The sequence below is a fragment of the Streptomyces sp. NPDC032822 genome, from assembly GCF_055578825.1.
In genome coordinates this window covers 281,786-337,689 of sequence record NZ_JBVIOL010000003.1, presented here as the reverse complement: position 1 = coordinate 337,689, position 55,904 = coordinate 281,786, and the positions used below count along the sequence as shown (strand labels likewise).

The window sequence follows — 55,904 nt, the reverse complement described above, 5'->3', positions numbered from 1 at the left end:
CGCAGGAAGCCTTCCTGAACGCGGACGAGAACGGCCCCCACACCCCCGGCCTGTCACCGGAGTGCGCCCGGTGGGTCGCCGAGGAGGCCCCGGTGATCGGTCTGGGCGTCGAGACGGTCGGCACCGACGCCGGCGGCGCGCACGCCTTCGACCCGGCCTTCCCGTGCCACGCCTCCCTCATGGGCAGCGACAAGTACGGGCTCACCCAGCTGCGCAACCTGGGCGAACTGCCCGCGACCGGTGCCGTCGTCGTCGCCGGACCCCTGCCCATCGTCACCGGATCCGGGGCACCGGCCCGGGTGCTCGCCCTGGTGGAGCGGTCATGAAGGTCGCGGAGGCGGTCGGACGGGCCCTGTCCGGAGCCGGGATCGACCAGGTCTTCGGCGTGGTCGGCTCGGGCAACTTCCATCTCACCAACGCCATGGTCGCGGCGGGCTCCCGGTTCGTCGCCGCCCGCCACGAAGGCGGTGCGGCGACCATGGCCGACGCCTACACGCGCATCAGCGGCACGATCGCCGCCCTGAGCGTCCACCAGGGACCCGGCCTGACCAACGCCCTCACCGGAATCGCCGAGGCGGCCAAGAGCCGCACACCGCTGCTCGTCCTGGCGGCCGAGGTGTCCCGGCCCCGGTCCAACTTCTACGTCGACCAGGACGCGCTGGCCCACGCGCTCGGCGCGTCGACCGCACGGATCACCTCGGCGCGGACCGCGGTGGAGGAGGCGCTCGGCGCGCTCGGCCGGGCCCGGCTCGAACGGCGTACCGTCCTGCTCAACCTCCCGCTGGACGTACAGGCGTTGGACGCGCCCGAAGACGCCCTCGCCTCCGTCGCACCGCTGCCGGAGCGGGCCGCGGTCGAACCCGCGGACGCCGAACTGGCCGCGCTCGCACGAGTCCTGGAACGGGCCCGGCGGCCCGTCTTCGTGGCCGGCCGGGGCGCGCGCTCGCCCGGCGCCCGGGACGCCCTGCTCGCCCTCGCCGAGCGCTGCGGTGCCCTGCCGGCGACCTCGGCCGTCGCCCGCGGCCTCTTCCACGGCGACCCCTGGTCCCTCGACGTGTCCGGAGGCTTCGCGTCCCCCCTGACCGCCGAACTGATCCGGGGGGCCGACCTGATCGTGGGCTGGGGCTGCTCGCTGAACATGTGGACCATGCGGCACGGCAACCTGATCGGCGACGACACGACCGTGGCGCAGATCGACGACGACGCGTCGGCGCTCGGCGCCCACCGCGAGGTGCACCTGGGCGTCACCGGCGACGTGGAACGCACCGCGCGGGGCACGCTGAAGAAGCTCGGCGAGCAGCGCCGGGGATACCGGAGCGACGACATCGCCGCCGCGATCACCGCCCGGGTGCGCTGGCGGGACGTGCCGTACGACGACACGAGCACCCGCGACCTGATCGACCCGCGCACCCTGAGCATCGCGCTCGACGACATCCTCCCCGCCGAGCGGGTGGTCGGCGTGGACTCCGGGAACTTCATGGGCCACCCGAGCATGTACCTCTCGGTCCCGGACGAGCAGGGTTTCTGCTTCACCCAGGCCTTCCAGTCGATCGGGCTGGGCCTGGCGACCACGATCGGCGCGGCACTGGCGCGGCCCGACCGGCTGCCGGTCGCCGCGCTCGGGGACGGCGGCGCGATGATGGGCGCCGTAGAACTCGACACCGTGCGCCGGCTGGGTCTGCCCATGGTGGTCGTCGTGTACAACGACGACGCCTACGGGGCCGAGGTCCACCACTTCGGGCCCGACGGACATCCGCTGCGGCTCGTCGAGTTCCCGCCGACGGACATCGCCGCGGTGGCCCGGGGTTACGGCTTCGAGGCGGTGACGGTGCGCACGCCGGCCGATCTGGAGGCGGTGGCCCAATGGGTGGCCGGGCCCCGCGGTGCGCCCCTGCTCATCGACGCGAAGGTGGTCAAGGACCGGGGTTCCTGGTGGCTGGAGGAAGCCTTCCGCGGCCACTGAGAACGTCGGGGCGCGATACGCACGGACGTACCGCGCCCCGGTGCCCGCGTCAGGCGTGCGCGCGGGCCCGCCCGACGAGCCTCCTCAGCAGCGGCCACGCCAGCAGCAGCGCGATCACCACGTACACGGTCACCGCGAACGGCGTGTTCACCAGCCCCTTCACGCTGCCGTCGCTGATCTGCAGCGCACGCCGGAGCTGCTGTTCGGCGTTCGGCCCGAGGATGACACCGATGACGGCCGGCAGGACCGGCAGCCCGTAGCGCCGCATACCGAACCCGATCAGGCCGATGACCAGGAGGATCACCAGGTCGACGGTCTCACCGCCGACCGCGTACGCGCCGACCGCCGCGAAGAACAGGATCCCCGCGTACAGGTAGGGCCGGGGGATGCGCAGCAGCTTCGCCCACACCGGCGCCAGCGGCAGGTTGAGGGCGAGCAGCAGCACCATGCCGACGAAGAGCGAGGCGATCAGGCCCCAGACCAGCTCGGGTTCCCGCTCGAAGAGCAGCGGGCCGGGCTGGATGCCGTACTGCTGGAAGGCGGCCAGCATCACCGCGGCGACCGCCGTGGTCGGCAGCCCCAGGGTCAGCATCGACACCAGCGTGCCCGCCGCCGAGGCCGACGCCGCCGACTCCGGTCCCGCGACGCCCTCGATGGCGCCCTTGCCGAACTCCTCCTTGTGCTTGGAGAGGCGTTTCTCCGTGACGTACGACAGGAAGGTGGGGATCTCCGCGCCGCCCGCCGGGATCGCGCCGAACGGGAAACCGATCAACGGGCCGCGCAGCCACGACTTCCAGGTCCGCCGCACATCGGCACGGCCCAGCCACGGCCGGCCCACCGGGATCGGCTCGCCCTGGCTGCGCCGCAGATGCGCCGCCACCCACAGGGCCTCGCCGATCGCGAAGAGACCGACCGCCACGATCACCACGTCGACACCGTCGGCGAGTTGGAGGGAACCGAAGGTCAACCGCTGCTGCCCGGTCATCTGGTCCAGGCCCACCAGGCCGATCGTCAGCCCGATCAGCAGCGACGCGAGGCCCCGGATCCGCGACGAACCCAGCACCGACGTCACCGCGATGAACGCCAGCACCATGATGGCGCAGTAGTCCGGGGCGCCGATGTCCACCGCCAGGTCGGCGACCGTCGGCGCCAGCGCCACCAGCAGGATCGTGCCGATCAGGCCGCCCGCGAAGTGCCCGATGGCGGCCGCCGCGAGCGCCTGTGACCCGCGCCCCGCCTTGGCCATCGGATGGCCCTCCATGGCCGCGACCACGGCGGCGCTCTCGCCGGGCGTGTTGAGCAGGATGGAGGTGGTCGAGCCGCCGAACATGGCGCCGTAGTAGATGCCCGCGAACATGATGAACGCGGCGATCGGGTTCAGTCCGTACGTCACCGGCAGCAGCAGGGCGACCGCCATCGCGGGCCCGATGCCGGGCAGTACGCCGATCGCCGTGCCGAGCAGCACCCCGAGGGCGGCCCACAGCAGGTTGACCGGCGTGAGGGCCGTACCGAAGCCGTCCATCAGGGAGTTGAGGGCGTCCATGTCACAGCACTCCCATCAGCGGGCCGCCGGGCAGCGGCACCCCAAGCAGGTTGTTGAAGACGGCGTAGGTGACCAGGGAGAGCACCGCCGCGATGAGCGGATCCCGGTCGAAGTGGCGGCTGCCGAGCGCGAAGGCCGCTCCCCAGAACAGCAGGGCGCCCGCGACCGGGAAGCCGAGCGGCTCGATGAGGACGGCCGCGCCCAGGAAGACCCCGGTGAGCAGGACCACCGTGCGCCAGTCGGCCGGTTCGGACAGGTCGACGTCCTCGCCGACCTCGGCCTGCCCGCGACCGCCGCGCAGCACGTCGACGGCGAGCAGCGCGGCCACCACCAGCAGGCCGATGCCGACCACGACCGGCACGGTCCTGGGCCCGACCGGGCCGCGCTGCGTGATGTCGACGTCCATGGTGAGGGCGTCGGTCAGCACCAGCACGCCGAGGGCCAACAGGAGGACACTGACGCCGAGTTCGGAGTGCTCGCGCAGCCAGGAACGGCGTTCGGGAGCCTCGGCCGCGGGGGTGTCGGTCGGCGTCGTCACAGTCCCAGCTCCTTCAGCACCGACACCACGCGCCTGTCCTGGGCCTCCAGGAACGCGCCGAACTCCGCACCGGTCAGGAACGCGTCGTCCCAGCCGTTCTTCCGCATCGACTCCCGCCACTCGGGCGAGTCGTGCAGCTCCTCGACGAGCCGGGTGAGCTTGTCGCGCTCGGCCTCGGACAGACCGGGCGGGGCGACGATCCCACGCCAGTTGGTGAAGTCCACGTCGTAGCCGGACTCCTTGAGGGTGGGCGCGTCCAGCTCGCCGACCCGCTTCGGGCCGGTCACCGCGAGCACCCTGAGCTCACCCGCCTTGATCTGGTCGAGGTACTCGCCGACCCCGGACACCCCGAAGGCGACCTTGCTGCCGAGGATCGAGGCGAGCAGCTCGCCGCCGCCGTCGAAGGGGATGTAGTTGACCTGCTTCGGCGCGATCCCGGCGGCCTTCGCCATCAGCATCGGCGCCAGGTGGTCGGGCCCGCCGGGCGACGAACCGCCGCCCACCGGCAGCTTCCCTGGATCCTCCTTCCAGGCGCCGATCAGCTCGTCGATCGTCTTGTACGGGGAGTCTTTGGCGACCACGACGACGTCCTGCTCCTCGGTCAGCCGGGCGATCGGCGTGGTGTCGGCCAGGGTCTTCGGCGCGTGGTTGGAGCGCGCGGCACCCACCACCCCGAGGCCCATCGACATGGCCAGCTTGCCGTTTCCGTGCTCGCTGACCAGTCGGCTCAGCCCTACGGTGCCACCGGCGCCCGGCAGGTTGAACACCTCGATGTTGTGCGTGAGTCCGGCGTCCTCGGCGTTCTTCGCGGCGGTCCTGGCCGTGATGTCGTAGCCGCCGCCGGGGGAGTTGGGGACCATGAGGCGCAGGCCCGGGATCTGGGTGCCGGTCGCGGAGCCGCTGCCGGACGTGAGCAGCGGGGGTCCCACGAGCACGAGCACGGCGGCCCCGAACAGGGCGAGGGGGGTGCGCAGGCGCACGAGTGCCACCACCTGTCGGTACGTCGGTGAGATACGGGGGTCGGCCTTGCGGGGGAGGGTGACGTGGGCCACATGGTGCCTGTGCGTGAACGGCCTGTCTCGCTTCCGGAACCAACGGAGGTTGTGGTCTTTGCGGTCACCGGGACCGGGTGTGTGCACCCCCCTTTTCCCCGGCCGCAGGTGGGCGCCATGATGGGCCGCCCCGGCGGGCGAGCAGCCGTCCGCCGTGCCGGCACGGGAGATTGAGTACGTCGTGGTCGCCGCCTTTCGCCGTCAGACCCTCGCGGGCGAGCTGCTGGTGCTGCAACTCGCCATCGTGGTGGTGGTGTTGGTGGCGGTCGCCGCGGTCTCCCTGGCCCAGTCGGAGGCCACCTTCAACCGGGTCGAGGGCCGGCGGGTCGTCGCGCTCGCCGAGCAGCTCGCCGCCAACCCGCTGGTCCGCAGTCAGCTGGTGCGGCCCGCGCCCGAACAGGCTCTGGCCCCGCTGGTGAACTCCACCCAGACCCAGTCCGGGGTCACCTCCGTGACGGTCGCCGACGCCGACGGCGAGATCGTCGGCTCCACCAACCCCACGGTGATCGGCGGCCGGCTGGCCCTCGGCGGGGGAGCCGGGGAGGGCCGGGGCTGGTCCGGCTCGCTGACCGTGGACGGCGACCGCGAACTCGTCGCCCAGGTACCGGTTCTCGGCGCCACGCAGGAGCATCTCGGACAGCAGCTGGGCACGGTGATGATCGGCGAGGCCGACCCGACGGTGTGGCAACGCCTGAGCGGCGCCTCCTCGTACCTCCTCGCCTACCTGGGCATCGCCAGTGGCCTCGGTGTCGCCGGTTCCTGGCTGCTGGCCCGGCGCGTCAAACGCCAGACCCTCGGCCTGGAACCGCGCGAGATCGCGGGCCTCGCCGAGCACCGGGAGGCCATGTTGTACGGCATCGCCGAGGGCGTGGTCGCCCTGGACCCGCAGCTCCGGCTCACCCTCGTCAACGACATGGGCCGGCGCCTGCTCGACCTGCCCGAGGACTGCGTGGGGCGGAGTCTGGCCGAACTGGGCATCGAGGGACGGCTGCGGGACGTCCTGGCGGGAGACCCGGGCGGCCGGGGTGACGCTGTCGGCCAGGACGGCACCGGCGACGGCCGGCGCGACGAGGTCGTCGTCCGGCACGACCGCGTGCTGGTGATGAACCGGATGACCGTCACCAAGGACGGCCGCCCCCTGGGCTCCGTCACCACCCTGCGCGACCGCACCGAACTGGCCCGCCTGGAACGGGAGATCGGCTCCTTCCGCAGCTCCTCCGAACTGCTGCGCGCCCAGGCCCACGAGTTCGCCAACCAGCTGCACACCATCTCCGGACTGATCCAGATCGGCGAGCAGGACGAGGTCGTGCACTACATCCGCGCGCTCAACCGCCGCCGCCAGTCACTGGACGTCTCCCTCAGCCGCCGGGTCCGCGACACCGCCGTCGCCGCCCTGCTCATGGCGAAGTCCTCGCTGGCCGCCGAACGCCGGGTCCGGCTGCGGATCTCGGACCGCACCGCCCTGGACCGGCTCACCCCCGAGGACGCGGCCGACGTGGCCACCGTGGTGGGCAACCTCGTCGACAACGCCGTGGACGCCTCCGCCGCGCAGGACGGGGCCGACGCCTGGGTCGAGGTCGAACTGCGCCAGGACGCCTCCAGCGTGGAGATCGTGGTCCGCGACTCCGGCCCCGGGGTCGCCCCGGAACTTGCCCGCGAGGTGTTCGTGCACGGCTTCACCACCAAGGCGGCCCAGGAGGGCGAGCGTGGCATCGGCCTGGCGCTCACCCGGCTGGTCTGCGAACGTCACGGGGGCGAGATCTCGGTGACCAACACCCCGGACGGGGCCATGTTCACCGCACGCATGACCGTCAGCCACCTCACCGACGCGGTGGCGGAAGGAGCGCCCCGATGACCACACCGACCACGCCGACCGCCTCGACCGGGACGAGCGGAACGACCGGCAGGCCCGGGACGTCCGACACGATCGACGTGCTCGTGGTCGACGACGACTTCATGGTGGCCAGAGTCCATCGCACCTTCGTCGACCGGGTCGAGCCGTTCCGGGTCGTCGGCGTCGCCCACAGCGGCGAGCAGGCCGCCCACGCCGTCGACACCCTGCGCCCCGACCTCGTCCTCCTCGACCTGTATCTGCCGGACCTCTTCGGCCTGGACGTCATCCCCCGGCTGCGCACCGCGGGCCACGACTGCGACGTCATGGTCATCAGTGCCGCGCGGGAGGCGGACGCGGTGCGCGGCGCCGCCCGCCACGGCGTCGTCGACTACCTCCTCAAGCCGTTCGACTTCGAGGACCTGCGCGCCCGCCTGGAGCGCTACGCCGTCCAGCGCGGCCGGCTGCTCGCCACCGTCGTGCGCAGCCAGGCCGACGTGGACCGGGTGCTGGCCGGCACGGCCGTACCGGCGTCCGTCGCCGGTACGCTGCCCAAGGGGATGAGCGTGGAGACCGCCGAACTGATCGAACGCACCCTCCGTGAGGCGGAGGGTTCGCTGTCGGCCGCCGAGTGCGCGAGCCTCTCCGGTGTCTCCCGCGTCAGCGCCCGCCGCTACCTGGAGCACTTCCACACCGTTGGCCGCGCCGAGGTGTCCCTGCGCTACGGTTCGACGGGCCGCCCCGAACGCCGCTACCGGTTCCGCGGCCGGCCGGCGGGACTGCGCCCCGGGGGCCCCGGATCGGTCAGGAGCTCGTGAGGATCACGAGCTGCTGCGTCGCCCGGGTCATCGCGACATAGCGGTCGACGGCTCCTTCGACGCCCGTGCCGAACTCCTCGGGGTCGATGAGGACGACCAGGTCGAACTCCAGGCCCTTCGACAGTTCCGGGGTGAGCGAGCGGACGCGGGACGTGGCCCGGAACGCGCCTTCCCCGGTGCCGCCTGTCGCTCCGGTACCGATGACGCAGGCGATCCCGTCGGCGTGCGCGGCGAGCCAGGTGTCGAGGACCGAGTCCAGCTCCGTGACGGATCCGTGGACGACGGGGAGGTCGCCGCTGCGGATGGAGGTCGGCACGTTGGCGTCCGGGAGCACGGCCCGGATGACCGGCTCGGCCTCCTTCATGACCTCTTCCGGCGTCCGGTAGTTGACGCTCAGGGTCGCCACGTCGATCCGTTCGAGCCCGATCCGCTCCAGCCGTTCCCGCCACGACTCGGTGAACCCGTGCCTGGCCTGGGCCCGGTCCCCGACGACGGTGAAGCTCCGGGACGGGCAGCGCAGCAGCAGCATCTGCCACTCCGCGTCGGTGAGTTCCTGGGCCTCGTCGACGACGACGTGCGCGAACGGTCCGGCGAGCAGATCCGGTTCGGCGGTGGGCAGTTCGGCCTCGTCGACCAGACTGACCCGGGCGTCCTTGCCGCGCAGCATCGTCACCAGCCCCTCGCCGTCGTCACCGTCGGCGCCGGAGTTCGCCGCGGCCTCGATCAGGTTGTCGACGACCTGCGCCATGTTCTCGCGCTGGGCGGCGAGGACGGCCTCGTGCCGGCGCTTGCGCCGGGCCGCCTCCGGGTCGCCGAGCCGCTGCCGGGCCGCGTCCAGGAGCGGCAGGTCGGAGACCGTCCAGGCCCGGAGGTCCGTGCGCTGGAGCCTGCGTACGTCGTCGGGGCCGAGCCAGGGAGCGCACATCCGCAGATAGGCGGGTACCGACCACAGGTCTCCGACGAGGTCCGCCGCTTCGAGCAGCGGCCAGGCGCGGTTGAGGGCCCCGGTCAGCTCCTCGTCGTGCAGCAGCGACCTGCGCAACTGCTCGGGCGGGACATCGTCGTCGTGCCTGTCCAGCAGGATCGAGAGCAGTTCCTCCCAGATCTGGTCGCGGGCCTCGTTGTGCGGGGTGCCCGGGTCCGGTGCCCGGAACGCCTCGGCCCAGTCGTCGGCGCTCAGCCGGACCTCGGCCCAGGGGGTCGTGACCGTCATTCCCTTGGCGGGCGGTGTCTCGTAGAACCTGACGGCCGTCTCGATCGCCCTCACCATGTCCGCCGACGACTTCAGGCGGGCCACGTCCGGGTCGGACTCGGGCACCGCTCCGGCTCCCTCGGTGACGAGGTCCCGCACGATGCACGTCTGCACGCCCTCCTCCCCGAGGCTGGGCAGGACGTCGGAGACGTAGGCCAGGTAGGGCCGGTGCGGCCCGACGAACAGCACGCCGCCGCGACGGTGGCCGAGCCGGGGGTCGGAGTAGAGGAGGTGGGCGGAGCGGTGCAGGGCGACGACCGTCTTGCCCGTGCCCGGGCCGCCGTCGACGACGAGAGCACCGCGGGATCCGGCCCGGATGATGGCGTCCTGGTCGGCCTGGATGGTGGCGAGCACGTCCCGCATCCGGGCCGACCGGTTGCCGCCCAGGCTGGCGATGAAGGCGGACTGGTCGTCGAGCGCGGCGTGCCCCTCACGTCCGTCGGCGGTGAACACCTCGTCCCAGTAGTCGCTGATCCGGCCGTCGGTCCAGCGGTATCTGCGGCGGCTCGCCAGGCCCATCGGGTGGGCGTGGGTCGCCGCGAAGAACGGCTCGGCGGCGGGGGAGCGCCAGTCCAGCAGCAGCCGGCGCCCCGTGCTGTCGGTGAGGCCGAGTCGCCCGATGTACACGGGCTCGGCATCGTCCGCGCCGACGAAGTGTCCAAGACACAGGTCCAGGCCGAAGCGGCGCAGGGTGCGCAGTCGGCCGGTCAGCCGGTGGATCTCGTTGTCCCGCTCCATCGCCTCCCGCCCGATGCCGCCGGGTGCCCTGCGCTCGGCGGCGAGACGGTCGGAGAGTTCGGCGATGGTCTGTTCGAGGCTCTCCGCGATGGCCGCGAAGTGCCGCTCGTCGCCGGCGATCAGCGCCGGGTCGGCCTTGGGGGAGAGACGGTCGGGAAGGTCGAACGCGCTGGTGGTGGTCAAGGGGTTCATGTCACGCACTTCGTGGATCTCCCGTTTCCGCAGGTACTGGCCTCGGCCAGCGATTCTGCGGCACCACCGGGGCCTTGCCGCAAGCCCCCCGGTGCGCTATACGTTGAGAGTGGAAAGGGGTGGGCACTCCCCCTTGGTCCCGCGGGTTCCCCCCGCCGTCTCTCGGGTTCGCCCCTTCACCCCTGTCGCGCATCCGCCGCTCGGCTCGTCACGGCAGCAGCCTTCTCTCCTTGGCGACCGCCACTGCGCCCGACCGCGTTTCCACCCCCAACTTGCCGTAGATCCGCCCGAGATGGGTCTTCACCGTCGCCTCGCTGATGAACAGCGCCCGCGCGATCTCCCGGTTGCCCAGACCGCGCGCCAGCTGCCCGAGGATGTCGTGCTCGCGCACGGACAGGACGGGCTGCGGGCTGCGCAGGCGGGTCAGCAGCCGGTCGGCCACCGGGGCCGACAGGGCGGTACGGCCGGACGCCGCGTCGCGGATCGCCGCGAACAGTTCGTCGGGCTGCTCGGCCTTGAGTAGATAGCCGGTGGCGCCCGCCTCGATGGCGCGGGTGACGTCGGCGTCGGTGTCGAACATCGTGAGCACCAGCACCCGAGGGCCCGCCCGTTCACCGGCCTCCCCGGAGGTCAGGCGCCGGGTGGCCGTCACCCCGTCCATGCCCCCGTCGAGCTGCAGATCCATCAGGACGACGTCGGGGCGCAGCCGCGCGGACAGGGCGAGCGCCTCCTCCCCGCTGGCCGCCTCACCGACCACCTCGATGCCGTCGGCGCTGGACAGCAGGGCGCGCAGACCCGCACGCACCACGGCGTGGTCGTCGCACAACAACAACCGGACGGACGTCACAGCACAGGCTCCTTGGGGGTGTTCGAGGCGGGCCGGAGCGTATCGGCCCAGGGTGTCAGGGGGATCGCCGCCGATACGACGGTGCCCTCGCCCGGCGTGGACTCCACGGTGAGCGTGCCGCCCGCCTGCCCCGCCCGGATACGCATGGCGGGCAGCCCGTGCCCACGCTCCCGATCGGCCACCGGGTCCGAGGCGGCACCCGAGGGATCCGTCTCGAACCCGCGCCCGTTGTCGGCGACGTCCAGCGAGATCTGGTCGTCCAGCCAGGTCAGGGTGAGCGCGGCCCGGGTCGCCGCCGCGTGTTCGCGTACGTTGGCCAGCGCCCCCTGCGCGATCCGCAACAGCGCCGCCTCGACCCGTTCCGGCAGCCGGCCCGGCTCCCCGTCGAGCCGGAACTTCACGGTCAGTCCCGGGCCGCTCTCCCGCTCGGCGAGTGCGGTCAGCGCACCGGCCAGGGTGTGCACGGCGAGGTCGGCCGGCGCCAGGTCGTGGACGAACCGGCGGGCCTCCGCGAGGCTGCGGGAGGTGATCTCCGCCGCGCCGCGGACATGCTCGTGGGCGGCGTCCGGATCCGTCCGCCAGACGCGGTCGGCGGCCTGGAGCAGCATCTGCTGGCTGGACAGGCCCTGGGCGACGGTGTCGTGGATCTCCGTGGCCAGCCGCTGGCGTTCCGCCAGGACCCCCGCCCGCCGTTCGGTGGCCGCGAGTTCGTGGCGGGTGCGGACCAGGTCGTCGATCAGCAGGCGCTGCCGGGCCCCTTGCCGCTGCAGATGCACCATCACGGCGGTGGCGACCGCGGCGACGGCGGGCGGGGCCACGACCATGTTGGGGTTCAACGTGCCCTCGGCGACGCGGATTTCGGAGGCGACGACCAGCGCGGTGAGCACGGCCGCGACCGGCACCGCGATCCGCGGGGGCAGCGCGTGCAGACCGGCGAACAGCAGTGGCATCGCGCACCAGGTGGCGCTCGGCGCGAGGACCAGCAGCACGATCCACACGGCGGACACCGAGCCCAGCCAGACCAGATGACGTGGGGTCGGCGGCAGGCCGGCGCGCGGCGCCGGCGCCAGGAAGCGACCGAGGACGTACAGCAGACAGAAGACCGCGAACAGCGCCACCACCCACCCCGTGTGCGCCCCGCCCCGGTCGCGGGTCAGGAAGCGGGCGAACGAGGAGCCGAGCAGCAGGAAGAACGCGCCGTGCACGATCGCGCCCAGCCAGCGCTCGTCCGGATCGGTGTGACTCATCCTCTGTGTCTAATGCCTCGCGTGCCGCGCCGCATCAACCGATCGGCCGACCCGCCGTTCACCCGAACCGTCCTGGGACCGCAGCCTGTTGACCGAGCCGATCGCACCGGTCCCGCCCCGAGGCTGGAACCAGGGCGCCGGTGACCCCCGGAGCCCTCAAGGAACCCTTCGGAAAGGCCGCCCTCGTGCCCACCAAGAACCTCACCGCCAACCGCGCCGCCCTCGGCCACCGCGTCGGCTACGCCCTGCGCCACCCCGACCGGGTGCCCCGCCATCTGGCGCGCGCCGCAAGGGACTTGTGGCTGCGCCGCCGCCACACCGACCACGTCTCCTACTACCGTGCCGTGATGCGTTCCGACACCCGGGCCGACCCGGACGCGGCGGTCGGCAGCCGCAACCGTGAACGCTGGCTCGCGCTCGGGGCGATGCAGTTCGACTACCTGCTCGGCCATGGTCTGCGCCCCGAGCACCGCATGCTGGAGATCGGCTGCGGCAACCTGCGGGGCGGCTGGCGGTTCATCCGGCACCTGGAGCCCGGGCATTACCACGGCATCGACATCTCGCCGGACATCCTCGTCGCCGCGCAGGACACCATCGTGGAGATGGGCCTGCAACAGCGGCTCCCGACCCTGACCCCGGTCCGCGACCTGACGCTGGGGTTCCTGCCCGACGCCCACTTCGACGTCGTGCACGCGCACAGCGTCTTCTCCCACTCGCCGCTCCCGGTCATCGACGAGTGCCTGTCCCACGTCGGCCGGGTGCTCGCACCGGGCGGCCGGTTCGACTTCACCTTCGACCGCACCGAGGGCGAGGAACACCACGTCCTCCGGGAGGACTTCTACTACCGCACCGAAACCCTGGTGACCCTGGCCGAACGCCACGGCCTCAGGGCCCGCTTCATGGACGACTGGGAGAACCTCCCGCACGGCCAGTCCAAGATCCGCGTCACCCACGGCGACCCGGAGTGAGTCCGGGCCCCGGATGTCCTTTCCCGCCTGACGCGCTCGCGCAGGCCGTCGACATGAATCCGTTCAGCGGCGACGGGGTGGTCAAGGCGAGGGGTTGGTCGACACGACGGGCTCCAGCGTCCGGCTCGTCCTGTTCCACGTCACCGAGGTGTTCCTCCACCTCCACCTCACGCCGAACCCCTTCGGCCGAGAGCCGGATTCCTCCCGGTCCGTTCTTGTAGACCGGTGGAAGGCGTGGCAGCCGACCCGCGACCGACCCCGTGTGCCAGGCTCGGGCGATACCGGTGGGTCGAGCGGGACCGCGAGCCGGTCGGGCGAGGGAGGAAGACACGGATGCGGGTTCGACGACGGCCGGCCCTGGTGGGGGCGGTCCTGGTACTGGAGGTCGTCGTGGCCGCCTGCGGGCAGCCGGGCTACGGGGGAGAGGGAACCGCGTCCACCGGGACACCCGCGTCCACCGGGACAACCGGGTCCACCGCCACCGCCAGGCCCTCGCCCGCACACCCGCGCTTCGACGCCGAGATCAAGCTCGCCGACGGCCGCCGCGTGGGCCTGTCCTACGCCACCGGCCGCGGCCTCCTGGAACAGCACCGGGAGGCCGGATCGGCCGCCTGGAGCACACCCCACCTGGTCCACCGGACGGCGTCGGACCCGTGCCAGAGCCTGACGGCCAAGGCGTTCGACGGCACCGTGGCGGTCATCGCGAACTGGGGTCCCTACTGCGCGGACGGCGAGCCTCCGATGGAGTCGATCGCCGCGGTCGGCACCGGGGATCTGTCACGCTGGGACACCCGTCTCACGAAGAGCTTCGACGGCTGGGAGAAGGTCGTCGCGGTGGGCGACTCGACGCGGCTGCGGTTCACCAGCACGTCCACGCAGTGGCTGATGCGGCTGGACTGGAGCCGGGCGCGGGGTTTCGCGAAGGTGGAGGAGATCCCCCGCTGAGCCGCGCCCCGGAGCCGCCCCGCTGAGCGCTTGGTGACGTTGATCGTCGTCAGGGGGGTTGTCCGTACATTCCCCGGCGCCTAGGCTCCTCTGCGGCAAGCGCTTTCTATGTGCGTCCGCAAGCTGTCCCGCAAAGCCGTCCGAGGAGTACCCGCATGCCCCCGCTCCCAGCCCGTCGTCGCGTCGCCGTCGTCGGGACCGGTGCCATCGTCAGCGGCAGCCATCTGCCCGCCCTCAGAGCCCACGCCGACCGGGTCGACCTGGTCGCCGCGGTCGACGTGGACCCGGCCAGGCTCGGCGCCTTCCGGGAGCTCGCGGGCGAGGAGGTCGCCGGGTACACCTCGACGGAGGCGATGCTGGACGCCGTACGCCCCGACCTGGTGCTCATCGGCACGCCGCCGTCGCTCCACCGGGAGCAGACGATCGCGGCGCTGAAGGCGGGCGCCTGGGTGCTGTGCGAGAAGCCGCTGACGCTCTCCCTCGCCGAGTACGACGAGATCGCGGCGGCCGAGGAGGCCTCGGGGGCGTACGCGTCCGTCGTCTTCCAGCACCGCTACGGCTCCGGAGCCGTACACGCCCGCGAACTGATCACCAGCGGTGAGCTGGGCGCCCCGCGGGTCGCGCACTGCCAGACCACCTGGCACCGCGACGCCGCCTACTACGCCGTGCCGTGGCGCGGGAAGTGGGCCACCGAGGGCGGCGGCCCGACCATGGGGCACGGCATCCACCAGTACGACCTGCTGCTGGACCTGCTCGGCCCGTGGGCGGAGATCCGGGCCATGGCGGCGCGGCTGGTCCACGACACCGAGAGCGAGGACGTCTCCACGGCCCTCGTCCGGTTCGAGAACGGCGCCCTGGCCACCGTCGTCAACAGTGTGCTCTCCCCGGACGAGGTGAGCCGTATCCGCGTCGACTGCGCGGACGCGACGGTCGAACTCACCCACCTGTACGGACACGGCAACGAGAACTGGGTGTACACCCCGGCCCCGCACGTGGCCGCCGAGCGCGTCGAAGCCTGGCGCACCCCCGCCTCGGACGTCCCCAGCTCCCACACGGCACAGCTCGGAGCCCTCCTCGACGCCTACGACAACGGTGTCAGGCCGCCCAACAGCGGTTCGGAGGCCCGCGCCACCCTTGAGTTCGCCGCCGCGCTCTACAAGGCCGCGTTCACCGGCGCCCCGGTGCAAGCGGGCGAGATCGCGCCCGGTGACCCGTTCTACCCGGCCATGCACGGAGACCACCCCCACTGGGCCCCCAAGGAGCGCGCATGAGCATCCGCGTCAGCCACGTCCACGGCGAGCACATCGCGGTCGAGGCGGCGGACGGCACGGAGATCCTCCGGTACGTCTACCGCCCCGACCCCGATCCCTTCGAGTCCCGCAAGCCCTACGCCCACCCGGTACGCACGCTCGCCGGACGGACGGTCACGGGGTACCGCCCCAACGACCACCGCTGGCACAAGGGCCTGCAGATGACGGCGAGTCACCTGTCCGGCCAGAACTTCTGGGGCGGCAACTGCTATGTGCACGGCGAGGGTTACCTGCCCCTGCCCGAGCGCGTCGGATCGATGCGGCACGACGGCTTCTCCGCGTTCACCGTCGACGAGGACCGGCTGGACTTCGCCGAGCAGCTCACCTGGGTGGAGAACGGCGGCGCGGAATGGGCGCGCGAGGAGCGCGGTCTGGCCGTCCACTCGGTCGACCGGGAGGCCGGCGCCTGGACGCTCGACTGGTCGATCCGCCTCACCAACCTCCGCGACGAACCCCTCACCTTCGGCTCGCCGACCACCGCGGGCCGCGAGATGGCCGGCTACACCGGCCTGCAGTGGCGCGGCCCGCGCGACTTCACCGGCGGCACCGTCTTCGCCCCGGGCGCCGACACCGACGCCGACAAGCTGATGGGCTCGCAGAGCCCCTGGCTCGGCTTCACCACCGAGCACGACGACGTCGACGGCCACTCCACCCTCGTCTTCGCGCACGCGCCCGAGAACCTGGACGCGAACGGTGCCGTCCACGAGTCGCACTGGTTCGTGCGCTCCGAACCGTTCCCGACCGTCGCCTTCTCCTGGGCGTTCTTCGAGGAGTTCGAGCTTCCGCCGGGCGAGTCCTTCGCGTACCGCTACCGACTGGTCGTCGCGGACGGAGCCTGGGACGGGGAGCGGGTGGAGCGCCACCTGGAGGGGCTGACATGGTGAGCGAGCCCGCGCTGGCCAAGAGCGGCCTCCCGCACCCGCTGCCCGGAGCCGTCGGCCTCTCCCACCTCAGCGCCTACGACTGGGAGGCCGCCGACGGCGTGTGCGGCGGCAGCCCGCATCTGCACCTGGTGTGCACCGAGGCGTACGTCGTCACCGGCGGCCGGGGCGCGGTGCAGACGCTCAGCCCCGACGGCTACCGGGACATCCCCCTGGAGCCGGGTTCGGTCGCCTGGTTCACGCCGGGCACCGTGCACCGCATGGTGCAGGGCGGCGATCTGCGGATCACCGTGCTGATGCAGAACAGCGGCCTGCCCGAGGCCGGGGACGCCGTCTTCACCTTCCCGGCCGAGATCCTCGCCGACCCCGACAGCTACGCGGCGGCGGCCACCCTGCCGCCCGGCACGGGACCGGAGACGGCGGCTGCCGCGCGGCGCCGCAGGGACCTCGCCGTCGAGGGCTATCTCGTGCTGCGCGAGGCCCTGGTCGCCGGGGACAGCGGCCCCTACGTCGCGTTCCAGCACGCCGCCGCCCGGCTGGTGAGCACCAAGGTGCCGGCCTGGCGGGAACTGTGGCGGGCCGGCGCCCTGGCCACCGCCGAACGCACCGGCGCCCAACTGGACGCGCTGGCCGACGGCGAACCGGCCTACCTCGCCGGGGCGACCGCGTACGAGGCCGCGCCCACCCGGATCGGCGGCTTCGGGATGTGCGGCCGACGGGACGAGTACACGCTCCCGGGGACGACGCTGCCCTACCGGGGCGAGTAGCGGAGCGCACCGCGGGGCAAAGGAGCAGGGCGAGCAACAGGGTTGACATCAGGGGGAGTTCTCAGGGGGGACGTCAAGTAGGACCCGAGGAGAAGAGAGGTGACCTCGGCATGCCCGGACACAGGACAAAGGGGTTCTGCGCATCGGCCGCCGCACTCGCGCTCTGCGCGGTACTGGCAGGCTGCGGAGGATCCGGGGAGTCGGTCGGCGGCGGCACGGTCGTGCTGCGCTACACATGGTGGGGCAACCCCGACCGCGCGGAGCGCACCGAACAGGCCGTCGCCCTGTTCGAGAAGCGCCATCCGAACGTGCGGGTACAGACGTCGTTCTCGGGTTACGACGCCTACAAACAGAAACTCGCCGTCCAGGCCACGGGCGGCGACGCACCCGACGTGATGCAACTGGACTACCGCCAGATCGACCAGTACGCCTCCGGTGGCGTGCTGCTCGATCTGGGACGGCAGAAGTCCGTCCTGCACACCACCGAGATCGACCGGGGCCTGCTGGCCACCGGCCGGGTCGACGGCACGCAGTACGCCGTCCCGCAGGGCCGCGGCACCGAGACCGTCGTCTACGACGTCAAGGCATGGCGGGACGCCGGGGTGCCGCTGCCCCGCCGGGGCTGGACCTGGGACGACTGGGCCGACGCCGTACGCGCGCTGGCGGAGAGGACCGGCAGGCCAGGCGCCACCGACCCGGGACAGAGCGAGGACGCCTTCGAGGTCTGGCTGCGGGGCCAGGGCAAGTCCCTGTACACGAAGGGCGGCACTCTCGGCTTCGGGGTCGACGACCTCACCGAGTGGTGGACCTTCACGGACCGGCTCCGGCGCGAGGGCGCGGTCTCGCCCGCCGAACAGACCACCCAGCTCGACGGGTCCGTCGAGAACACCCCGCTGGGGCGCGGCAAGGCGATCTCCGACGCCAACTGGGACGCCCCGTCCAGCGGTTACCTCGCCCTCGTGCCGAGCGGCATCGCGCTCGCGCCGATGCCCTCCGGCGAGGACGGCACACCCGGCCAGTACTTCAAGCCGTCGATGTTCCTCGGGGTGTCGGCCAACACCGGACACCCCAAGGAGTCCGCGCAGTTGGTCGACTTCCTCCTCAACGACGGGGACGCCGCGAACATCCTCGGCGCCACCCGGGGCATCCCCGTCAACGAGACCGTCCGCGAGCGGACGGCGTCCCGGCTCAAGGACTTCGACAAGACCGTCGCCGACTTCCAGTCGTCCCTCGAAGGCACCCTCAAGGACCCACCCCAGGCGCCGCCCTCCGGCGACAACGCCCTGCAGACCACCTTCCAACGCGACTACGACCAGGTGTCGTACGCGCGCATGTCGCCCCGCGAGGCGGCCGAGAACTACGTCACCGAGGCGAAGGCGGAGCTGAGGTCATGACCACCACCGCGATCCCCACGGAGGCGAAGCGGGCCAGGACCGCCGCCCCCGGGCGCCGCCCCCGGCGCGAACGCCAGGGCGCCGCCTGGGTGTTCCTGTCACCCTGGGTGCTCGGCGCGAGCGTCCTGACCCTGCTGCCGATGGCCGTGTCGCTGTACCTGTCGTTCACGGACTACAACCTCTTCGACCCACCGCGCTGGATCGGCCTGCGCAACTACACGCAGATGTTCACCGAGGACCCCCGCTACTGGCGTTCGGTGGTGACGACGCTCACCTACGTCGTCATCGCCGTCCCCCTGCAACTCGCGCTCGCCCTCGTCGTCGCACTCGCCCTGAAGCCCATGAGGCGCGGCAAGGCCTTCTACCGCTCCGCGTTCTACGCGCCCTCGCTGCTCGGCGCCTCCATGTCCGTCGCCCTGGTCTGGCGAGCCGTCTTCAACGACGGCGGCACGGTGGACAACCTGCTCGGGACCGGCGGCTGGGTGAACAAGCCCGGCTGGGCGCTCCTGGCGGTGGCCCTGCTGACGGTCTGGCAGTTCGGCGCACCGATGGTCATCTTCCTCGCCGGACTCCAGCAGATACCCGCCGAGCTGTACGAGGCGGCGGCCGTGGACGGCGCCGGAAGGTGGCGGCAGTTCCTGTCCGTCACCGTGCCGATGCTGTCCCCGGTGCTCTTCTTCAACCTGGTGCTCCAGACCATCCAGGCCTTCCAGGTGTTCACGCCCGCCTTCGCGGTCAGCGCGGGCAAGGGCGGCCCCGCCGACTCGACCCTCGTCTACACGATGTACCTCTACGACCGCGGCTTCGTCGCCTCCCACATGGGATACGCCTCCGCGATGGCCTGGGTGCTGCTCCTGGTGATCGGCGTCGTCACGGCGGTGCTGTTCCGGACCTCGCGCTCCTGGGTCTTCTACGCGTCCGACACCGATGGGGGAGTCCGATGACCGTCGTCCCGACCTCCGCTTCGCGCAAGCCCGTTCGGTGGGGCCGGGTCGCTCTCCACCTCGGCTGTCTGGCCGCCCTGCTGGTCATGCTCTACCCGCTGGCCTGGCTGCTCGCCACCTCGCTCAAGCCGGCCGACGAGGTCATCGCCAGTCTCGACCTGCTGCCCCGCCACCTGGAATGGTCGAACTACCGGACCGCCATGGACGGCGTGAACGACGTGTCCATCTGGCGGCTGCTGTCCAACTCGCTGCTGATCGCGGGCGGCGCGGTCCTGGGCAACGTCATCAGCTGCTCGCTCGCCGCCTACGCCTTCGCGCGGCTGCGCTTCCGCTTCCGCGGCCCGCTGTTCGCCTTCATGATCGCGACGATCATGCTGCCGCACCACGCGGTGCTGATCCCGCAGTACATCATCTTCAACCAGTTGGGCCTGGTGAACACCTACTGGCCGCTGATCCTGCCGAAGTTCCTCGCCACCGAGGCCTTCTTCGTCTTCCTCATCGTGCAGTTCATGCGCGGACTGCCGCGCGAACTGGAGGAGGCGGCCCGTATCGACGGCTGCGGCCCCTTCCGCAGCTTCTTCCTGATCGTGCTGCCGCTCATCAGGCCCGCGCTGATCACTACGGCGATCTTCACCTTCATCTGGACCTGGAACGACTTCTTCACCCAGCTCATCTACCTCTTCGACCCGGACAAGTTCACGCTCACGCTCGCTCTGCGGTCCTTCGTGGACGCCTCCAGCCAGTCGTCGTTCGGCCCGATGTTCGCGATGTCGGTGATCGCGCTGCTGCCGATCGTGCTGTTCTTCCTCGCCTTCCAGCGCTTCCTGGTGGAGGGCATGGCCAGCTCCGGACTCAAGGGGTGAGCGGGATGGGTGACACACCGGCACGTGAGCCGGGTGAGCTCTTCGGACCCCGGATGACCCTCTTCGCCGACGTGCTGAGTGTTGGGCTCGCCACGGCGGTGACCTGTCTGCCGCTGATCACCGCCCCGGCCGCACTGTCGAGCGCGTGCGCGGTGCTGCGCGGCACGGGCGAGGGCCGACCGGGCACCGCCGGGCGGTACGTCGCGGTGCTGCGACGGCGGCTGCGGGCCGGCGACCTGGCGGCCGGGGCCCTCGCCCTGGCGGGTGCGCTGCTGTGCGCCGCGGACCTCGCGCTGGCCCGGGCGGGGCTGCCGGGGGCGCCGTTGTTCGCGGTGATCGCCGCCGCGATCGGGGCCCTCGCCCTTGTGGTGGGCCTGCGGGCCTGCGCGCGCCCCGAGTCGCTCACCGACTGGCCGGCGGCGCTGCGTGCCGCCGCGCGGGACGCAGCGGGCGACGCGGGCGGATCCGGCCTGGTGCTGCTCGCGGTGGCCACGGCGGTGCTGTGCGCGTGGATGATGCTGCCGCTCGCACTGCTGGCGCCGGGGCCGCTGGCGTTGGCGCTCACCGCGGTGGACGTCCGACGGACGGGCCGGTCCGGGGGGTGAGGGGCCGGCCGGTCCGGGGGTGAACGGACCGGCCTGCCCTAGTGGTCCGTCAGTGCCCGGAACGAGCGCAGCCGCAGCGAGTTGCCGACGACGAACACGGAGGAGAAGGCCATGGCGGCCCCGGCGAGCATCGGGTTGAGCAGTCCGGCCGCGGCGAGCGGCAGGGCTGCCACGTTGTAGGCGAACGCCCAGAACAGGTTGGCGCGGATCGTGCGGAGGGTCCGGCGGGCGAGCCGGACGGCGTCGGCCGCGGCGCGCAGGTCGCCCCGGACCAGGGTCAGGTCGCCCGCCTCGATCGCGGCGTCCGTGCCCGTGCCCATGGCCAGCCCCAGGTCCGCCCGGGCCAGGGCGGCGGCGTCGTTGACGCCGTCGCCGACCATCGCGACCGAACGGCCTTCCTGCTGAAGGCGCTTGACGACGTCGGCCTTCTCCTCGGGCAGCACCTCGGCGACGACGTCCTCGGGTGCGATGCCGACCTCACGGGCGACGGACTCCGCGACCGCCCGGTTGTCGCCGGTCAGCAGGATCGGCGTCAGACCGAGGGCGCGCAGGCGCGTGATCGCCTCGGCGCTGGTCTCCTTGACCGCGTCGGCGACCTCCAGGACCGCCCGCGCCCGGCCGTCCCAGGCCACGGCGATGGCCGTACGCCCGGCCGCCTCGGCCTCCTCCTTGACCCGCCGCAGCTCCCGCGGCAGTTCCAGGGCCCGGTCGGCGAGCAGCCGTTCACGTCCGACGAGGACCGCGTGGCCCTCGACGACACCCCGCACCCCGAGGCCGGGCACGTTCGCGAAGTCGTCCGGAGCGGGCAGTGAGCCGAGCTTCTCCAGGGCCCCCTCGGCCACGGCCCGTGCGATCGGGTGCTCGGAGGCGTGCTCCAACGCCCCTGCCAGCCGCAGGACGTCGGTCTCCACGGTGCCGTCGGCCGGGTGCACGGCCGTCAGGGTCATGCGACCGGTGGTGACGGTGCCGGTCTTGTCCAGGACGACGGTGTCGACGCGGCGGGTGGACTCCAGGACCTCGGGGCCCTTGATGAGGATGCCGAGCTGGGCGCCGCGCCCGGTGCCGACCAGCAGCGCGGTCGGCGTGGCGAGGCCCAGGGCGCACGGGCAGGCGATGATCAGTACGGCGACCGCGGCGGTGAAGGCCTCCGCCGCCCCGGCGCCGTTGCCCAGCCAGAACCCGAGGGTGCCCAGCGCGAGGGCGATCACGACCGGCACGAAGACCCCGGAGATCCGGTCGGCGAGCCGCTGCGCCGCGGCCTTGCCGTTCTGGGCGTCCTCCACCAGCTTCGCCATCCGGGCCAGCCGGGTGTCGGCGCCGACCCGGGTCGCCTCGACGACGAGCCGGCCGCCCGCGTTGACCGTGGCGCCGGTGACCGGATCACCGATCCCCACCTCCACGGGCACGGACTCACCGGTCAGCATCGAGGCGTCCACCGCGGAGGAGCCCTCGACGACGAGGCCGTCGGTGGCGATCTTCTCGCCGGGACGGACCAGGAAGCGGTCGCCGACCTTCAACTCGGCCGCCGGCAGGGTGCGTTCGTCGCCGTCGGCCTTGAGGACCGTCACGTCCTTCGCGCCCAGTTCCAGCAGCGCCTTCAGGGCCGCGCCGGCCTTGCGCTTGGAGCGGACCTCGAAGTACCGCCCGGCCAGCACGAAGGCGGTGACCCCCGCGGCGGCCTCCAGATAGAGGTTGCCGCTCCCGTCCCCGCGGGCGACGGTCAGCTCGAAGGGGTGGGTCATGCCGGGCGTGCCCGCGGTCCCGAGGAACAGCGCCCACACCGACCAGCCGAACGCGGCGGCCGTACCGACCGAGATCAGCGTGTCCATCGTGGCCGCGCCGTGCCGGGCGTTGGTGAACGCGGCCTTGTGGAAGGGCCATCCGGCGTAGGTCACCACGGGCGCCGCCAGTGTCAGCGACAGCCACTGCCAGTACGCGAACTGCAGGGCCGGGATCATGGCCATCGCGACGACGGGCAGGCCCAGCACGACGGCTGTGACCAGCTGTTCGCGCAGTGACCGGAGTGCGTCGTCCGTCGGGGTGGCGTCGCCGCTCGGCGGCGCGGGTGGTTCCGGCTCCCGTGCCGTGTACCCGGTCTTCTCGACGGTGGTGATCAGGTCCCGCACGGAGACGTCACCGGTGTGCGTGACCCGCGCCTTCTCGGTGGCGTAGTTGACGGTGGCCGTCACGCCGTCCATCCGGTTGAGCTTCTTCTCGATGCGCGCCGCGCACGAGGCGCAGGTCATGCCGCCGACGACGAGTTCCGTCTCGGCGTCCGCGCCGGTCGTGGTGGTGGCCATCGCCGCTCCTCGGGTCGTCCCCGCCGTGGACCCACGGTCGACATGGATACGGGGTGGGGGTATCGTGCAATACCTTCCCTGTATACCCCTACAGGGTATGTGGGGCAAGTCTTTCGAAGGCTCGGCGCCCTCACTTGACGAGATACCCCCCAGGGGTATGGTGAGCTGTATCGAGGCCTCGCGTCGAAGCCCGGGGCCCTGACTCCCAGGAGCCGACCATGCATGCCGGACTGAAGATCACCACGTTCGCCGCGGCGCTGGCCGCGACCTTCGGCACCGCCTACGGCGTCGGCAAGGGTCTCGGCCCGGTCGTCGAGGACAGCGCACCCCCGCGCCACGAAAGCCACCGCGAGGCGCCGTCGACCCGCTCCCCGGACGGAGGCGGCGGGCACACGGGACACGAGTCGGAGCCGGCCGGCGGGCTGCAGATCTCCGAGAAGGGCTACACCCTCGACCTCAGGACCCCGCGCGTCACCGCCGGCCGCTCGGCCGACCTGCGATTCGTCATACGGGACGACAGCGGCCGGGCGGTCACCACCTACCGGCGGGAACACGACAAGGAACTCCACCTCATCGTGGCCTCACGCGATCTGGTCACCTACCGCCACCTGCATCCCTCCCGCGCCACCGACGGCACCTGGAGCATCCCCGTCGACCTGCCCCGCGCGGGCGGCTACCGCGTCTTCGCCGACTTCACCCCGGCGAGGAAGAACGCCGAGAACCTCACCCTCGGCGCGGACCTCGCGGCCTCGGGCGCCTATGAGCCGCAGCGGCTTCCGGCGCCGAGCGCCACCGCCCGGGTCCAGGGCTACGAGGTCCGGCTGACCGGCACCCTGCGCCCGGGCACGCCCGCCGACCTCACCCTGAAGGTCTCCCGCGACGGCAGGCCGGTCACCGACCTCCAGCCCTACCTCGGCGCCTACGGCCACCTCGTCGCCCTGCGCTCCGGAGACCTCGCCTACCTGCACGTCCACCCGAACGGCAAGCCCGGCGACGGCACGACCGATCCCGGCCCCGCCGTCTCCTTCACGGCCACGGCGCCGAGCGGCGGCACCTATCGCCTCTTCCTCGACTTCAAGCACGACGGCGAGGTCCACACCGCGGCGTTCACCATGCGGGCGGGGGCGGCGGCGGACGGCGAGCCGTCGGACGCGCCGGCATCCCCGGACACCCACGAGAGCTCGGACGGTCACGGCCACTGATACCCGCCGCCTCCGGGGCGGGCCGGCGGAAGCCATCCCTGTCGACGACCTCGGCCGCCTCGGGGACCACCGGGATCAGGCGCTGCCGTACGACGACGGTGAGCACGGAGTTCGGCGCGGAGCACCACCTCGACTGCCGGCGGGACCCCTCGTCCTGACGGTGTCACCAGCGGCCGTGCCCTGGGCTGCTCAGCCGAGGGCACGGTCCAGGTTGAACGCGGCGCTGATCAGCGCGAGATGGGTGAACGCCTGGGGGAAATTGCCCTGTTGCTCGCCCGTGTGGCTGATCTCCTCGGCGTACAGGCCCAGATGGTTGGCGTAGGTGAGCATCTTCTCGAAGGCGAGCCGGGCCTCGTCGATCCGTCCGGCGTGCACCATGGCCTCGACGTACCAGAAGGAGCAGATGGAGAACGTGCCCTCGTCGCCGCGGAGTCCGTCGGGACTGGCCTGCGGGTCGTAGCGGTAGACCAGGGAGTCGGAGACCAGGTCGTGGGTGAGCGCGTCCAGGGTGGAGAGCCACTTCGGGTCGGTCGGGGCGATGAACTTGGTGAGCGGCATCATCAGGACGGCCGCGTCGAGCACATCGCCGTCCTCGTGCTGCACGAAGGCCTGGCGGGACTCGGACCAGCCGCGCGTCATGATCCGCCGGTAGATCGTGTCGCGGCACTCCAGCCAGCGGGGCAGGTCGGCGGGCAGTCCACGGCGGTTGGCCATGCGGATCGCCCGCTCGATCGCCACCCAGCACATCAGGCGTGAGTACAGGAAGTTCTTGCGGCCGCCCCGGGTCTCCCAGATGCCCTCGTCGGGCTGGTCCCAGTGCTCGCACACCCACTCGACCAGGGCGCACACGTCGTCCCACTGGTCGCTGGAGATGGGCTTGGCCCACTTGTCGTAGAGGTAGATCGAGTCGATCAGCGCGCCGTAGATGTCGAGTTGGAGCTGCTCGGCGGCGCCGTTGCCGATCCTCACCGGCGCGGAGCCCCGGTGGCCCTCCAGGTGGGTGAGTTCGACCTCGGGCAGGTCGGTGCGGCCGTCGATGCCGTACATGATCTGCAGGGGGCCCGACGGCTTGCCGTCACCCGGACTGATGTGCCGGGTCACGAACTTCATGAACGCCTCGGCCTCGCCGGTGAAGCCCAGCCGCAGCAGGGCGTACACGCAGAACGCGGCATCACGCACCCACACGTACCGGTAGTCCCAGTTGCGCTCGCCGCCGAGCTGTTCGGGCAGGCTCGTCGTCGGGGCGGCCACGATCGCGCCGGTCGGCGCGTAGGTGAGCAGCTTCAGTGTGAGGGCCGAGCGGTGCACCATCTCGCGCCAGCGGCCCCGGTACTTGGACGCGGACAGCCAGTGCCGCCAGTACGCGACCGTGGTGGTGAACTGCTCCTCGGCCTCGGTCCGTTGGCACCGGCGCGGCGCCACCTCGCCGCCCACCTGGTCCAGCGCGAACACCGCCGACTCACCCTCGGCGAGCTTGAAGTCGGCCCGCGCGTCCTGGCCGTCGGTCTCCAGCGGCACGGTCGCGGTCAGCGCCAACGACAGCTCGGCGGAGTCGAACACCGCGACGTCGCCCACCACCCGGACCGTGTGCGGGCGGGCGCCGTAGTCGAACCGGGGCGCCACCCGGGCCCGGAACGGGATGGAGCCGCGCACGCACAGCACCCGCCGGATCAGCCGATGGCGTTCCGAATCCGACTCGTCGCCGTCGACCGGCATGAAGTCCTGCACCTCGCCGACGCCGTCCTCGGTGAAGAACCGGGTGATCAGCACGTTGGTGTCGGGGAAGTAGAACTGCTTGGTGGTGGCCGGCACGGTCGCCGCCAGTTCGAAGCAGCCGCCCTTCTCGGCGTCCAGGATCGAGGCGAAGACGCTCGGGGCGTCGAAGGAGGGGCAGCAGTACCAGTCGATCGTGCCGTCGGTCCCCACCAGGGCCACGCTGCGCAGATCCCCGATCAGGCCGTGCTCGGCGATCGGCAGATAGTGCGCCCCGGACACCCGCTGTGTTTCGTCCATCGCAGCCTCCCGGGCCAGACACGCAGCTCAGACCGAGCCTCAGCTTAGGGGGAGCGGGGGGTCCGGTGCCGGAGCAACGGAGATCCCGTTTGCCTAAACACTTTAGGAAGATGCACTATGGGCTTAGGTAGACGAAGGGCGGGTTATGGCACGCGTGGGACTGACCACGGAACGCCTGGTGCGGGCGGGAGCGGAGCTGGCCGACGAGGTCGGCTTCGACCAGGTGACCGTCTCGGCGCTCGCCAGGCGCTTCGACGTCAAGGTCGCGAGCCTGTACTCGCATGTGAGGAGCTCCCAGGATCTGAAGACCCGGATCGCCCTGTCGGCCCTGGAAGAGCTCGCCGACCGGGCCGCCGACGCGCTGGCCGGGCGGGCCGGCAAGGACGCCCTGACCGCCTGGGCGAACGTCTACCGCGACTACAGCGGGGAGCACCCCGGCCGCTCCGCCGCCGCCCGGATGAGGTTCGACCCCGAGACGGCTGCTGCCAGTGCGGGTGTCCGGCACGCCCAGATGATGCGGGCGATCCTCCGCGGCTACGACCTCGCGGAGCCCGACCAGACGCATGCCGTCCGGCTGCTGGGCAGCGTCTTCCACGGCTACGTCAGCCTGGAAGCGGGCGGCGGCTTCAGCCACAGCGCCCCCGACTCGGACGAGAGCTGGGAACGCATCCTGGACGCCCTGGACGCCCTGCTGCGCAACTGGCCCGCCCCGCCACCCATGGAACCGACCGGCTGAGGACATGCCCACGATGAACGACTGGATCACCACGCCCGTCACCGCCGACCTCCTGCGCGGAGCGCTCGACCTGGAGCGAACCGAGGAGGGTGTGCTGCCGCACCGGCTGCCCGCCTGGGCCCGCGACCAGAACACCGACGGGCAACTCGCCATGGCCGAGTCCCAGCCCTCCGGCGTACGACTGGCCTTCCGTACCGCCGCCACGGCCGTCGAACTGGACGCGCTCCCCACCAAACGGATCTACAAGGGCGCCCCGTTCCGTCCGGACGGCGTGTACGAACTGCTCGTCGACGGCCGGCTGTCCGCACAGGGGACCATCAAGGGCGGCACCACCCTGACCATCGACATGACCGCCGGGACCACCGAGTGCCGGCCCGGGCAGCCCGGCACGGTCCGCTTCGCCGACCTGCCCGACGGCGTCAAGGACATCGAGATCTGGCTGCCGCACAACGAGACCACCGAACTCGTCGCCCTGCGCACCGACGCCCCCGTCGAGCCCGCACCGGATTCGGGGCGCAGGGTGTGGCTGCACCACGGCAGCTCGATCAGCCACGGCTCCGACGCCGCCGGCCCCACCACGATCTGGCCCGCCTTCGCCGCCTCCCGGGCCGGCGTCGAGCTGATCAACCTGGGCCTGGGCGGCAGCGCCCTGCTGGACCCGTTCACCGCCCGCACCCTGCGGGACACCCCCGCCGACCTGATCAGCGTCAAGATCGGCATCAACCTGGTCAATCTCGACGTGATGCGCCTGCGGGCCTTCACCCCCGCCGTGCACGGCTTCCTCGACACCATCCGCGAGGGCCACCCCACCACCCCGCTGCTGGTCGTCTCGCCGATCCTCTGCCCCATGCACGAGGACACGCCCGGCCCCAGCGCCCCGGACTTCTCCGGCCTCGCCACCGGGCAGCTGCGGTTCCTGGCCATGGGTGACCCGGCGGAGCGCGCGAGCGGGAAACTCACGCTCGCCGTCATACGGGCGGAGCTGGCCCGGATCGTCGCGCAGCGGGCGGCCGACGACCCCCACCTGTTCTACCTCGACGGCCTCGACCTCTACGGCGAGGCGGACTCCGCCGACCTCCCACTGCCCGACAACCTCCACCCGGACGCCGCCACCCACCGCCACATCGGCGGACGCTTCGCCGAACTGGCCTTCGCGGCGGAGGGGGCGTTCGCGGTCTGACGGGGCGGGCGCGGTCGGCGGGGTCCTCTCGTCGGCCCGGGTTTTCCCGGCCGAGGGGGCCGTCGCGGACCGCGGGCGGCAGGCTGTGGCCGCCGCCCGCCTCTGGTGCCGGTCCCGGTGCCGGTCCTGGCCCGGTCCTAGACCGCGACGACCCTGATCCCCGCCTCCTCGAACCGCCGTACCGTGTCCGCGTCGGCCGCCGTGTCGGTGACCAGTGTGTCCACCGACTCCGCGCCGCAGATCCGGGCGAAGGCCCGCTGTCCCAGCTTGCTGGAGTCCGCGGCGACGATCACGCGCTCGGCGCGCTCGCAGAGCAGCCGGTTGACCGCCGCCTCCGCCTCGTCGTGAGCGGCGGCGCCGTGCACGACGTCGAGGGCGACGACCCCCAGCACCGCCACGTCCACCGTGATCTGGCTCAGCACACCGTCCGCGAGCGGCCCGACCAGCTCGTAGGACTGCGGGCGGGCGACCCCGCCGGTCAGCACGATCTTGAACTGGGGGCGTACGGCCAGCTCGTTGGCGATGTTCAGCGCGTTCGTGACCACGGTCAGCGCGGGCGCACCCGACGAGAGGTCGCCGCGCACGGCCAGCGCCCGCGCCACCTCGGTCGTGGTCGTCCCGCCGGTCAGTCCCACCGCCTCGCCGGGGGCGACGAGGTCCGCCACCGCCTTCGCGATGCGCTGCTTCTCGGAAGCGCGACGGGCCGTCTTGTAGCGCAGCGGCAGCTCGTACGACACGCCGTGCACGACCGCTCCGCCCCGGGTGCGCACCAGCATCTGCTGCTCGGCGAGCTGGTCGAAGTCGCGCCGGACGGTCGCGGACGAGACCGCCAGCTCGGCGGCGGCCTCCTCGACGTCCAACCGGCCGCGCTCGACGAGGAGTTCGAGCAGCGTCGTCCAGCGGGCGTCGCGCGACATCGCACCCTCCGTTCCTAGAGCTCCCGGCGACCCTAGCGCACCGGGCCTGCCGCCTGAATGCTTGATTATGCTCTAAAACTCGCTATATCTTGCAGGAAAAATCAAAACGTCACCGCAGGGGAAGAGGCGTGGCATGACGTATGTCGAGGACGAGCTGACCAGTCAGCCCGAGTGCTGGACCCGCGCGGCGGCCCGGGCGCCGGAGCACGCCGACGCGCTGCCGGCCGCGGGGGAGCGGGTCGCCATCGTCGGCTGCGGCACCTCCTACTTCATGGCGCAGGCCGCGGCGGCGCTGCGCGAGGGCTCGGGCCAGGGCGAGACGGACGCCTTCGCCGCCTCCGAGTTCCCGCACGGCCGCTCCTACGACCGGGTCGTCGCCCTCACCCGCTCCGGCACCACCACCGAAGTACTGGAGCTGCTCGGCGAGTTGAAGGGGCGCACCCGCACCTCCGCGATCACCGCCGACCCCGCCACCCCGGTCATGACCGCCGCCGACGACCTCGTCGTCCTCGACTTCGCGGACGAACGCTCCGTCGTACAGACCCGGTTCGCCACCACCGCGCTCACCCTGCTCCGCGCCCACCTCGGACTGCACTCCGACGCCGTCGTCGCCGACGCCCGCACGGCACTCGGCTCGGACCTGCCCCAAGGGCTCGTGGACTGCGCACAGTTCACGTTCCTCGGCCGGGGCTGGACGGTCGGGCTGGCCAACGAGGCCGGGCTGAAGATGCGCGAGGCGTCCCTCGCCTGGACCGAGGCGTACCCGGCGATGGAGTACCGGCACGGCCCCATCAGCGTCACCACCCGCGGCACCGCCACCTGGATGCTCGGTGAGGCGCCGGACGGCCTGGCCCGACAGGTCCGGGACACCGGCGGGTTGTGGGTCGAGGGAGCTCTCGACCCCCTCGCGGAGCTGGTCCGGGCCCAGCGGCTCGCCGTCGCCGTCGCCGCGGCCCGCGGTCTGGACCCGGACAGCCCGCGTCACCTCACCCGCTCGGTGATCCTCGCCCCCTGACGTGCCGACCGACGTGCCGCCTCGCGCGCCGAGAAAGGAGACAGCCCGTGCCCCTCGTCACCACCGGTGAGCTCGTCACCCGCGCCGCCGCCACCCGCTCGGCCGTCGCCGCCTTCAACATCATCACCCTGGAACACGTCGAGGCGGTCATCGCCGGTGCGGAGTCGGTGAGTTCACCTGTCGTTTTGCAAGTCAGCGAGAACGCCGTCAGGTTCCGCTACGGTCGGCTCCTCCCGCTCGCCCGCTCCGCCGTGGCCGCCGCCGAACGCGCCATCGTGCCCGTCGCGTTGCACCTGGACCATGTGCGGAGCGACGACCTGCTGCGCCAGGCACCCGACGCCGGTTTCAGCTCCGTCATGTACGACGCGGCCCGGCTGTCCTACGCCGAGAACCTCACCGCGACCCGAGCCGCCACCGACTGGGCACACGCCCAAGGGGTATGGATCGAGGCCGAGTTGGGGCGGATCGGCGGCAAGGACGGCGAGTCGCCGCTGGACGCCCACGCTCCCGGCGCTCGCACCGACCCCGCCGAGGCCGCCGCCTTCGTGGCGGACTCCGGTGTCGACGCCCTCGCGGTGGCGATCGGCAGCACCCACGCCATGACCACCCGCACCGCCGCCCTCGACCACCCCCTCCTCGAACGCCTCACCGACACCCTGGACGTACCGCTCGTGCTGCACGGCTCCTCCGGACTGCCGGACGACGAGCTGGCCAGGGCCGTCGCCGGCGGTATCGCCAAGGTCAACGTCGGCACCGCCCTCAACATCGCGATGACGGGCGCGATCCGTGAGTTCCTCGCCGCCCACCCCGAGGCCGTCGACTCACGGACATACCTGAGCGTCGGCCGGGAGGCGATGGTGCGGGCGGTCGCGGGGATCATCCAGGTCCTCGGCCGACCGGAAGGCCCCGCAGGAGACCGAGCCGGAAGCTGAGCCGGCAGCGAGCCTGATCGGCGCCGACCTGCGCACGTTCCAGTTCGACAGGTGGGTCCGCGACTTCCTGAGCGGGCACCCCGCCGGGACCGTCGTGGAGACCGGCACCGGCCTCAACACCCGGTTCGAGCGCCTCGACAACGGCAGAGTGCACCGGTTCGCCCTCGGCCTCCCCGACGTCATCGCCCTCAGGCGCGGCTTCTTCGAGGCCACCGGCCGCAGGCGCACGCTCGCCGCCTCGGTCACCGACCCCGCCTGACCGACTCCCGCACCTGCGCCGACCTGCGCGCCGCCGACCGCCCCGCCCCGGAGTCGTACCGCCTGAATCTCCCCTCGGTGGTGGGAGCTACCGCTTGACGGCCTTCAGGACCACGAACTTCGGGTCGCCGGCGACCAGTTCACTGTTGCCGAACAGCCGGCGCAGCTTCTGGTGGTACCCGAGATGGCGATTGCCGACCACCCACAGCTCACCGCCCGGCCGCAGCGCGCGCCGCGCCCCGGTGAACATGCGCCACGCCGTGCTGTCCGTCGTCGCCTGGTGGGAGTGGAACGGCGGGTTGTTCAGCACCAGGTCCACACTGCCGGCCGGCACCCCCGTCAGCCCGTCCCCGACCCGGAACTCGGCATGCCCCGGCACGCCGTTCGCCTTGAACGTGGCCTCCGCCGACGCCACCGCCTGGAACGACTCGTCCACGAACAGCACCTCGGCCCCGGGGTCGGCCAGCGCCATCGCCGTACCGACGACGCCGTTCCCGCACCCCAGGTCCACCACCCGCCGACCGCCGCCGCCCTCCGGCAGATGCCGCAGGAAGAACCGGGTGCCGATGTCGAGCCGGTCCGCGCAGAAGACCCCCGCGTGGTTGACGACCGTACGGCCCGACACCGGACCGATGCCGTCGGGGAGGTCATAGCGGTACGGCCACGGATTGCCGGCCCGTTCCGGTGACGGTCGCGGCGTGCAGAAGATCAGCCGGGCCTTCTTCTCCGCGAGCGAGGTGCGGGTCGGACCGAGGATCCGCTCGAACAGCCGCAGCGTCGAGGTGTGGATCTCCTTCACCATGCCGGTGCCGACGACGACCGTGCCCGCGTGCACCGCGGGCGCCAGCCGCAGCAGCTGGTCCTCCAGCAGTGCCAGGCTCTTGGGCACCCGCACCAGCAGCACGTCCACCCGCTCGGGCGGCGGATCCTGCGTGGTCAGCAGCCGCACCGCGCCGGTCTCGACACCGGCCCGCACGAGGTTCTCCCGGGTGGCCTCCTGGGCCAGGTACGAGTCGGTGATCTGCACCGGCCGGTGCGCAGCGAGCGCCGTGGACAGCGCGCCCCAGCGATCACCGACCACCACGACCGTGCCGGACAGCGGGACGCCCTGACCGGCGAGATGCGCGAGGAGATAGTCGTCGGAGGCGTCCCAGGCGCGGAGCCCGTCACGTGCGTCCTCGGGGAAACGGGACAGCGCGAGCTCGCCCCAGGGAGTCGTCATACGGTCGGTCATCGTGCGTCCAGGCTAACCGAGCCGCAGCTCAGAGCTGTCGGGCAGGATGGCCCCATGGACGCCGAGCTGTTCCCCAGGGCCCCCACGGAGGTCGCGCCCGGCGCGGTGCACGTGCCGGACTGGCTGGAGACGGCCCGACAGCGCGAGCTGATCGAGGCCTGCCGGCAGTGGGCCCGCCCACCGGCCGGCCTCCGCACCGTCCACACCCCCGGCGGCGGCACGATGACCGCCCGCCAGGTCTGTCTCGGCTGGCACTGGCATCCGTACGCCTACGCCCGCACGGCCGTCGACGGCGACGGCACGCCGGTGAAGCCGTTCCCGGCCTGGCTGGGCGAGCTGGGCCGGGACGCGGTGCGGGACGCCCTGGGCGCGGCACCGGAGCCGTACGACATCGCACTGATCAACTTCTACGACGGTGACGCCCGTATGGGCATGCACCGCGACAGCGACGAGACGTCGGACGCGCCGGTGGTGTCCCTGAGCCTCGGCGACAGCTGCGTCTTCCGCTTCGGGAACCCCCAGACCCGGAGCCGGCCCTACACGGACGTCGAACTGCGCAGCGGCGACCTGTTCGTGTTCGGCGGCCCGTCCCGGCTCGCCTACCACGGGGTGCCCCGGATCCACGTGGGCAGCGCACCCCCGGAGTTGGGTCTGACCGGGCGGCTGAACATCACGCTCCGGGTGAGCGGTCTGGAGGCCTGAGGGCGAGCGGATCATGGGAGACTCGCCCTCATGAGCGGCAAGGCGGACCCCCGGACGGCGGGGGAAGGAACCACCTCGAGGGCGCGGTTGGACCGGGGGCGCGGAGCGCTCGGGCCCGCGTTGGAGCTCGTGCACACCGGACGCGCGCCGACCCGCGCCGTACTGACCGCCGAGCTCGGTGTCACACGAGCCACCGCCGGAGCGGTCGCCGCCGAGCTGGAGGCGCTCGGACTGATCCGCGTCGACGCCCGGCCCGGCGCGGCGGCCGGCTCGCAGGGCCGGCCCTCGCACCGGCTCGCGGTCGCCGAGGACGGCCCGGTGGTCCTGGCCGCGCAGGTGCACGCCGACGGGTTCCGGGCCGCGCTGGTCGGTCTGGGCGGCCGTATCGTCGCCACCGCGCCCGGCTGCGAGACCGTGGAGGCCGATCCGGCCAAGGTCCTGCGGTCCGTCGTGGAGGCCGGCGCCGACCTGCTGCGCGCGACAGGGCGGCGCTGTGTGGGTGCCGGGCTGGCCGTTCCGTCCGCGGTCGCCGAGCCCGACGGACTCGCGCTCAACCCGCTGCACCTCGCGTGGCCGGTGGGCGCCCCGGTGCGCCGCATCTTCGCCGAGTGCGTGCGCGCGGCCGGCCTCACCGGCCCGGCCTTCGCGGGCAACGACGTCAACCTCGCCGCGCTCGCCGAACACCGGCACGGCGCGGGCCGCGGCGCCCGGGACCTGCTGTGCGTGGCCACCGGACACCGGGGCGTGGGTGGCGCGCTGGTGCTCGACGGGCGTCTGCACACCGGGAGTTCGGGTCTGGCGCTCGAAGTCGGCCACCTCACCGTGAACCCCGAGGGCCGCCCCTGCCACTGCGGCAGCCGCGGCTGCCTGGACGTCGAGGCCGACCCGCTCGCCTTCCTCACCGCGGCGGGCCGCGCCCCGGGCCCCGAGGTCTCCCTGCTCCAGCAGTCCCACGACCTGATCCGCGACCACTACGACGACCCGGCCGTCCGCACCGCCACCGAGGCGCTCATCGACCGACTCGGCCTCGGCCTCGCCGGCCTGGTGAACATCCTCAACCCGGACCGCATCATCCTCGGCGGTCTGCACCGCACCCTGCTGGACGCCGACCCGGACCGGCTGCGCGCGGTCGTCGCCGACCGCAGCCTGTGGGGACAGAGCGGCGGCGTGCCCATCCTGGCCTGCACCCTCGACCACAACAGCCTGGTCGGCGCGGCCGAGTTGGCCTGGCAGCCGGTCCTGGACGACCCGCTGGGGGCGCTCGCCGAGTGACGCCCACGTCTCCTGCCCGACGCGCGCGCCGGGGGCGTGCACGCCCCCGCGGGTAGGCTCGGGGTCATGCGGATCTCCGTCTCCTCGGACATGGACGAACCCGTGGCGCACACCCTCGTCACGGAACTGCGCGCACGCGGCCACGAGGTGGTGCCGTACGGCGCGCTGCGCCCCGGCGACGACCCCCGGTGGGCCACCTGCTCCTCGGCCGCCGCCCGCGCGGTCGCCACCGGGACGGCGGACCAGGCCGTCGTGTGCTGCTGGACCGGCACCGGGGCCTCGATCGCCGCGAACAAGGTGCCCGGCGTACGCGCCGCCCTGTGCACGGACGCCTACACGGCGGACGGCGCCCGCCGCTGGAACGACGCCAACGTCCTGGCGCTGAGCCTGCGACTGACGTCCGAGCCGTTGCTCAGGGAGATCCTCGACGCCTGGTTCACCGCCACGGCCGGCGAGGACACCGAGGACCGCGAGAACCTCGCCCACCTGGACCACCTCGACGTCGGCAGGACCACGCCCTAGCTCAACGGCACGGGCTCCACAGGTCGACGAGCCCGCCCGATGAGCGAGATCGGCGGATCCCTCATGTGGTCCGTCGACGCCCGGGTGCGGTCCCTCAGGAGCGAACGGGAGCTGCCCGTCGACCCGTTCACCGCCGGTGTCCTCGTCGCCACCCTGCCGGCCCAGGCCGACGCGTTCGCCGAGCGAGGTCACCCGTGGTCGGAGATCGTCAACGAGTCCGTCGACTCGCTGCTGCCCCATGTACAGGCCCGGGACGCGGCCCCTGGCCGACAACTGCTCCCGCACCGCCCGTCCGGGAGCCCGCCGCCGGGGCCCGCGCCTCCCGGCCGCGTACGAGCGGACCGTCTGCCCGGTGCCCGACGACCCGGTGGACACCTCCCTCCCGAGGGCCTTCGACACCCGTCCCGTCCACGAGGCTCAGGCCGCTGCTGCGCAGCTCCGGCCGTCCGTGGACACCGCCGTCGCCCACGTCCCGTCAGCTCCCCCGCGTGGACGGTCGGCGCCACTCCACCGCGAACGCCCGGCCGGGGTTCTGGGTGAACATCCGCTCCACGACCTCCTCGTCCAGGTCGAGCGCGAGCCGTGGCCGCACCCGGCGCAGCAGATACGGCATCCCCGGGCCGCCGTTGACCGAGCGTGCCGCCGCGGTCGTGGTGTCACCGCCGAGCAGCAGACGGTCTCCGTGACCCGCGTCGACGAGCGCCCGGACGACCCCCGGCATCCGCCAGTCCGTGGCGTGGTGAGCGAGGGAGGGTCCGTCAAAAGCGAGATAGCAGCCCGATTCCGCGGCCAGGAGATGACCCCTGGCGTCGGGGGAGCGGTTCAGGTGCCCCAGGATCACCCGGTGCGGCGGCACCCCGCACTCGCCGCACAGCAGGTCCAGTACGTCCAAGGCGCCGGTGCCCTGCTCCAGGTGGACGGCGATGGGCGCCCCCGTCGCACGGTGGGCCTCGGCCGCCGCCCGCATCGTCCGGCGGGCGTGCGCGTCCAGGCCGTGAAACCCACCCGCGACCTTGATCAGCCCGGCCCGCACCCCCGATGTGCCGATGCCCTCGGTCAGTTCGGCGACGAAGACCTCGGCGAGCCGGCCCCGCAACCCGGCGAGCGTCCCGTCGTCGTAGTGGACGGCCTGGTGCAACCCGGTCGCGGCCACCACGGCCACGCCGGTCTCCCGGGACAGCGCCGGCAGATCGGCGGCCCGCCGCCCCAGCCCGTACGGCGTCCACTGCACCACGCTGGCGCCGCCCTGCGCGAGGAACGCCGCCAACTCCGCGCGGGCGGCGGACAGCAGCTGGAGTTCCTGGCCCGGAAGCCGGGGACTCCTGAAGAACAGGTGGTCGTGCGCGTCGCAGACGCCCAGCGCCTCGGGCGGCACGTCCCCGAGCACCGTACGTACCGCGCTCACCATCGCCGCCCCCGCGGCAGCCGGTCCAGACCCGGTGCCGACAAATGCAGCACCTGGAACACCTCGCCCTCGGCCTTCGGGGTCCGGTGTGCCCAGAGCGAGAAGTGGACCAGCTCCCAACGGCTGGTGTCCACGGCGGTCGCCGCCAGCACCACACCGTCCTCCCCGGCCAGACGCGCTGTCTCGCCCACGGCGTCCGCCACGGCCGCGGCCAACTCGACTCCGTCCGGGATCCGTTCCCGGTGGCGCACCGCGGCCCGCGCGGGGGCGCCGACCGCACCGCCCTCCTCGTGGGCCAGCCCCGTCCACTGCCGGACCGACGGCCGCCCGAAGTCGTCGGGGATGCGCTGGAAGGCGCCGCCCCACAGGAAGGTGTTCATGCCCTCCAGGGTGTTCCACAGGTAGAACGGCGCGTACTGGTTGACGGACGAGCCGTCGATGCCGCGTTCGCGCATCAGGAACGCCTTGGCGCCCAGGCCGTCCCAGTGGTCGAGCAGCTGGCCCGACCGGGCGACCCGGTCGCGGATGACGCCCATGTCGTAGTCGGCGGGCAGGGTGAGTTCGTACTGCATGGCGTGCATCGGGTGGCCTCCTCAGGCGGGGCCGGCCTGCGAGAGCAGCGACAGCAGCCCCCGGACGCCGGTGTCGAACGCGGCCGGTGAACCGGAGGCGCGGGCCAGGACATAACCGCCCTGGACGGTCGCGAGGACGGCGGCGGCGATCTCCTCGCCGTCCAGCGCGGGCGCGAACTGCCCCTGCTCCTTGCCCTCTTCGACGATGGCGGCGATCCGTTCACGGATCACGTCGAGCGTCTCGTCGACCGGTGCGCGCAGTGCGTCGTCAGCGATGATGTCCGGGTCCATCGTCAGCCGCCCGATCGGACAGCCGCGCAGCACGTCGCGCTCGCGCCGCAGATAGGCCTCGATCCGCTCGTGCGGCGTTCCCGGGCCGTCGAGTACTCCCTCGGCGGTAGCCAGCAACTCCTCGGCCGTCCGCCGGATCGCGGCCAGGGCGAGGTCCGGCTTCCCCTTGAAGTGGTGGTACATGCTGCCCTGCCCGGCATCCGCGCGCTCCAGGATGGCCTTGGGGCTGGTGCCCACATAGCCGCGCTCCCACAACAGCTCACGGGTGGACTCGATCAGTCGCTCCGAGGTGCTCATCCACCCACTGTACATACTAGTAGGTACAGAAATCGAGTGTCCGAGGAGCAGCCACCGCACCCGCGCGTACTCCCCGGGAGGTACACGCACTGCCGCTGGCCGTACGACGACCGGGCCCCCTCTCCGGAGCCAGTCTCGAAGCATCACCGGAAGACCCCTCGAACAACCCTCTAGGGAGATGAACCGAGATGCAGACCCTGGCGAACTGGGACGGCGGACCCGGCCCGTGGATCCTGTTCTTCCCGCTGATCTGGGCGGCGGTCGTGGTCGGTGTCGTCACGATCCTGCGGCGCACCGCCGGACGCGGCCGTCGCGGACCGTGGCGCGCCGCGGCGGCCGACGCGGGCCCGTCCGGCGACTCGCCGATCGCGATGCTCGGCCGCCGCTTCGCGGCCGGTGAGATCGACGAGGACGAGTACTGGACCCGGCTGTCGGTCCTGGACGAGCAGTTCGGCCGCACCGGCAAGGGCGGCGCGGCATGACCACCACGACCACCACGACCACCGGCACGTCGCCGGCCGCCCGGGTCGTCGACGCCGTGAAGGTCTACGGCAGCGGCGACACCGGCGTGCGGGCCCTGGACGGGGTGAGCGTCGACTTCCCGGCCGGACGTTTCACCGCGATCATGGGGCCCTCGGGCTCCGGCAAGTCCACCCTGATGCACTGCGCGGCCGGTCTCGACTCCCTCACCGCGGGCGCCGCCCACATCGGCGACACCGAACTGGGCACGCTCGACGACCGCCGCCTCACCCTCCTGCGCCGCGACCGAGTCGGCTTCGTGTTCCAGGCCTTCAACCTGGTGCCGACCCTGACCGTCGCGGAGAACATCAGGCTGCCCCTGGACCTCGCGGGCGGCAAGGGCGACCAAGGCGACCAGGAATGGCTCGACGCCCTGATCGACGTCGTCGGACTGCGCGACCGCCTCCACCACCGTCCCTCCGAACTCTCCGGCGGACAGCAGCAACGCGTCGCCGTGGCCCGGGCGTTCGCCGGACGCCCCGACGTCGTCTTCGCCGACGAGCCGACCGGCAACCTCGACTCCCGTTCCGGCGCGGAGGTCCTCGGGCTGCTCGGCCGGACCGTGCGCCAGACGGCCCGCACGGTCGTCATGGTCACCCACGACCCGGTCGCCGCCGCCCACGCCGACGAGGTCGTGTTCCTCGCGGGCGGACGCCTGGTCGACCGTATGGAAGCCCCGACCGCCGACAAGGTCCTGGACCGCATGAAGGCCCTGGAGGTGCCCTCGTGAACGCCTCCGTGCGACTGAGCATGTCCTCCCTGCGCGCCCACAGGCGGCGCTTCGCCGGGACGTTCCTCGCGGTGTTCCTCGGTGTCGCCTTCCTCGCCGGGACGCTCGTCATGGGCGACACCCTGCGCGCCGGCTTCGACACCATGTTCGGCAACGCGACCAGCGGCACCGACGCCGTGGTCCGCAGCGCCGACGCCATCACCACGCCGGGGGAGAGCGAGGGGGTACGGCAACCGGTCGGCACCGACCTGGTGAACACCGTCGAGAAGGTCCCGGGCGTCGAGGCCGCCGCTGCGAACATCCAGGGCGCCGGCCAACTCGTGGGCGCCGACGGCAAGCCCATCGGCGGCCAGGGCCCGCCCACTCTCGCCGGCAACTGGATCGCCGATCCCGAACTCAACTCCTACCGCCTCGCCGAGGGACGTGCCCCGCGGAAGTCCGGCGAGGTCGTCGTCAACCGCGGTGCCGCCGAGAAGGGCGACCTGAGGATCGGCGACACCACGACCCTGCGCACCCCCGATCCCGTCGAGGTGACGATCGTGGGCCTGGCGACCTTCGGCGGTGAGGACGGCATGGCCCAGGTCACCTTCACCGGCATGACACAGGCTGACGCCGAGAAGTACCTCACGGCCCGCCCGGGCGAGGCGTCGGGCATCCAGGTGCGGGCCGGGCCCGGAGTCAGCCAACAGGAGCTCGTGGACCGGCTGACTCCCGTACTGCCCAAAGGAGTCGAGGCCCTCACCGGCCAGGAGTCGGCCGCGGAGAACACCGACATGATCTCCAGCCAGTTCCTGACCCTCTTCACCACCTTCCTCCTCGTGTTCTCCGGCGTGGCTCTGCTGGTCGCGACCTTCTCCATCCACAACACCTTCGCGATCGTCGTCGCCCAACGCGCCCGTGAGAACGCCCTGTTGCGCGCCCTGGGCGCCTCCCGCCGGCAGGTCACCGCGGCGACCCTGGTCGAGGCGAGCGTCGTGGCCCTGTGCGCGTCGGCCGCCGGGCTGGCGGGCGGCATCGGTGTCGCCGCCGGACTCCAGGCCCTGTTCCCGGCCATCGGATTTCCGTTCCCGGACGGCGAGTTGGTCGTCGGCGCGCTGTCCATGGCGCTGCCGCTCGCGGTCGGCATCGTGGTCTGCCTCGGCTCCGCGCTGCTGCCCGCCGTACGCGCCGGCCGCACCGCGCCCCTGGCAGCCCTGCGCGAGACGGCCGTCGACACCACCGGCGCCTCCCGGGCCCGGGCCGTCACCGGTACGGGCCTCGGCGCCCTCGCCGTCGCGGTCACTCTCACCGGAGTCCTGGTCTCGCCGTCCCTGTGGCTGGCGGGCGGCGGTGCCGTCCTGGCCCTGGTCTCCTTCGTGGTCCTCGGCCCGGTCGCCTCGACCACCGCCGTACGGGTCCTCGGCAGCCCCCTGGACCGGCTGCGCGGCGTGACCGGCGGGCTCGCCCGGCGCAACGCCCTGCGCAGCCCGCGGCGGACGGCCGCCACCGCCAGTGCCCTGATGATCGGTGTGGCCGTGGTCTCGTTGTTCACCGTCTTCGGCGCCTCGCTGAAGGCGACCATGGACCAGACGGTGTCCCGGTCCTTCGCCGGGGACGTAGCCGTCAGCACCCCCTCGTTCGGCGCGGGCGGCAGCGGCCTGAGCCCCCGGCTCGCCGCGGCGGTCCAGGCACTGCCCGAGGTCGACACGGCCGTCGGACTCGGCCGCGGGGTCGCCGAAGTCGACGGCAGGGGAAGGGCGTTGACGATCACCGACCCGCTCGCCCTGGAACGGACCTTCGACCTCGGCAGGATCGACGGCTCCCTGCGTGCTCTTGGCACCGACGGCATCGCCCTCACCAGGACGGAGGCCGACAAGCAGGGCCTGGCCACCGGGGACAGGACGCGCCTGACCTTCACCGACGGCAGGACGGAGACCTTCACGGTCCGCGCGGTCTACGGCCGGTCCGAACTCGCCGGAGACTACGTCATCACCCGCGCCGCCTGGGCCCCGCACCGCACCCAGGACTCCGACACCCTCGTCGCGGTCTCCTTCGAGGACGGCGTGAGCACGGACGCGGGCAGGGCGGCGGTGGGAAAGGTCGCCGAGCGCTACGGCAACCCCGAGGTGCAGACCCGGGACGAGTACGCGCAGTCCTCGGCCGGCGGCATCGACATGATGCTGACCCTCGTCTACGCCCTGCTCGCCCTCGCGGTCCTCATCGCGCTCCTCGGCATCGCCAACACCCTGACCCTGGCGATCCACGAGCGCACCCGCGAACTCGGTCTCCTGCGGGCCGTCGGCCAGACCCGGTCCCAACTACGGGCCATGGTCCGCTGGGAGTCGGTCCTGGTCGCCGCCTTCGGCACGGTCGGCGGGCTCGCCCTCGGCGGCTTCCTCGGCTGGGTGCTGGTCAAGGCCTCGGACGGGGTGAGCGACAGCACCTTCGCCTTCGCGATGCCGCCTCTGCAACTGGCGGTCGTGGCGCTGGTGGGCCTTGCGGCGGGAGCTCTGGCGAGCCTGCGTCCGGCGCGCCGAGCGGGACGCCTGGACGTGCTGCGGGCCATAGCCACCGAGTAGTGGTGAGGGCCCACCGACCCGCACTGGGCCCACGCACCGGCTCGGCACCGGCCGAGGGGGCCCGAAGGTGAACGACCCGTCCAACCGGTCACCGCCCGGTCAGCCGGCAACGGCGGACCGGGCGGGAGCGTGTTCGGGCCGGTGCAGGTCGACGGTGTGCGCGACCTCCACGAAGCGGTGCGCGGGCTTGTCCGCGACCGCCCGCCGCGTCGGGCGCTCGGCGGGCCGTGCGGCCGAGGGCGTGGGCAGCGTGAACCACACGACCTTGCCGCACTCGCCGTCCGGACGGGCGCCCCAGCTCTCGCTGACCGCCGCGACCATCGCGAGCCCCCGCCCGCACGTGGCGAGCGCCTCGGCGTCCTCCAGGACCGGCAGACGCGGGTCGTGGTCGTGCACCGAGACCATGAGACGGTCGAGCAGCAGCTCGATCTCCACGGTGCACGTCTTGTCGGGCTGGGCGTGCCGGTGGACGTTGGCCAACAGCTCCGTCACACCGAGCGCGGCCCGGTCTATGAGGGGATCGAGATGCCAGTAGCGCAACTGCGCAGATACGATTCTGCGGACCTGGCCGATCCGCGACGGCAGGGCTTGGAGCTCCACCGCGCACTGCCTGTTCGGGTGACTGATCACGGCTGCGACTCCCCGACGTGGGTCCGGAAGAACACGGAGTTCGGATCGATCCAGCGGCGTGCCCGCGTGACGTGGCCGCCTGCTGGCGTGGCCGGCGGGGCTGGTTCGCAGCGTTATCGCCGGTAAACCCAGAGTGACGTGGGACCAGCGTGACTCAGTGGGTGCGGTCCCGCAACTCGCGGTGCTTCAGCCGCTGCGGCCCGCGGCCCGCCGTACGGCCTCGATGAACCGGCTGGCCGCGGGCGGCCCTGGTTCGCCCGGGGCGGGATCGTGCTCGCCCAGGGTCAGCAGATACCGGTTGCCGTTGAGGTCCGCCAGCGCCCGGTCCTCCGGGACGAACCACGGCTTGGAGGCGCGCACCGCCTGCACCGGCGCGCTGTCGATCTCGCTGCCGTAACTGGTCAGCAACTCCAGCCTGCCGTCGCTGATCCGGACCTGTCCGGCCCGGGTGAGCGAGCGCAGCCGTTTCCCTATCCGCACGCCTGTGGCCGTGAACTCCGGCTCCGCCATCCCGCTCCGCCCCCTTGTGCGTGTGGGTGACCCGACCCGCGCTGCCGCGGGGGCCGTCGTCCTGTTCCTGTCGTGATCCAGTGTGCGCCCCCGTTCGGGACCTTCGTCCCGTCGGGAAGTCTGCCCGCCCCCGACGTCGAGCACCAGTACGCACGGCGACCTCTCCCAGGGCGCCCGGAGCACTCGCGCGAATGCGCCCCCGCCGCTCCGCGACGCCCTGCCCCAGGGGTGCCTTTGAGGTGCTCAAAGGTGTGTTTATGCAGGTGAGGAGTGTGCGGAAGGTGTCTATGATCGCTGTGGCGGCTGCGCGACGCGCCGTCGGCGCGCAGCCTAAGGAGCCCCCGCCGTGAGCACCCCCCAGAAGGCCCGAACCGGCGAAACCCTCGACGTCGACCACAGCGACGCGGCCTACCGCGGCTGGCTGAAAGAAGCGGTCCGCAAGGTCCAGGCCGACGCCAACCGCTCCGCCGACACCCACCTGCTCCGCTTCCCCCTGCCCGAGAAGTGGGGCATCGACCTGTACCTGAAGGACGAGTCGACCCACCCGACCGGCAGCCTCAAACACCGGCTGGCCCGCTCACTCTTCCTCTACGGCCTCTGCAATGGCTGGATCCGGCCCGGCCGTCCGGTGATCGAGGCGTCCAGCGGCTCGACGGCCGTCTCCGAGGCGTACTTCGCGAAACTGATCGGTGTGCCCTTCATCGCCGTGATGCCGCGCACGACGAGCGCGGAGAAGATCCGCCTCATCGAGTTCCACGGCGGCCAGTGCCACTTCGTGGACGACCCACGGCAGATGTACGAGGGCTGCGCCCGCCTCGCGGTGGAGACCGGCGGTCACTACATGGACCAGTTCACCTACGCGGAACGGGCCACGGACTGGCGTGGCAACAACAACATCGCCGAATCCATCTTCCGCCAGCTCCGGTTGGAGCGGTTCCCGGAGCCCGCGTGGATCGTCGCGACGGCCGGCACCGGAGGCACCTCGGCGACCCTCGCCCGCTATGTGCACTACATGCAGTACGACACCCGCGTCTGTGTCGCCGACCCGGAGAACTCGTGCTTCTTCGAGGGCTGGACCACCGGCGATCCGGACGTCACGTGCGACTGCGGCTCACGCATCGAGGGCATCGGCCGCCCGCGCATGGAACCGAGCTTCGTGCCGGGCGCCATCGACCGGATGATGAAGGTCCCGGACGCCGCCAGTGTGGCCGCCGTCCGCGCCCTGGAGCAGCGCATCGGCCGCAAGGCGGGCGGCTCGACCGGCACCGGGCTGTGGAGCGCGCTGAAGATCGTCGCCGAGATGGTCGCGGAGGGCGGACAGGGCAGCGTGGTCACCCTGCTGTGCGACCCGGGGGACCGCTATCTCGACAAGTACTACTCGGACACCTGGCTCGCCGAACAGCACCTGGACATCGCCCCCTACGCGGCGGCGATCGACTCGCTGCTGGAGACGGGCGTCTGGCGCTGAGCCCCACCGGCCGCCGAGGCTAGCTTCGCGCCACATGCCGGTCGAGCGAGGTGACGGCGTCCCGGAAGACCCGACCCAGGCCCCCGCGCGCGACCGTCATGCCCAGCCGGAACGGCGCCGGCAGGTCGACGGCGAAGGTCCACTGCACCCGGGTGCCGGTGCCCGCCGGGCTCAGTCGCCACTCCTCGACCAGGGCCCGGGGGCCGGGCGCGTTGGTCTCGTCGACGCGATAGGTGTACACCTCGGCCTCCTCGGCGACGAGGACCGTCTCCAGGAAGCGCGTCCCGCCCCTGAGCCGGACCTCGCGCCGATCGCCCTCGTCCAAGGGGCGGGCGAACGTCACCGCACCGAACCAGTCGGCCCAGCCGGGCACGTCCTTGGCCAGCGCGTGGAAGACCAGGGCGGGAGAAGCGGAGATCTCCCGGGCGAAGACCAGCCGTACGGGGGCGGACTCGACGAACTCGATCCCCACCGGGCGCAGTTGACGGGCCATGGGCAAAACCCCCTTGGGGGAGGCAGGCGTTGACCGGGCAGCGTCACCCTAGCTGACGGCCAGTCAGCCGTCTGTACCCTCGTCGGGCTCGCCCGCCACCACCAGGCGCCGCAGATGCTCGGAGATCTCCGCGCGCACCTCGCCGGGCAGCCCGGCGTCCGTCACCAGCGTGTCGACCTGCTCCAGCGCGGCGAACGAACTCAGGCCCACCGTCCCCCACTTGGTATGGTCGGCGACCACCACGACCCGGCGCGCCGACTGCACGAGGCGCCGGTTGGTCTCGGCCTCCGCGAGGTTGGGCGTCGACAGGCCGGCCTCGACCGATATGCCGTGCACACCGAGGAACAGCAGGTCGAAGTGGAGTGCCGCGATGGCCTGGTCCGCCACCGGCCCCACCAGCGAGTCCGAGGGGGTGCGGACCCCGCCGGTCAGCACGACCGTGGCCGCACCCTGGCGGGGGCCCGAGGTGCGCTGCGCCACGTGGAACACGTCGGCCACCCGCACCGAGTTGGTGACGACGGTCAGATCCGGCACGTCGACCAGCCGGTGTGCCAACGCGAACGTCGTCGTCCCGCCCGACAACGCGATCGCGCTGCCCGGCACGACCAGTTCGGCCGCGGCCCGCGCGATGTCCTCCTTGGCGGTCAGCTCCAGCCCGGACTTCGCCTCGAAGCCCGGCTCGTGCGTGCTCGCCTCGACCACCGGGACCGCGCCGCCGTGCACCTTCTCCAGGACGCCCTGGCGGGCCAGCGCGTCGAGGTCACGCCGTACGGTCATGTCCGACACGCCGAGCTTGCGGGTCAGCTCGTTGACGCGGACGCCGCCGCGGCGCCGGACCTCGTCCAGGATCAGAGCGCGTCGCTGCTCCGCGAGGAGGTTCTGATTCTCACTCACGTACGCTCCGGTTCCTCTCGCCTCGACCTGATCCGACATGCCCCGCGCACCCCCTGCCACATGGACGTTTTGCCTGTCCCCGGTCCGCGGACGTCCCATCCTCGCACGGGCCGCGACGGGTCGCGCCACCGACCGTCCCGCCGCGGACATGCCACCGGGGCCGCTTCCCTGCCGTCGGCCTTCACCCGGATCGGGGAGATTCCGTGACGAGAGATGTGCCGCGGTCGCCGAAGAGAGATCCTGGTGCCCGCACAGACAGATGCCGACAGTGCGTCACGGGGGAAGTGCGAACAGTGGAACGTGCGCGGAAACATGTCTCGACAACAGGATCCGACGGCTGCGACCGGCGGCCCGAGGAAACCGGAACCGCCCTGGAACTCCTGGTCCACGGGGTCGGTGGCACCACACCCGAGAAGATGCTCGACGATCCGCGTACCGTGCGGATCACCGGCGACGACACGGCGGCCGTCTTCCGGCGCGCCGACGACGTCGACGCCGAGTCCGGACCACACGACCACCGCGGCCGGCCGGTGCCCGAGGCCTACGTGTGGTGCAACCTCACCTCCGGCAACGGCACCCGCGCCCTGTGGCTGTTGCTGCTGCCCTTCATGGTCGTCAACCTCGCCCACTGGATGCGCCCCACCGCGCGCGGCCGGAAACGGACGGTGCGGCTGTACGGGCTGCTGGTGCGCCTCGCGGGACTGGCCCTGACCGTGCTGCTCGTCGCGGCCGTCTGCGAGGTGGCCCTCGACCTGGCGGCCTGGCAGTGCGCGGGCACGCGCGCGTGCGCCGAGCGGCACACCTGGCTCGGCTTCCTGTCACCCGCGGTCTCGGACGACGGCTGGTGGAGCAGGCCCGGCCGCCGCCTCGCCCTCGCGGCCCTGCTGCCGGCCGCGCTCACCGCCCTGCTGTGGTACCTCTCCCACCGCACCTGGAGCGCGTACGAGTCCCAGCAGCCGATGGCCCGCACCCCCGAACCCGACGAGGAGACCGGCCGCACCGCCCTCAACCGGCCCGGCTTCTGGTACGGCCGCCGCCTGGTGGCCCGGCTGCGTGCCGCCCACACCGTCGCCGGACTGCTCACCGTCGCCGCCGCGGTCGGCACCTCCGCCGCACGCTTCGACCACCGGCCCGGCGGACCCGTACTCCTCGACGTGCTGGGCCGGCTCCTGGAGGTGGCACTGGTCGCCGCAGCGGCGGGCGTGGTGTGGGTGGTCTGCCGCCGGGGCCGCAGCGAGCACCGCCTCGACCGGGAACTCGACGCCCGTCTGGTACGACTGCTGCCGCTCACCGCCGTCGCCCTGCTCGTCCTCGCCGCCGTGTACGCCGGGTGGGAGCGCCCCGGCTGGGAGTCGTCCGGCCGGCTGCCGGGAGACCTGACCTTCGGCGCCATCGCCCTGGTCCAGGGTTTGCTGGTGATCGCCCTCGGCGTGGTCGCCCATGTCCTGCACCGCGCCCGTCCCGATGCGCGCGCCGCGATGCGGGGCCTGGGCGGACCCGCCGTCGCGACGCTGGCCTGCGCACTGGGCGGGGTCATGTCCGGCGGGGTATCCCAGCGGGTCGCCGACTGGCTGGACGGCACCGGCACGAACATCCCCGGCCCGCCGGTCCTGCTGACCTGGCAGGCCTCCGTGATCCCGGCGGTGCTCCTCGTGCTGCTGGTGCTGTGCTCTCTGCTGGCGCGGCGGACCTGGCTGTTGCAGCGGGCCGAACTGGCCACGATGGACCAGGACTACCCCGGCGCGTCCTCGGACGCCACCCGCACCCGCCGTATCGCGCGGACCCGGGCGATGGCCACCCTCACCGACCGCGGCCCCCTCCTCGTCGCGGCCACCGCCGTCACGACCCTCCTCCTCGGCGCCGGAGCCCTGGTGGGGGCGCAGCGCACCGACCAGGCACCCGCCGAGGCCGCACAGGGGACGTACGCCGTCGTCGAGGGTGCCGCGGACACCGCGCAGGCGCTGGGCTCCTGGCTGATCGGACTCGGCTTCCTGCTGTTCGTCACCTGGGGCCGACGCGCCTACAAGGACCCCTCCGCCCGCCGCACCATCGGCATCCTCTGGGACGTCGGCACGTTCTGGCCGCGCGCCGCCCACCCCTTCGCGCCGCCCTGCTACGCGGAGCGCGCGGTGCCCGACCTGACCTGGCGCATGGAGACCTGGACCCGCGCCACCGGAGGCCGGCTCGTGCTGTCCGGACACTCCCAGGGCAGCGTGCTCGCCGCCGCGGCCGCCTGGCAACTCACCCCGTCCGTCCGCAAACGCGTCGCCCTGCTGACGTACGGCTCCCCACTGGAGCGCCTCTACGGCCGCTGGTTCCCGGCGCACTTCGGCCCCGCCGCGCTCAGCGCCCTGCACCACGACGTCGACTGCTGGCGCAATCTGCACCGCCCCACCGACCCGATCGGCGGACCGATGCGGCTGCCCGGCGACTGCGGCCCCGAAGTGGACCGCGCCGCCCTCAAGGACCCCCTGGAGTACGGCCGCTCCGACGCCCACCCGCTGCCCGCGCCGATCCTGGGCCACTCCGACTACCAGTCCGACCCGGCCTTCGCCGAGGAACGCGAACGGCTGCTGGCCCGGCTGCGGCCGGACGTACCGGAGCCCCGGCACGAGACCGGGACTCAGGACAGCTCGGGCAGGTCCTCCGTGTAGAGCAGGGTCAGGTCGTCCTTGCTCGGATCGACGACATGGGCGACCCGGCTGGCATGCCGCTCGACCATCGCCTCGAAGGTCTGCCGCGCTGTGCGGCCGTTGCCGAAGGCCGGCCCCTTGGGGAGCGTCGTGAAGTACTTCCGCAGGCCCTCCGAGGCGCCCGGTGCCAGCCGGTACTCGTGCTCCTCGGCCTGCTGCTCGACGATCCGCAGCAGCTCCTCGGGGTTGTAGTCGCTGAAGGTGATGGTCCGTGAGAAGCGGGACGCCACACCGGGGTTGACCGAGAGGAAGCGCTCCATCTCGGCCGTGTAGCCCGCCACGATCACCACCACCGCGTCCCGGTGGTCCTCCATCAGCTTCACCAGCGTGTCGATGGCCTCCTTGCCGAAGTCCCGGCCCGAGTCCTCCGGCGAGAGCGCGTACGCCTCGTCGATGAACAGCACCCCGCCACGCGCCTTGTCGAAGGCCTCCTGGGTGCGGATCGCCGTGGAACCGATGTGCTCGCCGACCAGGTCGACCCGGGACACCTCCATGAGGTGACCCTTCTCCAGCACACCGAGGGAGGCGAGGATCTCGCCGTAGAGCCGTGCGACCGTCGTCTTGCCGGTGCCCGGGGAGCCCGTGAAGACGAGGTGGCGCTTGACCGAGGCGGCCTTGAGGCCCGCCTGCTGCCGGCGCCGGCCCACCTCGATCATGTCGGTGAGCGCCCGGACCTCGCGCTTGACGCTGTCCAGGCCCACCAGCGCGTCCAGTTCACCCAGCACGTCCTTCGACGTCCGCACCGGTTTCTCCGGCTCCGCGGCGGCGACCAGCGGCTCCTGCTCGGTGCTGCGCTGCCCGGGAATCGCGCCCAGCAGCCCGGAGGACTGGCCCACCGTCTGTACGGCGGGCTCCGCCGCGGCCGGCTGGCGGGGGCCGCCGCTCTCGTCGCTCGTGCAGTCCTCGACCACGGGGCCCGCCCCGGACGCGGCGTCCGGGCCGGCGTCCGCGAACTCGTACCCGCCGCGAGCGCAGCGTTCCGTACGGCACTTCTTCAGCGTCGTACGGGAGCCGTCGATCACGTGGAAGCCGTAGCCGCCGCTGTTCGTGACCCGGCAGTTCAGGAAGCTGCCCCGGCCGCCCGCCGAGACGTAGAAGCCCGCTTCGGCGGGGGAGTCGACGGTGCAGCGCTCCACCGTCGGGTCGGCACCCTTGGTGACGATCACACCGGTCTGGGTGCCGTCCACCGTGCAGTTGTTGAGGGTGCCGCCGCTGCCGTGGTCACGGAACCAGGCGCCGGTCGCCGCGTCCCGGATGCGGCAGTCGTCGAGCTGCGCGGTGGCGCCGTCGCTCACCGACACGGCCGTGTTGCGCACCTGGGAGAGATCGCTGTCGACGACATCGACGCGCGAACCGCGGTCGAGGACGAACAGGGCGTCCGGCACGTCGTGCACCCGGCAGGAGTCGAGGACGACGGTGGCGCCGTCGCTGACCCAGACGGCCGGGTAGTCGCCCGTGCTGTCGAAGATCTCGCACTGGTTGGCGTCCACCCGCGTGCCCGGGTCCCACACCGACAGGCCGTTGCGGCCGAACTGACGCACCGTCGTCCGGGTCAGCGTGAGGACCGAGCGCGAGCGCAGGTCGATCGCGTTCTCCGGGATGTCGTGGATACGGCAGTCGGCCAGGGTCAGTACGGCGTCCGTGTCGAGCGTGACGCCGTCCGCAGTGGTGCGGTGCACATCGCAGTCGGTGAGGTGCGCGGTGGCCCGGCCGGTGACCTGGACGCCGCTGCCCCGGACCTCGTAGATCTCGCAACCCACCGCTTCCAGCGCGGAGTTCTCACCCGTCGCCGACAGGCCCACACCCGAGGCGTGGTGCACCCGGCAGCGGTCCAGGCGGGGGTGCCCGCCGTCGCGTACCGCGATGCCCGCCTGGCCGGCCGCGACGACCTCGCACTCCTCGAACACGCCGCCCCCGCCGTCGAGGACGGCGATGCCGATGCCGGCCGGGTTGTCGACGGTGCAGCGCCGCACGGTCGGCCGGGCGCCGCCGCGCACCTCGATGCCGGCCGCGGAACGCGTGACGATCCGGATGTCCGTGAGCTCGGGGGTGCCCTCCTCGACGAGCAGGGCGGGCGCCGCCGCGTCCTGGCCCTCCACATGCAGGTCCTGCACCACGGCCGAGGCGGACACGGTCAACGGCACCCCGTCCAGGGGCGCGATGCGTACCGAACCGGGGGAGCCCTCGGGGCCGCGCAGGGTCACCGCCCGCTGGACGACGAGGTTCTCCCGGTAGGTGCCGGGGGCGATGGTGAGGACGTCGCCTTCGGCCGCGGCCTCCAGGGCGGCGGCGAGCGACGCGTACTCACCCGTGCGGCGCCGCCAGCGCGATGTGCCGGTGTGCGTCACCTGGACCGTGCCCTGTGCCATGGCGTTGCTGTGCCCCCACCTCGTGGTACGCGGGTTGATGCCGAATACGTTCGGCCGGTCCACCGTAGCGTGCGAGCGGGCGGTGGGTTGACCAGAGCCGGAAGGCCGTCAGCAGCCGGTACCGGTCCTGCCCCAGTCCGGGCCCGCCCGGTCCCATGCCTGGTCCCAACGGGCGTACCGGCGACGGACCATGCGCCACAGCGCGAGCCGTCTGCCCGCCTCGACGAGGCCCGTGACGAGCAGGGTCGCCCCGAACCCGGCCAGGACGGCATGGGTGGTCGCCGTGGCGGCGTCGAGCGGGCGGGCCACCATGCGGCCGTGCTCGTCCGTCCAGAGCCTGAAGTGGTCGCCGGGGTGCGGGGTCCGCAGGGCGGCCAGCACCGTGCCGTGGTGCGCGGTGCCGTCCGGGGCGGTCCAGTCGGCCTGTACGCGGCTGCGCAGATCCCGGCCGGAGGAGGTCTCGGGGTCGACGTCCAGAGGAGAGTTGTCCAGTTTGCGGACCACGGTGGCCGTCACCAGGTGACGTGCCTCGCGCTGCTCCCGCGCGGACCGCTGCAGCGCCTCCTGCGTCACGCCGCCGACGAGGGAGCCGATCGCGGGCCCGGCGACCAGGATCAGCAGCAGGGCCACCAGGGCCACCCAGGCCTCGGCCAGATCGGTCGCACGGCGCAGCGGATTGTGCCGCCAGCGCCAGAGTCCGCTGATCGCTCGCACCGTCTCCCACCCCCTTCCCCGATCCGTGATAACCCCGGCGGAGCCGTTCACGCGCGGCCCCGGTCAAAGAGAGAGCGAAATCACCTGTGGCCGGGTCCTCCCGTGGACTTCTCACGCCCTCCAACGCCCGGGCCCCCGGGCGGGGTTCCCGGCTGCGCCTCGGCGCCCGACGCGCACTACGCGATGACGGTCACCGGGTCGCCGACCCGCAGGGTGCCGGGGGAGAGGGGCACCAGATTCTGGCCGAAGACGAGCTTGCCGCCCAGGCGCCGGTGCCGGCCCAGCGTGCGCAGGGGTTCCCTGCCGCGGTCGGCGGTGCTCTGGTCGGTCGTGGTCACGACGCACCGCCCGCACATCTTGGCGACCCGGAAGGTGACCTCCCCGATGGAGAGGCGCGTCCAGTCGTCCTCGGCCCAGGCGGGAGCGCCCGAGACGACCACGTTCGGCCGGAACCGGTTCATCGGCAGGGGTCCCTCGGCCGCGTGATCACCTTGGGCGATCAGGGAGTTGAGGGCGTCGAGGGAGGCCGCCGAGGTCAGCAGCAGCGGGTAGCCGTCGGCGAAGGAGACGGTCTCGCCGGGCCGTGCGAACTCCGGGTCGAGGGGCCGGCACGCGGCGGCGTCGGCCATGTGGACCAGCCGGGCCTCGGCACCGAGGTAGGCGCTGCACCAGGCGTGCGCGGCGGCGTCCTCGGCCGGAACCCCCTCGACCTTGTCGCGGAAGATCTGCACCGGCACCGCGTCGGCCGAACGCGGCACGGTCACGGTCAACGCGTCCATTCCGGGCGCGGACAGACGAACATCGCCGCCGGGCAGCAGCTCGGCGGCGGCCCGCGCCAGGCGCGGGTACTCACGTTGTGTGACGACCTTCCCTCCGGCGTCGATCAGCGCCCAGCGCCGGTCGCCGGCCAACCCCCAGGGCTCGACGACGGCCGCCCGGGGCGCGAGTCCCCGGAACGCCTTCACCGGATGCACGTGAATCGACTGCAGCTGCACGTTCCCCATGGGGCCATCGTGCCAGGAGGCGACGACAGCCCGGGGAGGGACTCAGTAGCCGCGGTACTGCTGGTTGTTGTACGGGTCCTGATAGGGAGCCGGCGCGGGCCGCGGAGCCGCGGGACGCATCGCCTCGTACCCCGTGCCCATCCCCATGCCGGGGCCCGGCTGCCGTTGCTGCTGAGCCTGCTGCCCGGGATAACCGCGCGGCGCCGCGGCCTGCTGCGGGATGTACGCCGCGGGCGCCTGCTGCAGCGGAGAGGGCTGCTGCGCCTGCGGATAGCCGTAGGTGGGCTGAGAGGGGCCCGCCGGGAGGGCGGGCAGTGCCGACGGCAGCGCGGGCAGGTGACTGCCCGGCATGTCGTACGCGGCGGGGACCCGGATCGGAGCGATCTGCGGGGTGCCCCGCTCGGCCACGAGAGAGTCGTAGATCGGAGTGTCCGGGAAGGAGGCGGAGTAGTAGCCGCCGCCATAAGTGGAGCGGGGGGAGGTCATGGCACATAAGTTAAGCCCACGATGTGCTGGTTGGGGAGACCGATAAGAGGGTTGTTTTCCGTGTCGGCAGTGGTGCGGGATCCCCAATGCGAGCGAACTTGGCAAAAAGGGGCGGCGTACAAGGTGATTCTCATGTAAAGGCCGAGTTCCTGGGGGGTTACCTGCGGTTGATCGACACTCTTCCTGAGCTCCTCATGGGAGTTCGCTGTCACGGGGAATAGGTTGGCCGGGTAGACAACCCGATGCGAGGGCCGGGACCTGCCCGGCGCGGGGACACGTGAGGGGCGCTCATGTCCATGCCGAAAGGATCAAACGTTCCGGTGCCGTCGAAGGCACTGCGGGTGGAATGGGGGTGGCGCTCCGGACCGGGCGTACCCGATGTGGACGCCTCGGCGCTGCTGCTGGTCGGTGGAAAGGTCCGCTCCGACGCCGACTTCGTCTTCTACAACCAGCCCGCGCACGCCTCCGGTGCGGTCCGTCACGAGGGCAAACGAGACGTCGGCGGCCGGGTGACCGACACGGTGCTCGTCGACCTCGCGCGCGTGGAGCCCGCCGTCGAGACCATCGTCCTCGTGGCTTCCGCGGACGGCGGCACGTTCGCGGGAGTTCCCGGCCTTTATATCGAGGTCCGCCAGGAGGCCGGCGACTCGGTGGCCGCGCGTTTCGAGAGCAGCGGCGCCACGGTGGAAACCGCTTTCGTGCTCGGTGAGTTCTACCGCCGTCAGGGTGCCTGGAAATTCCGCGCCGTGGGTCAGGGCTACGGCAGCGGACTGGAAGGCCTGGCCACGGACTTCGGGATCACCGTCGACGAACCACAACAGGCGGCGCCCGTCACGGCCCCCGCCCCCGCCCCCGTGCCGCCCCCTCCCGCGGCACCTCCGGTGCGCCTGAGCAAAGTGACGCTCACCAAGGCCGCCCCTTCCGTGTCGCTCACCAAGCAGGGCGGCACCTCGGGCTCCCTGAAGGTCAACCTCAACTGGGAGGTGCGCAAACAGTTCTCGGGCTGGGGCAGCAAACTGGGCCGCGCGGTCGCCCAGCACGCCGACCTCGACCTCGACCTGTGCGCCCTGTACGAACTCACCGACGGCAGCAAGGGAGTCGTGCAGTCCCTCGGCAACGCCTTCGGTTCCCTGCAACGGCCCCCCTACATCCACCTCGACGGCGACGACCGCACCGGTGCCGTCGCGAGCGGCGAGAACCTCACCGTCAACCTCGACCAGCAGCGGGCCTTCCGCCGCATCCTCGTCTTCGTCACCATCTACGAAGGTGCGAGGTCCTTCGCCGACCTGCACGCCTCGGTCACCCTCCAGCCGCAGCACGGCGCCGCGATCGACTTCTCCCTCGACGAGTGCACGGTGCCCTCGACGGTGTGCGCACTCGCCCTGATCACCAACACCGGCAGCGACCTGGTCGTCCAGCGCGAGGCCCGCTACCTGGTCCCCGAGCGCGGCGTGAGCCCGCAACGGACCGTCGACCACGTCTACGGGTGGGGCATGAACTGGACCCCCGGCCGGAAGTGACCGCTCAGGTCTCGTCCGCCACGACGGCGTCCGGACGCGCGTAGGTGCGGCCCTTCCATGCCGCGCCCCGCCCCCGGTAGTGCTGCACCGCCGAATCGACCGTCATGAGGAGATAGAGGAACGCGGTGAACGGCAGCAGGGGCGCGAGCCACAGCGGCTGACCGTAGTAGCGGAGCATCGGGAGGTACGTCCCCGTCATCACCAGCCACGCGAGCCCGCCGAGAACCACGGCGGACGCATCCCCCGTCGCCAGACCCGCGATCAGGGCCACGGGCGGCACCAAATACACCAGAACCAGCCCGGCCACCGTGCCGGTCAACAGCAGCGGGTTGTGCCGCAACTGCGCGTACGCGCTGCGCGACACCATCCGCCACAGGTCGTGCAGCCGCGGATACGGCCGCACGCTGTCCACCCGCTCGGCCAGCCCCAGCCAGATGTGCCCACCGCCGCCCTTGACGGCCCGCGCGAGCGCCACGTCGTCGATGACGGCGTGCGCGATGGCGTCCGGGATCCGCGCCCGCTCGGCCGCCTCGGTGCGCAACAGCACACAGCCGCCCGCCGCGGCGGCCGTGCGCGCTCCCCGCCTGCCGATCCGGCGGAACGGATACAACTGCGCGAAGAAGTAGACGAAGGCCGGCACGACCAGCCGCTCCCACAGGCTCGCCACCCGCAGCCGGGCCATCTGGGAGACGACGTCGAAGCCGCCGGTGCGCGCAGCCGCGACCAGCCGCCGCAGGCTGTCCGGTGCGTGGGCGATGTCGGCGTCCGTCAACAGCAGGTACTCGGGGCCACGCGCGCGTGCCAGGCCGATGCCGTGCCGTACCGCCCAGAGCTTGCCGGTCCAGCCCGCCGGCGGCTCACCGGGCGAGGTCACGGTCAGCGGCAGCCCTCCGTGACGCCGCGCCAGTTCCTGCGCGAGCTCCCCGGTGCCGTCGCAACTGCCGTCGTCGACGAGGAAGACCTCCGCCCGTCCCGGATAGTCTTGGAGGAGGAGCGAGGGCAGACTCGCGGGCAGTACCTCGGCCTCGTCGCGTGCCGGTACGACCACGCAGACCGGCGGCCAGTCCTCCGGGTCCCCACCGGGCGGCAGCCTGACGTCCGTACGCCAGAAGAAGCCCTGGCAGAGCAGCAGCCACAGCCAGGCGAGAAGTGATCCGGCGGCCGTCCACACGATGGTGCTCACGCCCGCAGTCTGCCCCACCGGACCGGCCCACAGAGGCCCATCGTCTATCGTGGCCGGGTGAAGATCGCGCTCATGGACTCCGGAATCGGGCTGCTGGCGGCCACCGTCGCGGTACGGCGTCTGCGACCCGACGCGGATCTCGTCCTCTCCCTCGATCCCGACGGCATGCCCTGGGGGCCCCGGACTTCCGAGGACCTCACCCGGCGTGCCGTGGCCGTCGCCGAGGCCGCCGCCGCACACCGTCCGGACGCGCTGATCATCGGCTGCAACACCGCCACCGTGCACGCCCTGCCGACCCTGCGGGCCCGCCTCGAACCAGGCATCCCGGTCATCGGCACGGTCCCCGCGATCAAGCCGGCCGCGGCCGGCGGCGGCCCCTTCGCGATCTGGGCGACGCCCGCCACGACGGGCAGCCCCTACCAGCGCGGACTCATCGAGGACTTCGCCGGCGGCGTGGCGGTCACCGAGGTGCCCTGCCACGGCCTCGCCGAGGCCGTGGAGCACGCCGACGAGGCGGCCATCGAGGCCGCCGTCGCCGCGGCCGCGGCCCTGACCCCGGCTGATGTGACGACCGTCGTCCTGGGCTG

At 72.4% G+C, this 55,904-nt stretch carries 51 protein-coding genes (2 of these 51 running past the window's edge); 29 read left to right on the top strand and 22 right to left on the bottom strand.

The features are described from left to right. Positions 1-326, top strand: partial view of a cyclase family protein gene (locus tag ACZ5VD_RS10655; RefSeq protein ID WP_468549633.1) — the 3' portion only. 460 nt of this gene lie to the left of the window's left edge; 326 of the gene's 786 nt are visible here — the last part of the coding sequence; the start codon falls outside the window, past its left edge; it ends in the stop codon at positions 324-326. Next, the gene (locus ACZ5VD_RS10650) at positions 323-1,963 is read left to right on the top strand and encodes a thiamine pyrophosphate-binding protein (protein ID WP_468549632.1); all 1,641 of its coding nucleotides are present in this window, start codon (positions 323-325) and stop codon (positions 1,961-1,963) included. Before ACZ5VD_RS10655 ends, ACZ5VD_RS10650 begins: the two co-directional genes overlap by 4 nt. 49 nt (positions 1,964-2,012) lie before the next feature. Here the strand turns inward: ACZ5VD_RS10650 and ACZ5VD_RS10645 are convergent, their stop codons facing one another. From ACZ5VD_RS10645 to ACZ5VD_RS10635, 3 genes are read right to left on the bottom strand one after another with little or no spacing between them, the layout of a single operon-like run. Then, positions 2,013-3,506, bottom strand: a complete 1,494-nt coding sequence (locus ACZ5VD_RS10645; protein WP_468681930.1) for a tripartite tricarboxylate transporter permease — start codon at positions 3,504-3,506, stop codon at positions 2,013-2,015. A gap of 1 nt (position 3,507) precedes the next feature. Beyond that, positions 3,508-4,044 carry a tripartite tricarboxylate transporter TctB family protein gene (locus ACZ5VD_RS10640; RefSeq protein WP_468681927.1) on the bottom strand — a complete coding sequence of 179 codons (537 nt, stop codon included), beginning with the start codon at positions 4,042-4,044 and terminating at the stop codon, positions 3,508-3,510. Beyond that, on the bottom strand, positions 4,041-5,024 hold the full coding sequence (locus ACZ5VD_RS10635) for a Bug family tripartite tricarboxylate transporter substrate binding protein (RefSeq protein WP_468549992.1): 984 nt from the start codon (positions 5,022-5,024) through the stop codon (positions 4,041-4,043). The genes ACZ5VD_RS10640 and ACZ5VD_RS10635 overlap by 4 nt, the downstream gene beginning before the upstream one ends. 253 nt (positions 5,025-5,277) lie before the next feature. Between ACZ5VD_RS10635 and ACZ5VD_RS10630 the strand changes: the two genes are divergently transcribed. Together ACZ5VD_RS10630 and ACZ5VD_RS10625 are read left to right on the top strand one after the other, a co-directional pair. Further along, positions 5,278-6,951, top strand: coding sequence for a sensor histidine kinase (locus ACZ5VD_RS10630; RefSeq protein ID WP_468549629.1), 1,674 nt, complete (start codon positions 5,278-5,280; stop codon positions 6,949-6,951). Further along, complete coding sequence (locus ACZ5VD_RS10625) at positions 6,948-7,745, top strand: response regulator (RefSeq protein ID WP_468549628.1); 798 nt, start codon at positions 6,948-6,950, stop codon at positions 7,743-7,745. Before ACZ5VD_RS10630 ends, ACZ5VD_RS10625 begins: the two co-directional genes overlap by 4 nt. Here the strand turns inward: ACZ5VD_RS10625 and helR are convergent. From helR to ACZ5VD_RS10610, 3 genes are all read right to left on the bottom strand, one after another. Then, complete coding sequence (helR, locus tag ACZ5VD_RS10620; protein WP_468681925.1) at positions 7,732-9,927, bottom strand: RNA polymerase recycling motor ATPase HelR; 2,196 nt, start codon at positions 9,925-9,927, stop codon at positions 7,732-7,734. The genes ACZ5VD_RS10625 and helR overlap by 14 nt on opposite strands. A gap of 208 nt (positions 9,928-10,135) precedes the next feature. After that, the gene (locus ACZ5VD_RS10615) at positions 10,136-10,774 is read right to left on the bottom strand and encodes a response regulator (protein ID WP_468681923.1); all 639 of its coding nucleotides are present in this window, start codon (positions 10,772-10,774) and stop codon (positions 10,136-10,138) included. Next, entirely contained in the window at positions 10,771-12,021 is a 1,251-nt protein-coding gene (locus tag ACZ5VD_RS10610; protein ID WP_468681921.1) for a sensor histidine kinase, read from the bottom strand. The genes ACZ5VD_RS10615 and ACZ5VD_RS10610 overlap by 4 nt, the downstream gene beginning before the upstream one ends. Positions 12,022-12,206: 185 nt before the next feature. On the opposite strand from ACZ5VD_RS10610, the gene ACZ5VD_RS10605 reads away from it, so the two are divergent. The 9 genes from ACZ5VD_RS10605 to ACZ5VD_RS10565 all read left to right on the top strand — a co-directional run bounded on the left by ACZ5VD_RS10605 (position 12,207) and on the right by ACZ5VD_RS10565 (position 20,698). After that, entirely contained in the window at positions 12,207-12,989 is a 783-nt protein-coding gene (locus tag ACZ5VD_RS10605) for a class I SAM-dependent methyltransferase (protein ID WP_468682194.1), read from the top strand. Positions 12,990-13,322: 333 nt separating this feature from the next. Continuing rightward, the gene (locus ACZ5VD_RS10600) at positions 13,323-13,934 is read left to right on the top strand and encodes a hypothetical protein (RefSeq protein WP_468681919.1); all 612 of its coding nucleotides are present in this window, start codon (positions 13,323-13,325) and stop codon (positions 13,932-13,934) included. Between the two features lie 155 nt (positions 13,935-14,089). Continuing rightward, the gene (locus tag ACZ5VD_RS10595; RefSeq protein WP_468681917.1) at positions 14,090-15,205 is read left to right on the top strand and encodes a Gfo/Idh/MocA family protein; all 1,116 of its coding nucleotides are present in this window, start codon (positions 14,090-14,092) and stop codon (positions 15,203-15,205) included. Next, entirely contained in the window at positions 15,202-16,128 is a 927-nt protein-coding gene (locus tag ACZ5VD_RS10590) for a DUF6807 domain-containing protein (protein ID WP_468681914.1), read from the top strand. Before ACZ5VD_RS10595 ends, ACZ5VD_RS10590 begins: the two co-directional genes overlap by 4 nt. Continuing rightward, the gene (locus ACZ5VD_RS10585; RefSeq protein WP_468681912.1) at positions 16,122-16,892 is read left to right on the top strand and encodes a cupin domain-containing protein; all 771 of its coding nucleotides are present in this window, start codon (positions 16,122-16,124) and stop codon (positions 16,890-16,892) included. The genes ACZ5VD_RS10590 and ACZ5VD_RS10585 overlap by 7 nt, the downstream gene beginning before the upstream one ends. 110 nt (positions 16,893-17,002) lie before the next feature. Beyond that, the gene (locus tag ACZ5VD_RS10580; protein WP_468549620.1) at positions 17,003-18,286 is read left to right on the top strand and encodes an ABC transporter substrate-binding protein; all 1,284 of its coding nucleotides are present in this window, start codon (positions 17,003-17,005) and stop codon (positions 18,284-18,286) included. Then, positions 18,283-19,230 carry a carbohydrate ABC transporter permease gene (locus tag ACZ5VD_RS10575; protein WP_468549619.1) on the top strand — a complete coding sequence of 316 codons (948 nt, stop codon included), beginning with the start codon at positions 18,283-18,285 and terminating at the stop codon, positions 19,228-19,230. The genes ACZ5VD_RS10580 and ACZ5VD_RS10575 overlap by 4 nt, the downstream gene beginning before the upstream one ends. After that, positions 19,227-20,093 (top strand): carbohydrate ABC transporter permease, encoded by an 867-nt coding sequence (locus ACZ5VD_RS10570; RefSeq protein WP_468549618.1) that lies wholly within the window; start codon positions 19,227-19,229, stop codon positions 20,091-20,093. The genes ACZ5VD_RS10575 and ACZ5VD_RS10570 overlap by 4 nt, the downstream gene beginning before the upstream one ends. 5 nt (positions 20,094-20,098) lie before the next feature. Further along, the gene (locus ACZ5VD_RS10565) at positions 20,099-20,698 is read left to right on the top strand and encodes a hypothetical protein (protein WP_468549617.1); all 600 of its coding nucleotides are present in this window, start codon (positions 20,099-20,101) and stop codon (positions 20,696-20,698) included. Positions 20,699-20,736: 38 nt separating this feature from the next. Here the strand turns inward: ACZ5VD_RS10565 and ACZ5VD_RS10560 are convergent, their stop codons facing one another. Further along, the gene (locus ACZ5VD_RS10560; protein WP_468681910.1) at positions 20,737-22,998 is read right to left on the bottom strand and encodes a heavy metal translocating P-type ATPase; all 2,262 of its coding nucleotides are present in this window, start codon (positions 22,996-22,998) and stop codon (positions 20,737-20,739) included. A 218-nt stretch (positions 22,999-23,216) separates the two neighbouring features. Here ACZ5VD_RS10560 and ACZ5VD_RS10555 point away from each other — a divergent pair, with 218 nt between their 5' ends. After that, a complete protein-coding gene (locus ACZ5VD_RS10555) occupies positions 23,217-24,200 on the top strand; it encodes a hypothetical protein (RefSeq protein WP_468681906.1) in 984 nt (327 codons plus the stop codon). 189 nt (positions 24,201-24,389) lie between these two features. Here ACZ5VD_RS10555 and ACZ5VD_RS10550 read toward each other — a convergent pair whose 3' ends face one another. Beyond that, a complete protein-coding gene (locus tag ACZ5VD_RS10550; protein ID WP_468551833.1) occupies positions 24,390-26,213 on the bottom strand; it encodes a glycoside hydrolase family 15 protein in 1,824 nt (607 codons plus the stop codon). Positions 26,214-26,358: 145 nt separating this feature from the next. On the opposite strand from ACZ5VD_RS10550, the gene ACZ5VD_RS10545 reads away from it, so the two are divergent. Both ACZ5VD_RS10545 and ACZ5VD_RS10540 read left to right on the top strand, forming a co-directional pair. After that, positions 26,359-26,949: a TetR/AcrR family transcriptional regulator gene (locus ACZ5VD_RS10545; protein ID WP_468551834.1), complete on the top strand. Its 591-nt coding sequence runs from the start codon at positions 26,359-26,361 to the stop codon at positions 26,947-26,949. A gap of 4 nt (positions 26,950-26,953) precedes the next feature. Further along, positions 26,954-28,129, top strand: a complete 1,176-nt coding sequence (locus ACZ5VD_RS10540) for a GDSL-type esterase/lipase family protein (protein WP_468681904.1) — start codon at positions 26,954-26,956, stop codon at positions 28,127-28,129. A gap of 137 nt (positions 28,130-28,266) precedes the next feature. On the opposite strand, the gene ACZ5VD_RS10535 is transcribed toward ACZ5VD_RS10540, so the two are convergent. Continuing rightward, positions 28,267-29,046, bottom strand: a complete 780-nt coding sequence (locus tag ACZ5VD_RS10535; RefSeq protein ID WP_468551836.1) for a DeoR/GlpR family DNA-binding transcription regulator — start codon at positions 29,044-29,046, stop codon at positions 28,267-28,269. 133 nt (positions 29,047-29,179) lie between these two features. Between ACZ5VD_RS10535 and ACZ5VD_RS10530 the strand changes: the two genes are divergently transcribed. The 3 genes from ACZ5VD_RS10530 to ACZ5VD_RS10520 all read left to right on the top strand — a co-directional run bounded on the left by ACZ5VD_RS10530 (position 29,180) and on the right by ACZ5VD_RS10520 (position 31,252). After that, positions 29,180-30,061, top strand: coding sequence for an SIS domain-containing protein (locus tag ACZ5VD_RS10530; RefSeq protein ID WP_468681902.1), 882 nt, complete (start codon positions 29,180-29,182; stop codon positions 30,059-30,061). A 47-nt stretch (positions 30,062-30,108) separates the two neighbouring features. Continuing rightward, positions 30,109-30,993 (top strand): class II fructose-bisphosphate aldolase, encoded by an 885-nt coding sequence (locus tag ACZ5VD_RS10525; RefSeq protein WP_468681901.1) that lies wholly within the window; start codon positions 30,109-30,111, stop codon positions 30,991-30,993. 94 nt (positions 30,994-31,087) lie between these two features. After that, on the top strand, positions 31,088-31,252 hold the full coding sequence (locus ACZ5VD_RS10520; protein WP_468681899.1) for a hypothetical protein: 165 nt from the start codon (positions 31,088-31,090) through the stop codon (positions 31,250-31,252). Between the two features lie 87 nt (positions 31,253-31,339). Here the strand turns inward: ACZ5VD_RS10520 and ACZ5VD_RS10515 are convergent, their stop codons facing one another. Then, on the bottom strand, positions 31,340-32,473 hold the full coding sequence (locus ACZ5VD_RS10515; RefSeq protein WP_468552010.1) for a methyltransferase: 1,134 nt from the start codon (positions 32,471-32,473) through the stop codon (positions 31,340-31,342). A 66-nt stretch (positions 32,474-32,539) separates the two neighbouring features. Between ACZ5VD_RS10515 and ACZ5VD_RS10510 the strand changes: the two genes are divergently transcribed. From ACZ5VD_RS10510 to ACZ5VD_RS10500, 3 genes are all read left to right on the top strand, one after another. After that, positions 32,540-33,187: an alpha-ketoglutarate-dependent dioxygenase AlkB family protein gene (locus tag ACZ5VD_RS10510; protein WP_468551840.1), complete on the top strand. Its 648-nt coding sequence runs from the start codon at positions 32,540-32,542 to the stop codon at positions 33,185-33,187. 30 nt (positions 33,188-33,217) lie between these two features. After that, positions 33,218-34,459, top strand: coding sequence for an ROK family protein (locus ACZ5VD_RS10505; protein WP_468681897.1), 1,242 nt, complete (start codon positions 33,218-33,220; stop codon positions 34,457-34,459). Between the two features lie 66 nt (positions 34,460-34,525). Continuing rightward, positions 34,526-34,981 carry an RpiB/LacA/LacB family sugar-phosphate isomerase gene (locus ACZ5VD_RS10500; protein ID WP_468551842.1) on the top strand — a complete coding sequence of 152 codons (456 nt, stop codon included), beginning with the start codon at positions 34,526-34,528 and terminating at the stop codon, positions 34,979-34,981. 475 nt (positions 34,982-35,456) lie between these two features. Here the strand turns inward: ACZ5VD_RS10500 and ACZ5VD_RS10495 are convergent, their stop codons facing one another. The 3 genes from ACZ5VD_RS10495 to ACZ5VD_RS10485 are packed head-to-tail and all read right to left on the bottom strand — an operon-like array spanning position 35,457 to position 37,561. Beyond that, a complete protein-coding gene (locus tag ACZ5VD_RS10495; protein ID WP_468551843.1) occupies positions 35,457-36,389 on the bottom strand; it encodes a phosphotriesterase family protein in 933 nt (310 codons plus the stop codon). Further along, complete coding sequence (locus ACZ5VD_RS10490) at positions 36,383-36,967, bottom strand: DUF4865 family protein (RefSeq protein ID WP_468551844.1); 585 nt, start codon at positions 36,965-36,967, stop codon at positions 36,383-36,385. The genes ACZ5VD_RS10495 and ACZ5VD_RS10490 overlap by 7 nt, the downstream gene beginning before the upstream one ends. Positions 36,968-36,979: 12 nt before the next feature. Further along, entirely contained in the window at positions 36,980-37,561 is a 582-nt protein-coding gene (locus tag ACZ5VD_RS10485) for a TetR/AcrR family transcriptional regulator (RefSeq protein WP_468681895.1), read from the bottom strand. Positions 37,562-37,734: 173 nt separating this feature from the next. Here ACZ5VD_RS10485 and ACZ5VD_RS10480 point away from each other — a divergent pair, with 173 nt between their 5' ends. From ACZ5VD_RS10480 to ACZ5VD_RS10470, 3 genes are read left to right on the top strand one after another with little or no spacing between them, the layout of a single operon-like run. Further along, on the top strand, positions 37,735-38,028 hold the full coding sequence (locus tag ACZ5VD_RS10480; RefSeq protein WP_468551846.1) for an SHOCT domain-containing protein: 294 nt from the start codon (positions 37,735-37,737) through the stop codon (positions 38,026-38,028). Next, entirely contained in the window at positions 38,025-38,795 is a 771-nt protein-coding gene (locus ACZ5VD_RS10475; protein ID WP_468681893.1) for an ABC transporter ATP-binding protein, read from the top strand. Before ACZ5VD_RS10480 ends, ACZ5VD_RS10475 begins: the two co-directional genes overlap by 4 nt. Continuing rightward, complete coding sequence (locus tag ACZ5VD_RS10470; protein ID WP_468681892.1) at positions 38,792-41,353, top strand: ABC transporter permease; 2,562 nt, start codon at positions 38,792-38,794, stop codon at positions 41,351-41,353. The genes ACZ5VD_RS10475 and ACZ5VD_RS10470 overlap by 4 nt, the downstream gene beginning before the upstream one ends. Before the next feature lie 99 nt (positions 41,354-41,452). Here the strand turns inward: ACZ5VD_RS10470 and ACZ5VD_RS10465 are convergent, their stop codons facing one another. Both ACZ5VD_RS10465 and ACZ5VD_RS10460 read right to left on the bottom strand, forming a co-directional pair. Then, the gene (locus ACZ5VD_RS10465; protein ID WP_468551849.1) at positions 41,453-41,983 is read right to left on the bottom strand and encodes an ATP-binding protein; all 531 of its coding nucleotides are present in this window, start codon (positions 41,981-41,983) and stop codon (positions 41,453-41,455) included. 186 nt (positions 41,984-42,169) lie between these two features. Next, the gene (locus tag ACZ5VD_RS10460) at positions 42,170-42,493 is read right to left on the bottom strand and encodes a hypothetical protein (protein ID WP_468551850.1); all 324 of its coding nucleotides are present in this window, start codon (positions 42,491-42,493) and stop codon (positions 42,170-42,172) included. 346 nt (positions 42,494-42,839) lie between these two features. On the opposite strand from ACZ5VD_RS10460, the gene ACZ5VD_RS10455 reads away from it, so the two are divergent. After that, complete coding sequence (locus tag ACZ5VD_RS10455) at positions 42,840-43,961, top strand: PLP-dependent cysteine synthase family protein (RefSeq protein ID WP_468551851.1); 1,122 nt, start codon at positions 42,840-42,842, stop codon at positions 43,959-43,961. Between the two features lie 19 nt (positions 43,962-43,980). On the opposite strand, the gene ACZ5VD_RS10450 is transcribed toward ACZ5VD_RS10455, so the two are convergent. Together ACZ5VD_RS10450 and ACZ5VD_RS10445 are read right to left on the bottom strand one after the other, a co-directional pair. Next, positions 43,981-44,454 (bottom strand): SRPBCC family protein, encoded by a 474-nt coding sequence (locus ACZ5VD_RS10450; protein ID WP_468551852.1) that lies wholly within the window; start codon positions 44,452-44,454, stop codon positions 43,981-43,983. 63 nt (positions 44,455-44,517) lie between these two features. Next, positions 44,518-45,348: a DeoR/GlpR family DNA-binding transcription regulator gene (locus tag ACZ5VD_RS10445; RefSeq protein WP_468551853.1), complete on the bottom strand. Its 831-nt coding sequence runs from the start codon at positions 45,346-45,348 to the stop codon at positions 44,518-44,520. A 293-nt stretch (positions 45,349-45,641) separates the two neighbouring features. Here ACZ5VD_RS10445 and ACZ5VD_RS10440 point away from each other — a divergent pair, with 293 nt between their 5' ends. Beyond that, the gene (locus ACZ5VD_RS10440) at positions 45,642-48,002 is read left to right on the top strand and encodes a hypothetical protein (RefSeq protein ID WP_468681888.1); all 2,361 of its coding nucleotides are present in this window, start codon (positions 45,642-45,644) and stop codon (positions 48,000-48,002) included. Here the strand turns inward: ACZ5VD_RS10440 and ACZ5VD_RS10435 are convergent. From ACZ5VD_RS10435 to ACZ5VD_RS10420, 4 genes are all read right to left on the bottom strand, one after another. Next, complete coding sequence (locus ACZ5VD_RS10435) at positions 47,972-50,410, bottom strand: right-handed parallel beta-helix repeat-containing protein (RefSeq protein WP_468681886.1); 2,439 nt, start codon at positions 50,408-50,410, stop codon at positions 47,972-47,974. The genes ACZ5VD_RS10440 and ACZ5VD_RS10435 overlap by 31 nt on opposite strands. 108 nt (positions 50,411-50,518) lie before the next feature. Continuing rightward, a complete protein-coding gene (locus ACZ5VD_RS10430; protein ID WP_468551856.1) occupies positions 50,519-51,124 on the bottom strand; it encodes an Rv1733c family protein in 606 nt (201 codons plus the stop codon). A 176-nt stretch (positions 51,125-51,300) separates the two neighbouring features. Next, entirely contained in the window at positions 51,301-52,128 is an 828-nt protein-coding gene (locus tag ACZ5VD_RS10425; RefSeq protein WP_468681885.1) for an MOSC domain-containing protein, read from the bottom strand. 42 nt (positions 52,129-52,170) lie between these two features. Further along, positions 52,171-52,614, bottom strand: coding sequence for a DUF6643 family protein (locus ACZ5VD_RS10420; RefSeq protein ID WP_468551858.1), 444 nt, complete (start codon positions 52,612-52,614; stop codon positions 52,171-52,173). 296 nt (positions 52,615-52,910) lie between these two features. Between ACZ5VD_RS10420 and ACZ5VD_RS10415 the strand changes: the two genes are divergently transcribed. Then, complete coding sequence (locus ACZ5VD_RS10415; protein ID WP_468681883.1) at positions 52,911-54,134, top strand: TerD family protein; 1,224 nt, start codon at positions 52,911-52,913, stop codon at positions 54,132-54,134. 4 nt (positions 54,135-54,138) lie between these two features. On the opposite strand, the gene ACZ5VD_RS10410 is transcribed toward ACZ5VD_RS10415, so the two are convergent. Beyond that, complete coding sequence (locus ACZ5VD_RS10410; protein ID WP_468551860.1) at positions 54,139-55,317, bottom strand: glycosyltransferase; 1,179 nt, start codon at positions 55,315-55,317, stop codon at positions 54,139-54,141. A gap of 57 nt (positions 55,318-55,374) precedes the next feature. On the opposite strand from ACZ5VD_RS10410, the gene ACZ5VD_RS10405 reads away from it, so the two are divergent. Beyond that, positions 55,375-55,904: the 5' portion of a glutamate racemase gene (locus ACZ5VD_RS10405; protein ID WP_468551861.1), read on the top strand. It continues 256 nt past the right edge of the window; the window shows 530 of its 786 coding nt (coding positions 1-530); the start codon lies at positions 55,375-55,377; its stop codon lies off the right edge, out of view.

Bases quoted from the DNA above. Each gene is read 5' to 3' on its own strand.
- ACZ5VD_RS10535 (WP_468551836.1), bottom strand. From the start codon at position 29,046: ATGTCGCGCGACGCCCGCTGGACGACGCTGCTCGAACTCCTCGTCGAG.
- ACZ5VD_RS10480 (WP_468551846.1), top strand. From the start codon at position 37,735: ATGCAGACCCTGGCGAACTGGGACGGCGGACCCGGCCCGTGGATCCTG.
- ACZ5VD_RS10490 (WP_468551844.1), bottom strand. From the start codon at position 36,967: ATGCACGCCATGCAGTACGAACTCACCCTGCCCGCCGACTACGACATG.
- ACZ5VD_RS10475 (WP_468681893.1), top strand. From the start codon at position 38,025: ATGACCACCACGACCACCACGACCACCGGCACGTCGCCGGCCGCCCGG.
- ACZ5VD_RS10555 (WP_468681906.1), top strand. From the start codon at position 23,217: ATGCATGCCGGACTGAAGATCACCACGTTCGCCGCGGCGCTGGCCGCG.
- ACZ5VD_RS10565 (WP_468549617.1), top strand. From the start codon at position 20,099: ATGGGTGACACACCGGCACGTGAGCCGGGTGAGCTCTTCGGACCCCGG.
- ACZ5VD_RS10435 (WP_468681886.1), bottom strand. From the start codon at position 50,410: ATGGCACAGGGCACGGTCCAGGTGACGCACACCGGCACATCGCGCTGG.
- helR (WP_468681925.1), bottom strand. From the start codon at position 9,927: ATGAACCCCTTGACCACCACCAGCGCGTTCGACCTTCCCGACCGTCTC.
- ACZ5VD_RS10600 (WP_468681919.1), top strand. From the start codon at position 13,323: ATGCGGGTTCGACGACGGCCGGCCCTGGTGGGGGCGGTCCTGGTACTG.
- ACZ5VD_RS10485 (WP_468681895.1), bottom strand. From the start codon at position 37,561: ATGTACAGTGGGTGGATGAGCACCTCGGAGCGACTGATCGAGTCCACC.
- ACZ5VD_RS10450 (WP_468551852.1), bottom strand. From the start codon at position 44,454: ATGGCCCGTCAACTGCGCCCGGTGGGGATCGAGTTCGTCGAGTCCGCC.
- ACZ5VD_RS10540 (WP_468681904.1), top strand. From the start codon at position 26,954: ATGCCCACGATGAACGACTGGATCACCACGCCCGTCACCGCCGACCTC.
- ACZ5VD_RS10590 (WP_468681914.1), top strand. From the start codon at position 15,202: ATGAGCATCCGCGTCAGCCACGTCCACGGCGAGCACATCGCGGTCGAG.
- ACZ5VD_RS10500 (WP_468551842.1), top strand. From the start codon at position 34,526: ATGCGGATCTCCGTCTCCTCGGACATGGACGAACCCGTGGCGCACACC.
- ACZ5VD_RS10505 (WP_468681897.1), top strand. From the start codon at position 33,218: ATGAGCGGCAAGGCGGACCCCCGGACGGCGGGGGAAGGAACCACCTCG.
- ACZ5VD_RS10460 (WP_468551850.1), bottom strand. From the start codon at position 42,493: ATGGCGGAGCCGGAGTTCACGGCCACAGGCGTGCGGATAGGGAAACGG.
- ACZ5VD_RS10650 (WP_468549632.1), top strand. From the start codon at position 323: ATGAAGGTCGCGGAGGCGGTCGGACGGGCCCTGTCCGGAGCCGGGATC.
- ACZ5VD_RS10545 (WP_468551834.1), top strand. From the start codon at position 26,359: ATGGCACGCGTGGGACTGACCACGGAACGCCTGGTGCGGGCGGGAGCG.
- ACZ5VD_RS10645 (WP_468681930.1), bottom strand. From the start codon at position 3,506: ATGGACGCCCTCAACTCCCTGATGGACGGCTTCGGTACGGCCCTCACG.
- ACZ5VD_RS10425 (WP_468681885.1), bottom strand. From the start codon at position 52,128: ATGGGGAACGTGCAGCTGCAGTCGATTCACGTGCATCCGGTGAAGGCG.
- ACZ5VD_RS10570 (WP_468549618.1), top strand. From the start codon at position 19,227: ATGACCGTCGTCCCGACCTCCGCTTCGCGCAAGCCCGTTCGGTGGGGC.
- ACZ5VD_RS10580 (WP_468549620.1), top strand. From the start codon at position 17,003: ATGCCCGGACACAGGACAAAGGGGTTCTGCGCATCGGCCGCCGCACTC.
- ACZ5VD_RS10595 (WP_468681917.1), top strand. From the start codon at position 14,090: ATGCCCCCGCTCCCAGCCCGTCGTCGCGTCGCCGTCGTCGGGACCGGT.
- ACZ5VD_RS10415 (WP_468681883.1), top strand. From the start codon at position 52,911: ATGCCGAAAGGATCAAACGTTCCGGTGCCGTCGAAGGCACTGCGGGTG.
- ACZ5VD_RS10575 (WP_468549619.1), top strand. From the start codon at position 18,283: ATGACCACCACCGCGATCCCCACGGAGGCGAAGCGGGCCAGGACCGCC.
- ACZ5VD_RS10530 (WP_468681902.1), top strand. From the start codon at position 29,180: ATGACGTATGTCGAGGACGAGCTGACCAGTCAGCCCGAGTGCTGGACC.
- ACZ5VD_RS10495 (WP_468551843.1), bottom strand. From the start codon at position 36,389: ATGGTGAGCGCGGTACGTACGGTGCTCGGGGACGTGCCGCCCGAGGCG.
- ACZ5VD_RS10515 (WP_468552010.1), bottom strand. From the start codon at position 32,473: ATGACGACTCCCTGGGGCGAGCTCGCGCTGTCCCGTTTCCCCGAGGAC.
- ACZ5VD_RS10585 (WP_468681912.1), top strand. From the start codon at position 16,122: ATGGTGAGCGAGCCCGCGCTGGCCAAGAGCGGCCTCCCGCACCCGCTG.
- ACZ5VD_RS10550 (WP_468551833.1), bottom strand. From the start codon at position 26,213: ATGGACGAAACACAGCGGGTGTCCGGGGCGCACTATCTGCCGATCGCC.
- ACZ5VD_RS10560 (WP_468681910.1), bottom strand. From the start codon at position 22,998: ATGGCCACCACCACGACCGGCGCGGACGCCGAGACGGAACTCGTCGTC.
- ACZ5VD_RS10510 (WP_468551840.1), top strand. From the start codon at position 32,540: ATGGACGCCGAGCTGTTCCCCAGGGCCCCCACGGAGGTCGCGCCCGGC.
- ACZ5VD_RS10610 (WP_468681921.1), bottom strand. From the start codon at position 12,021: ATGAGTCACACCGATCCGGACGAGCGCTGGCTGGGCGCGATCGTGCAC.
- ACZ5VD_RS10420 (WP_468551858.1), bottom strand. From the start codon at position 52,614: ATGACCTCCCCCCGCTCCACTTATGGCGGCGGCTACTACTCCGCCTCC.
- ACZ5VD_RS10625 (WP_468549628.1), top strand. From the start codon at position 6,948: ATGACCACACCGACCACGCCGACCGCCTCGACCGGGACGAGCGGAACG.